Raw genomic sequence first — 56,652 nt, 5'->3', positions numbered from 1 at the left:
ACCTCGAGCGCGAAGCGAAGCGTCGCACGCAGTCGATCGTCAAGAACCAGGTGATGGACGCGCTGCTGAAGATCTCCGAACTCGACGTGCCGAAGGCGCTGATCGAGCAGGACCAGCAACGCCTCGTCGAAATGGCTCGCCAGGACCTGGCGCAGCGCGGCGTGCCGAACGCGAAGGACGCACCGATCCCGGCCGAGATGTTCACCGAGCAGGCAGAACGCCGCGTGAAGCTGGGCCTCGTGCTGGCCGAGCTCGTGAAGTCGAACGGCCTCGAGGCGAAGCCGGAACAGATCCGCGCGGAAGTCGACGAGTTCGCGAAGAGCTACGAAGACCCGAAGGAAGTGGTCCGCTGGTATTATTCCAACCAGCAGCGCCTCGCCGAGATGGAAGCGTTCGTCGTTGAAAGCAACGTCGTCGATTTCGTGCTGGGCAAGGCAAAGGTGACGGACAAGGAAGTGAGCTTCGAGGCACTCGCGAGCGCATCGGCGCAAGCGTAAGTGTTGCTCTAGCGGCGTGCCGGCTGTCGGAGCGACGGCCCGCACGCCGTTTTTACGTCAAGCGCACGGTTGCCATTAATATGGCGATTGAGCGGGCGGCTTCCTTCCGTTCAATTTTCCATTCGAACAAGGTTCATTGAATGATCACTCGCGCTGAATTGCTGGACATGCTTGCTTCGAACGCGCCGCAGGGTTTCGAGGCGCAAGCGCTGGGGCTGGTGCCGATCGTCGTCGAAACGAGCGGCCGCGGCGAGCGTTCGTACGATATCTACTCGCGTCTCCTGAAGGAGCGCCTGGTGTTCATGGTCGGCGAAGTGAACGACCAGACCGCCAACCTCGTGGTCGCGCAGCTGCTGTTCCTCGAGAGCGAGAATCCCGACAAGGACATCAGCCTGTACATCAACAGCCCGGGCGGGTCGGTGTCGGCCGGCATGGCGATCTACGACACGATGCAGTTCATCAAGCCGGACGTGTCGACGCTGTGCATGGGTCTCGCGGCCAGCATGGGTGCGTTCCTGCTCGCGTCGGGTGCGAAGGGCAAGCGTTTCGCGCTGCCGAACTCGCGCGTGATGATTCACCAGCCGCTCGGCGGCGCACGCGGCCAGGCATCCGACATCGAGATCCAGGCACGCGAAATCCTCTACCTGAAGGAGCGGCTGAACCAGTTGCTCGCGCAGCACACGGGCCAGGACGTCGAGCGCATCGCGCGCGACACCGACCGTGATAACTTCATGTCGAGCGAGGACGCGAAGGCGTACGGGCTGATCGATCAGGTGCTGTTGAAGCGCCCGTGAGCTTAAACGGGGTGCCGCCCCGATTCGGGCGGCGCCCTCAAACGTCCCGAGTGCCCTGAGCATCTGCGGCAAGCGCATCCAGCCGGCTCCGGTCGCGCCCTAGGCGCGGCGTCCGGAGCAATCGGCGTATCATGTCATTTACCTGTCCGGAGGCTCTACATTCATGGCGGACAAAAAAGGTTCGAACAGCGAGAAGCTGTTGTATTGCTCGTTTTGCGGGAAAAGCCAGCATGAGGTGAAAAAACTCATCGCGGGCCCGTCGGTGTTCATTTGCGATGAATGTATCGACCTCTGCAACGAAATCATTCGCGACGAGGCGGCTGCCGCCGGCGTCGAGGCCAGCCTGTCCCGGTCGGATCTCCCGAGCCCGCAGGAAATTCGCGACATCCTCGATCAGTACGTGATCGGCCAGGAGCGCGCGAAGAAAATCCTCGCGGTGGCCGTGTACAACCACTACAAGCGCCTGAAGCATCTCGACAAGAAGGACGACGTCGAGCTGTCGAAGAGCAACATCCTGCTGATCGGCCCGACGGGCTCCGGCAAGACGCTGCTCGCGCAGACGCTCGCGCGGTTGCTCAACGTGCCGTTCGTGATCGCCGATGCGACGACGCTGACCGAAGCCGGCTACGTCGGCGAGGACGTCGAGAACATCATCCAGAAGCTGTTGCAGAACTGCAACTACGAGGTCGACAAGGCTCAGCGCGGGATCGTCTACATCGACGAAATCGACAAGATCAGCCGCAAGTCGGACAACCCGTCGATCACGCGCGACGTGTCGGGCGAGGGCGTCCAGCAGGCGCTGCTGAAGCTCGTCGAGGGCACGATGGCGTCGGTGCCGCCGCAGGGCGGTCGCAAGCACCCGAACCAGGATTTCATCCAGGTCGACACGACCAACATCCTGTTCATTTGCGGCGGTGCATTCGACGGCCTCGAAAAGGTGATCACCGACCGTACCGAGAAAACCGGTATCGGCTTCGGCGCGACGGTCAAGAGCAAGCAGGAACGCGACGCGGGCGAAGTGCTGCGCGAGACGGAGCCGGAAGACCTGATCAAATTCGGTCTGATCCCCGAATTGATCGGCCGCCTGCCGGTGGTCGCGACGCTCGGCAAGCTCGATGAAGCCGCGCTGATGAAGATCCTGGTCGAGCCGAAGAACGCGCTCGTCAAGCAGTATCACAAGCTGTTCGCGATGGAACGCGTCGAGCTGGAGATCCGGCCGGGCGCACTGCAGGCAGTCGCCCGCAAGGCGATCCGCCGCAAGACCGGCGCGCGCGGTTTGCGTTCGATCATCGAACAAGCGTTGCTCGACGTGATGTACGAGCTGCCGACGATGAAAGGGGTCAGCAAGGTCATCATCGACGAGAACGTCATCGATGGCGACGGCAAGCCCTTGCTGATCTACGAGGACACGCCGAAGGTGGCGGGTTCGAACTGACCGGCTTGCCGACGATGTTCTGCGAAAAAGGCCGTTCATGAGACCGTGGGCGGCTTTTTTTCGTTTATCTTGTGGGTAACTCTGACTCGACACGCGGTGGTTACTTTCTTACCGAATATTTCCCGCACTTGAAGGCTTGCAATTCGTTGTGGCGGCCTCAATTACCGAACAATTGATTCCACTCATGGGGAAATGAAATGTCAGGCACCCAACTTCTCCCGCCGGAACGCATCACGCTCCCGCTGCTGCCGCTGCGGGATGTCGTCGTTTTCCCGCACATGGTGATTCCGCTCTTCGTGGGCCGGCCGAAATCGATCAAGGCCCTCGAAGCAGCGATGGAAGGCGGCAAGCACATCATGCTCGTCGCCCAGAAAACCGCGGCCAAGGACGAACCGACCGAAAAGGACATGTACGAGGTCGGTTGTATCGCCAACATCCTGCAGATGCTGAAGCTGCCGGACGGCACCGTGAAGGTGCTCGTCGAAGGCCTGCAGCGCGCGAAGGCGTTGTCGATCGAAGAGCAGGAAACGCAATTCTCCTGCGAAGTGATGCCGCTCGAGCCCGATCATGCCGACAGCGCTGAAACGGAAGCGCTGCGCCGCGCGATCGTGTCGCAGTTCGACCAGTACGTGAAGCTGAACAAGAAGATCCCGCCGGAGATCCTCACGTCGCTGTCGGGTATCGACGAAGCAGGCCGCCTCGCCGACATGATCGCCGAGCGCCTGCCGCTTAAGCTCGACCAGAAGCAGCACATCCTCGAAATGTTCCCGGTCATCGAGCGCCTCGAGCACCTGCTCGCGCAGCTCGAAGCCGAGATCGACATCCTGCAGGTCGAAAAGCGCATCCGTGGGCGCGTGAAGCGCCAGATGGAAAAGAGCCAGCGCGAGTACTACCTGAACGAACAGGTCAAGGCGATCCAGAAGGAACTGGGCGAAGGCGAAGAGGGTGCGGATCTCGAGGAACTCGAGAAGCGCATCAACGCCGCGCGCATGCCGAAGGAAGCGAAGAAGAAGGCCGACGCCGAGCTGAAGAAGCTGAAGCTGATGTCGCCGATGTCGGCGGAAGCCACTGTCGTGCGCAACTACATCGACACGCTGATCGGCCTGCCGTGGCGCAAGAAGAGCAAGGTCAACAACGACCTGTCGAACGCCGAGCAGGTGCTCGACGAGGATCACTTCGGCCTCGAGAAGGTGAAGGAACGCATCCTCGAGTATCTCGCGGTCCAACAGCGCGTCGACAAGGTGAAAGCGCCGATCCTGTGCCTCGTCGGGCCCCCGGGCGTCGGCAAGACCTCGCTCGGCCAGTCGATCGCCCGCGCGACGAACCGCAAGTTCGTCCGGATGGCGCTCGGCGGCGTGCGTGACGAGGCCGAGATCCGTGGCCATCGCCGTACGTACATCGGTTCGATGCCGGGCAAGATCCTGCAGAGCCTCACGAAGGTCGGCGTGCGCAATCCGCTCTTCCTGCTCGACGAAGTCGACAAGATGGGCATGGATTTCCGCGGCGATCCGTCGTCGGCGCTGCTCGAAGTGCTCGATCCGGAACAGAACCACACGTTCGCCGACCACTACATCGAAGTCGACTTCGACCTGTCGGACGTGATGTTCGTCGCGACGTCGAACTCGCTGAACATCCCGCCGCCGCTGCTCGACCGGATGGAAGTGATCCGTCTGTCGGGTTACACGGAAGACGAGAAGGTCAGCATCGCCCAGCGTTACCTGCTGCCGAAGCAGAAGAAGAACAATGGGCTGAAGGAAGGCGAAATCGAGGTCACCGAGCAGGCGATCCGCGACATCATCCGCTACTACACGCGTGAAGCCGGTGTGCGTTCGCTCGAGCGGGAAGTGTCGAAGATCTGCCGCAAGGTCGTGAAGATGCTGCTGCTGAAGAAGGCATCGGGCGCGATCAAGGTCGACGGCGAAAACCTCGATACGTTCCTCGGCGTGCGCAAGTACGACTTCGGCCTCGCGGCGAAGGAGAACCAGGTCGGTCAGGTGACGGGCCTCGCGTGGACGGAAGTCGGCGGCGATCTGCTGACGATCGAAGCCGCGGTGATGCCGGGCAAGGGCAACGTGATCCGTACGGGTTCGCTCGGCGACGTGATGAAGGAGTCGGTCGAGGCGGCACGTTCGGTCGTGCGCTCGCGCTCGCGTCGTCTCGGCATCAAGGACGAAGCGTTCGAGAAGCAGGACATCCACATCCACGTGCCGGAAGGCGCGACGCCGAAGGACGGTCCGTCCGCAGGCGGTGCGATGACGACCGCGCTGGTGTCGGTGCTGACGGGTATCCCGGTGCGTGCCGATGTCGCGATGACGGGCGAAATCACGCTGCGTGGTGAAGTCCTGCCGATCGGTGGCCTGAAGGAGAAACTGCTCGCGGCGCATCGCGGTGGCATCAAGCTCGTGCTGATCCCGGAAGAGAACGTGAAGGATCTCGCCGAGATTCCGGACAACGTGAAGAACGCGATCGAGATCGTGCCGGTCCGCTGGATCGACAAGGTGCTGGAACTCGCGCTCGAGCGTTCGCCGACCCCGCTGCCGCCGGAAGAAGAGGCGAAGGCGGCGGCACCGGTCGCCGATGCAGCGAAGGATGCCGGCTCGACGGAATTCGTCAAGCACTAAGCATTTGAGCACCGTCGTTCCTGACGGTTGTTCACGAAACCCGCGGCATGGCCGCGGGTTTTTTTATGCATAGCCGAATCGTGTGCGCGAACGTTTAAAAAATTCGCGTCAGGGCTTTGCAAAATGATCGGGGATGAATTAAACTTGCGGGCTCGCTGGTTGTTGATGCCGAAACGCAGATCGCAGCCAGAACGAATCGGAAACGGGTGCTTAGCTCAGCTGGTAGAGCGGCGCCCTTACAAGGCGTAGGTCGGGGGTTCGAACCCCTCAGCACCCACCAGTTTCCTGATTCAGCCAGACCAAGGAGCGGTAGTTCAGTCGGTTAGAATACCGGCCTGTCACGCCGGGGGTCGCGGGTTCGAGTCCCGTCCGCTCCGCCAGAAAATGAAGAAGCCCGCCTTGTGCGGGCTTTTTCATTTGCGTTTCCGGTTGCGCCCGCTTGCGGGCGCGTGACTGCGGAGTGGAGGAAGCTGCCTGCGCAGCTTCCGGCGGGACTCGAAGGGCTGCGCTTGCAAGCGCAGCCGCGGCCTGCACGATGTAGTCGAGTCTCGTCCGCTCCGCCAAACAAACGAAAGTGCCCGCCTTGTGCGGGCATTTTTGTTTTGTGCGCCTGTTTGCCGCGCCGTACTCGGCCGCAGGACGTCTGCTTTTCTCCCGTCCCACCCCGTATGTTGTAATATCGGTCGTTTTGTCCAATTTTCCCGTCACGCATGCTCGATTTCTTCCGTAATCACCAGCGCCTGATGATGGCGCTCCTGCTCCTGATCGTGTTGCCGGGGCTGGGTTTCGTCGGGATCCAAGGCTTCCGCGGCTTCTTCGACGACAGCGCGAACGTCGCGGCAGTCAACGGGCACAAGATCACGCGGGTCGAATTCGACGGCGCGTTCCGCCAGCAGATCGACCAGGCGCGTCAGGCGCTCGGCGGGCAGTTCGACATCAAGATGTTCGATACGCCCGAGCACCGCAAGCAGGTGCTCGACGGCCTGATCCAGCAACGCGTGCTGGCCGACGAGACCCAACGTCTGCACCTGACCGCATCCGACAACGCCGTGCGCGACGCGCTGATGAGCGACCCGATGATCGCGTCGCTGAAGAAGCCCGACGGTTCGATCGACGTCGAGCGCTATGCGCAACTGCTGTCGTTCCAGGGGATGACGCCCGAGCAGTATCAGGAGCGCGTGCGCTACAGCCTCTCGCTGCAACAGATTCCGGCCAGCATCGTGTCGAGCGCATTCACGCCGAAGAGCCTCGCGCAACGCCTGTCCGAACTCGCCGCGCAGCAGCGCGAAGTGCAGGCGCTCGTGCTGAAGACGAGCGACTTCGCCGCGAAGGTCCAGCCGACCGATGCGCAGCTCGCCGCATACTACGACGCGCACAAGCAGAGCTTCGCGACGCCGGAGACCGCGACGATCCAGTACCTGGTCTATTCGCCCGCCGCAGCAGCCGCGAGCACGCAGCCGACCGATGCGGACATCAAGAAGTTCTACGACGACAACCCGACGCACTTCCGCACCGAAGCGCAGGTTCGCGTGAGCCACATCTTCATCGCCGCGCCGGGCAGCGCAAGCGCGGCCGACAAGGCAGCGGCGAAGGCGAAGGCCGAGCAGCTGCTGGCCGACGTGAAGGCGCATCCGGACCAGTTCGCGCAGATCGCGCAGAAGAGCTCGCAGGACGCACCGTCGGCCGCGAAGGGCGGCGACCTCGGCTTCATCACGCGCGGCTCGACGGCGGGCGGCAAGGCGTTCGACGATGCCGCGTTCGCGCTCAAGCAGGGCGACGTGAGCGGTGTCGTGCAGTCGGATCTCGGCTTCCACATCCTGAAGGCAACGGAAGTGAAGCCGGCCGCCATCAAGCCGTTCGCCGACGTGAAGGACCAGATCGCAGTCGCTCTGAAGCAGCAGTACGCATCGAAGGCGTTCACGGACAACGCGGAAGGCTTCACGTCCACCGTCTACGAAAAGGCGAAGACGCTGCAGCCGGCCGCGGACAAGTACAAGCTGACGATCCAGACGGCCACCGTCACGCCGACGCCGAATCCGCAGCTGCCGGCGACGAGCCCGTTGAACAATCCGAAGTTCCTGGCCGCCGTATTCGCGAACGACGCGGTGAAGAACCAGAACAACACGCAGGCGATCGACGTCGGCAACAACACGCTGATCTCGGCGCGCGTGACCGACTACAAGCCGGCCGCCGTGCCCGCGCTCGACGCGATCAAGGACGTCGTGCGCCAGAAGGTCGTTGCCGAACAGGCTGCGGCACTCGCGAAGAAGGACGGCGCGACGAAGCTTGCCGAACTGCAGAAGTCGAAGTCGGCCGACGGGTTCGCGGCCGCGCAGAAGGTGTCGCGCACGCAGTCGCAGGGCCTGACGCCGGCTGCACTGAGCGCCGTGTACAAGGTCGATGCGAAGACGCTGCCGGCGTATGTCGGTGTCGATCTCGGCGCGGACGGCTACGCGATCTACCGCGTGAACGCGGTGATCCCGGGTTCGGCGGTCGATCCGCAGCAACTGGCCGCCGCGCAGCAGCAGATGGCGCAGGTCGACGCGCAGAGCGAAGGCGAAGCGTATCTCGCCGCACTGCGTGACCGCTCGAAGGTGAAGTTGTACGGCTCGACGGCCAGCCAGTCGCAGGACGGCGACAACTGAGCGTCGTTTCGCCCGCAACAAAAAGCCCCGCGTCACGCGGGGCTTTTTGTTTTCCGGCGGGGCGGTGACGTCAGCCGCGCGGCTTGCCGAGCAGCGGCTTCAGCGCAGGCCAGACGTTGTCGAGCAGAATGCCCTGCGCCTGCTGCGCGGGATGCATCTGGTCTGCCTGGAACATCTCGGGCTTGTTCTCGATGCCGGCCAGCAGGAACGGCACGAGCGGCACGCCGAGATCCTTCGACAGCCGTGTATAGACGGCGTGAAACTTCTGCGTGTAGTCGGGGCCGTAATTGGGTGGCACATACATGCCGACCAGCACGACCTTTGCCCGGGCCTGTCGTGCGCCGGCGATGATGTCGCGCAGGTTTTGCTCGGTCGTTGCGAGCGGCACGCCGCGCAGCGCATCGTTCGAACCGAGCTCGACGACGACGATCGATGGCTTGAGCCGCTGCAGCACCGCAGGTAGCCGCGCGCGGCCGCCGCTCGTGGTGTCGCCGCTGACGCTGGCGTTCGCGACGCTATAATCGATTCGCTCGGTCGTGAGTCGTTGCCGCAGCAACGCCACCCAGCCGGAGTCGCGCGGCAGTCCGTATTCGGCCGACAGGCTGTCGCCGAGCACGACGATCACGGGCTGGCCCGATGTCGCGGCCGGCGTCGTTGCGGCGCGTGCCGGCACGGTGGCAGCGAGCAGGGTGCCCAGCAGCGCGGCGACCGCCGCGCGTCTTTTCCAGCGAAATGTCGTGTCCATGTTCAAGATTACCGATCCGATCATCGAAGTCCATGACGTATGCAAGCGGGTCGCCGATGCAACGGGCGAGCTGACGATCCTCGACGGCATCACGCTCGCCGTGCAGCCGGGCAGCAGCCTCGCGATCGTCGGCGCGTCGGGGTCGGGTAAATCGACGCTGCTCGGCCTGCTTGCCGGGTTGGACAGCGCGACGAGCGGCACGGTTCGCCTGCTCGGTCGCGCGCTCGACCAGCTCGACGAGGATGCGCGTGCGGCGCTGCGCAACGGAGCAGTCGGCTTCGTGTTCCAGTCGTTCCAGTTGATGCCGCACCTGACGGCGCTCGAGAACGTGATGCTGCCGCTCGAGCTGCAGGGGGGCATCAGCGCGCGTGAAGCAGCCGATCGTGCCCGGGCGCTGCTCGTGCAGGTCGGTCTCGGCGAGCGCACCGCGCATTATCCGAAGCTGTTGTCCGGGGGCGAGCAGCAGCGCGTCGCGCTTGCGCGCGCATTCGTCACGCACCCGGCGATCCTGTTCGCCGACGAGCCGACCGGCAGCCTCGATGCGGCTACGGGCCATGCGGTCATCGACCTGATGTTCGAACTGAACCGCACGCATGGCGCCACGCTCGTGCTCGTCACGCACGATGTCGAACTCGCACGCCGCTGCGCGACGACCGTGACGATCGACGCCGGACGCATCGTCGAGCCGCACGCGGAGCAGCGCGGCACCTGAATTGAGCGGCCGGCCGCGCGGGCAGGGCTGCGCGGCCGGCATCTGCATGACGCCGATGCCTCAGCCCATCAGCGCTTCAGCGCCGCGCGGGCGCGCTCGATCAGCGCGGTGGTCGACGAGTCGTGCTTGTCCGGATCGACCGACTCGGCCGTCAGGTCGGCTTCCACCACCTTGCCGAGAATCTTGCCGAGCTCGACGCCCCACTGGTCGAACGGATTGATGTCCCACACCGTTGCCTGCACGAGCACCTTGTGTTCGTACAGCGCGATCAGCGCGCCAAGCGTGCGCGGCGTCAGCGCGTCGACGAGCAGCGTCGTCGTCGGGCGGTTGCCGGGGAACGTCAGATGCGGCGCGAGCGCCTCCTTGCCCGGCCCCGCGACCTTGCGCGCTTCGTCGAGCGTGCGGCCGAGCATCAGCGCCTCGCTCTGCGCAAAGCAGTTCGCCAGCAGCTTCGGATGATGGCTCGCGAGCGGATGCTCGGGCGTCAGCACCGCGATGAAGTCGATCGGCACGATCGTCGGCCCCTGGTGCAGCATCTGGAAGAACGCATGCTGGCCGTTGGTGCCCGGCTCGCCCCACGTGACGGCGGAGGTCGGGTAGTCGACGAAGGTTCCGTCCAGGCGCGCGGATTTGCCGTTGCTCTCCATTTCGAGCTGCTGCAGGTACGACGGCAGGTAGTGCAGCGCTTCCGAATACGGTGCGACGAGATAGCTCTGCGAACCGAAGAAATTCCGGTACCAGATGCCGATCAGGCCGAGCAGCACGGGCAGGTTGCGCTCGAGCGGCGCTTCGCGGAAATGACGGTCCATGTCGTTCGCGCCGGCCAGCAGCTCGTCGAACTGCTCGGGGCCGATCGCGATCATGATCGACAGGCCGACTGCCGACCACAGCGAGTAACGGCCGCCGACCCAGTCCCACATTTCGAACACGTTGTCCGCGGCGATGCCGAACTTCACGACTTCGGCCGGGTTCGCCGACACGCCGACGAAGTGCTTCGCGAGCGCGTCCTCGGGGCAGCCGCGCGCGACGAACCAGTCGCGCAGCGAGCGTGCGTTCGTCATCGTCTCGAGCGTCGTGAAGGTTTTCGACACGATGATCGCGAGCGTTTCCTCCGGATCGACCTGTTCGAGCACGCGTGCGAGATCGGCGCCGTCGACGTTCGACACGAAGTGCGTGGAGATTTCAGGCGTTGCGACGTGGTGCAGCGCATGCACGACCATCTTCGGCCCGAGGTCGGAGCCGCCGATGCCGATGTTGATCACGTGGCGGATGCGCTTGCCGGTGTAGCCCGTCCACGAGCCGCTGCGCACGGCGCGCGCGAAGGTCGCCATCTTCGCGCGCTCGGCGCTGATCTGTGCGTGGAACGGCGCTTGCGGATCGGTCGCGCGCAGCGCGGTGTGCAGCGCGGCACGGCCTTCGGTCGGGTTGACGATCTCGCCCGCGAACATCGCGTCGCGGCGTGCTTCGACGCCCGCGTCGCGCGCGAGTTGCACGAGCAGGCGCAGCGTCTCGTCGTTGATGCGGTTCTTCGAGAAATCGGCCGCGAGGCCGCCGCCCGCGAGCGTGAAGCGTTCGGCACGCGTCGGCGCGTGGTCGTTTTCCGGCGCGAACCAGTCGCGCAGGCGAGCATGGCGGATTTGCTCGAAGTGGGATTGAAGGGCAGTCCAGGCGGGGAGCGAATTCAGCGTCATGGCGGTTCGAGTGAAGCGTGAATCGGGAGGAATGCCGCGCCGGCTCATCGGGATCGGAAGGCCGGCGGACGAGAGGGCCCGCCGTGCGGCGGGGCAGTCAGTATAGCGGCCTTATGTGTCGGCGCGCGGCGACGCGTAAAAAAGGCGATTGATCAGCGTGCGCACCATCGGCGCGAGTTCGCCGGCCGTGAGTCCGACCGGGCCGGTGCCGTGTGCGGTCAGTGTGTCGGCCGCGAGGCCGTGCAGGTAGACGCCCGCCAGCGCCGCCTCGTACGGTGCGACGCGCTGCGCAAGCAACGCACCGATCAGGCCGCCGAGCACGTCGCCGGTGCCGCCCGTGGCAAGCGCCGCGTTGCCGGTCGGATTGATCGTCACACGGCCGTCGGGCGCCGCAATCACCGTGCCCGAGCCTTTCAGCACGACGTTCGCCACATAACACGCCGCGAGCGCTTGCGCGGCTGCGACGCGGTCGCGCTGGACCGTCGCCGTGTCGCTGCCGAGCAGCCGCGCGGCTTCGAGCGGATGCGGCGTCAGCACGCACGGATTGCCGCGCGTACCGCGCGTGGCGACGGCGGTCGCGAGATCTGCATGTGTCGCGACGAGGTTCAGTGCATCGGCATCGAGCAGCGTCACGGCGTCGTGTGCGAGCACGTCGCGCACGAGCGTCGCCGCGGCCTCGCGCGTGCCCAGCCCGCAGCCGGCCGCGACGGCGGTCATCGTGCCGAGATCGAGGCCGTCGGCCGGATGCAGCATCAGTTCGGGGAACGGCGGGTCGTACGGCGGTGCGCCGGCGCCGAGGAAGCCGACGTGCACCTTGCCGGCACCGGCGAACAGCGCGGCGCGGGCGGCCAGGATCGGCGCGCCGCACATGCCCGTGTCGCCGCCGAGCACCGCGAGACTGCCGAACGTGCCCTTGTGGGACGCGAATGCGCGCGCGGGCAGGGCAGCGGCGAAGCGCGCAGGCGCGTTCAGCACGATGGCCGGCGTAGTGGGTGGTGCGACGTCGAGCGATGCGACGTCGATTTCGCCGGCGAGATCGCGGCCTTCACCCGTGTAGAGGCCCGGCTTCGCGGCGATGAACGTGAGCGTATGGGTGGCGGCGACGGCGACACCTGCGCCGACGATCTGGCCCGTATCGCTGTCGAGCCCGCTCGGTACATCGAGTGCGAGCACGTGGCCGCCGCTGCGCGCATGCGCGGCGATGCGCTGGGCCTGCTCGGCGAATGCGCCGTCGAGCGCGCGGCCGAGACCGATGCCGAACAGCCCGTCGACGACCCATGCATAGCCGTCCAGCGAAGCAGGCGGCGTGGCGGACAGCGGTACGCCGGCTGCGCGCGCGAGGCCGAGCGCCCATTGCGCGTCGTCCGGTTTTACCGGCACCGGCATCCACGCTTGCGTGGCGACGCCAAGCTGCTGGAGGTGAGCGGCGGCAACCAGCGCGTCACCGCCGTTGTTGCCCGGGCCGACCGCGAACCACACGGGGCGGTCGTCGCCGGCCATGCGCTCGGACAACCAGTGCGCGGCGGCGGTGCCGGCGCGACCCATCAACGCATGCGGCGGCAGCGCCGCCGCGGCGTCGGTTTCGGCCGTGCGCAGGTCGGCGACGCGCAGCAGCGTGATCGGATCGGAGTCGGGGAGCGGATGGGTAACGGTCATCGCGGGGTCGTGGCGGCTGGCTAGGAGGCCGCCGGGAACGGGCCCGTGGCGGTCAGGTCGTGAAGCGCCCGGCGCGCAGTGCGGCGAGCGTGTCGGCGGGCCAGTGCTGCACGTCGCCGCCCAGATAGTCGGTCACCACTTTAGCAGACCCGCATGCGAGCCCCCAGCCGGCCGGACCGTGCCCGAAATTGACGAACACGCGCGGATGCGGGGTCGGACCGACGACCGGCAGGCCGTCCGGTGACAGCAGCTGCGTGCCTTGCCACGACAACGCGGCCGAGATCCGCGCGGCGCCGGGCACCCAGTCGTGGACGGCCTGGCCGAGCAGTGCGAGCGCGGCCTCGGACAGCGGCTCGGCGAGCGGCTTCGCGGTGTCGGGCAGGCTCTGCAGCACGGCGCCGCCGCCGACGCGCAGCCGCTGGTGGGTGCGCGTGATCGAGATCCGCTTGATCGAATCGATGACGTTCAGGTGCGGTGCGTGTTCTTCGTAGGCGACCGGTGCGGTGAGCGTATGGACGCGCACCGGGTGCAGCGGCAGGCGCCAGCCGAGCCGGTCGAGCAGCGGCAGGCTGCCGGCGCCGGCGGCGACCACGATCGCATCGGCGGAAATCACGTCGACCTCGCGTGCGTTCGACGCGCGCCGGTCGCCGGGCGGGACGAGCTCGACCGCGGCACGGCCGGTATCGACGCGGATCGCGGCGACTTCCGCGCCGAAGCGGAACTGCACGCCATGCTCGTCGAGCGTCTGCTTGACCAGTTTCGCGAACAGCGGGCAATTGCCGGTACGTTCGGATTCGAGCAGCACGCCGCCGGCGAAGCCGGGCTCGGCCGGCACCGACGGCTCGACCGCCGCACATTCGTCGGCGGAGAGCAGGCGGTACGGCTGGTCGAGCGTGCGCAGCAGGTCGAGCGCGGGCTGCATCGCCTCCCAGTCGCGCGGATCGCGCACCACGTGCAGGATGCCGGGCTTCTGTTCGAATTCGAGTTCGAGGCGCGTCTCGATGTCGGCGAGCGTGTCGCGCGACGCATCGATCAGCGGGCGCAGCCGCGCATACTGGGCGGCGAACGCGTCGGGTTCGCGCAACGTGCCGAGCTGCTTGACGAAGCGGCGCACGCCGCCGTTGAAGCCCGGCTTGTAGACGATGCCGCTGTCGCGCGGCTGGCGCTGGCGCATGAAGGTCGGGCCGAACCAGACGTCGAGCGGGCTCGGCAGCAGCGCGCCGCCGTCGCCGTAGGTCGCACCCTGCGCGACGGTCGCGTGACGTTCGACCACGCACACGCGATGGCCGGCCGCGCGCAACTGGTAGGCGGTGGCGACGCCGCTGATTCCGCCGCCGATGACGATGACATCCATGGATTGCTTCGATGACGGGCGGCGCGCGTGCGCCGCCCGGTGAGAATTCGCTGAGGGCCCCCGGCCCGGTGAACCCGGAATGATAGCGCCAAAATCGCGGGAACCGGCGCCGGGCGAGCACGGACCGTGCAGCCGCGCCACGGTCGCCGGCTGCCGCTCCCGCGCGGGCGTGTCGTGCGCTGCGCACGCCGCGGCACCGTTGCGGTGCATGCAGGCTACCGATTGGCCGGTCTGGGGCGACCGACTTCCGGGTATAATTGCGGCCTTCCTTTCGCCCCACGTCGCCACCTCGCGCGACTCATCGACGTCAGTCCAGCCCATGGCTCACTTCTCGTGTTTTCCCGGCGCTTCGGCCCTCTCCGATTTCCGTCAAACCCGTCTGCTCGACACGCTCAAGCAAATCGACGCCAACATCGTCGCGGTGCGCGGGCAGTTCCTGCACTTCGTCAATGCGGCCGAGCCGCTGTCGGCCGACGACAGCGCGCGCATCGACGCGCTGATGCACTACGGCGCGCCGTTCGAGCCGGCGGCCGAGAAGGGCACGGCCGAGACCTTCGTCGTGCTGCCGCGCTTCGGCACGGTCTCGCCGTGGGCGAGCAAGGCGACCGACATCGCGCAGCACTGCGGCCTCACGCAGGTGCGCCGCATCGAGCGCGGCGTCGAATTCACGGTCACGCTGAAGTCGGGCCTGCTCGGCGGCAAGAAGGCGCTGTCGGACGATGCGCGCGCAGCCGTCGCGGCCGCACTGCATGACCGGATGACCGAAAGCGTGGTCGCGGCACGCGACGACGCGAAGCACCTGTTCGACGAACTGCCGGCCAAGCCGCTCGCGAGCGTCGACGTGCTGGGCGCCGGCCGCGGCGCGCTCGAGCGCGCGAACGTCGAGTTGGGCCTCGCGCTTGCCGACGACGAGATCGACTACCTGGTCGACGCGTTCCGCAAGCTCGAACGCAACCCGACCGACGTGGAACTGATGATGTTCGCGCAGGCGAACAGCGAGCACTGCCGTCACAAGATCTTCAACGCGCAGTGGACGATCGACGGCGAGGCGCAGGACATGTCGCTGTTCGCGATGATCCGCAACACCGAGAAGCTGAACCCGCAGGGCACGATCGTCGCGTATTCGGACAACTCCTCGATCATGGTCGGCGCCGAAGCCGAGCGCTGGTTCCCGCGCAATACCGGCGGGGCCGGCGAGCCGGGTGAACGTTATGGCCGCCACACCGAGCTCACGCACACGCTGATGAAGGTCGAGACGCACAACCACCCGACGGCGATCTCGCCGTTCCCGGGGGCGGCGACCGGCGCGGGCGGCGAGATCCGCGACGAAGGCGCGACGGGTCGCGGTGCGCGCCCGAAGGCCGGCCTCACCGGTTTCACCGTGTCGAACCTCGACCTGCCCGATGCCCGCCAGCCGTGGGAAAACGACCGTGACGCCGCGCAGCCGGTGGCCGAGCGCAACCCGAACGATGTGCACGGCCCGTACGGCCGCCCCGACCGCATCGCGTCGCCGCTGCAGATCATGATCGACGGCCCGCTCGGCGGCGCCGCGTTCAACAACGAATTCGGCCGTCCGAACCTCGGCGGCTATTTCCGCGTGTACGAGCAGAACGTCGGCGGGAAGGTGCACGGCTATCACAAGCCGATCATGATCGCGGGTGGTCTCGGCAACATCGCCGACCAACATACGCACAAGCACGACGTGCCGGCCGGCTCGCTGCTGATCCAGATTGGCGGCCCCGGCATGCGGATCGGGATGGGCGGCGGCGCCGCGAGCTCGATGGCGACCGGCGCGAACACGGCCGAACTCGACTTCGACTCGGTGCAGCGCGGCAACCCGGAAATCGAGCGTCGCGCACAGGAAGTGATCAACGGCTGCTGGCAGCTCGGCGCGGAAAACCCGATCCTGAGCATCCACGACGTCGGCGCGGGCGGCCTGTCGAACGCGTTCCCCGAGATCGTCGACGGTGCGGGCAAGGGCGCGCGCTTCGAGCTGCGCAAGGTCGCGCTCGAGGAATCGGGCCTGTCGCCGCGCGAAATCTGGTCGAACGAAGCGCAGGAGCGCTACGTGCTGGCGATCGCGCCGGCCGATCTGCCGCGCTTCGAGGCGATCTGCGCCCGTGAGCGTTGCCCGTTCGCGGTGGTCGGTGTCGCGACCGACGAACGCCAGCTGAAGCTCGTCGACGACGAAGCGACGGGCGCTGACGAATACCCGGTCGACATGCCGATGGAAGTGCTGCTCGGCAAGCCGCCGCGCATGCATCGCGACGTCACGCGCGTGACGACGGAGCGTGCACCGGTCGACGTGACGGGCATCGCATTGTCGGCGGTCGCGATCGACGTGCTGAAGCACCCGACGGTCGGCAGCAAGTCGTTCCTGATCACGATCGGCGACCGCTCGGTCGGCGGCACGTCGGTGCGCGACCAGATGGTCGGTCCGTGGCAGGTGCCGGTGGCCGACTGCGCGGTCACCGCGCTCGACTACGCGGGCTTCAAGGGCGAGGCGATGACGATGGCCGAGCGCACGCCGCTCGCGGTGATCGACGCGCCGGCATCGGGCCGCATGGCGGTCGGCGAGGCGATCACGAACATCGCGAGCGCGCCGATCGCGTCGCTCGACAAGCTGAAGCTGTCGGCGAACTGGATGGCGGCATGCGGCACGGCCGGCGAGGACGCCGCGCTGTTCGACACGGTCAAGGCGATCGGCATGGAGCTGTGCCCGGCGCTCGGGATCGGCATCCCGGTCGGCAAGGATTCGCTGTCGATGAAGACGAAGTGGGACGAGCAGGGCGTCGCGAAGGAAGTGGTGTCGCCGGTGTCGCTGATCATCTCCGCATTCGCGCCGGTCGAGGACGTGCGCCGTCACCTGACGCCGCAACTGCGTCGCATCGCCGACGCGGGCGACAGCGTGCTGATCGCGATCGATCTCGGCCGCGGCAAGAACCGGATGGGCGGCAGCATCTTCGCCCAGGTCACGCAGCAGGTCGGCGACACGACGCCGGACGTCGACGATGCGGAAGACCTGAAGCGCTTCTTCAACGCGATCCAGTCGCTCAATGCGCAAGACAAGCTGCTGGCATACCACGACCGCTCGGACGGCGGCCTGTGGGCGACGGTGTGCGAAATGGCGTTCGCGGGCCACGCGGGCGTGTCGCTGAACGTCGACATGCTGACGCTCGACCCGAATCACGAATCCGACTACGGCGATGCAAAGGACTGGGCGAAGCAGACGAGCGGCCGCCGCGAGGATCGCACGCTGCGCGCGCTGTTCTCCGAGGAACTCGGCGCCGTCGTGCAGGTGCGTGCGACCGATCGCGACGCGGTGCTCGGCGCGCTGCGCGAGTTCGGCCTGTCGGCGTGCTCGCACGTAATCGGCTCGGTCAACGATCGCGACGTGATCGAGGTGTACCGCGACGCGAAGAAGATCTTCGACGCACCGCGCATCGAACTCCATCGCGCATGGAGCGAAGTGAGCTGGCGCATTGCACGCCTGCGCGACAACCCCGCCTGCGCGGATGCCGAATACGACGCGCTGCTCGACGCGGCCGATCCGGGCATCTCGCCGGTGCTGAGCTTCGATCCGGCCGACGATATCGCCGCGCCGTTCATCGCGACGGGTGCACGGCCGCGCGTCGCGATCCTGCGCGAGCAGGGCGTGAACTCGCATCTGGAAACGGCCTACGCGTTCGACCGCGCGGGCTTCGATGCACACGACGTGCACATGAGCGATCTGCTCGCCGGCCGTGCCACGCTCGCCGATTTCGCGGGTGCGGTCGCATGCGGCGGCTTCTCGTACGGCGACGTGCTGGGCGCGGGCGAAGGCTGGGCGAAGACGATCCGCTTCAACGCGAACCTCGCCGACATGTTCTCGGCCTTCTTCGCGCGTCCCGACACGTTCGCGCTCGGCATCTGCAACGGCTGCCAGATGCTGTCGAGCCTCGCGTCGATGATCCCGGGCGCGGATGCGTGGCCGAAGTTCACACGCAACAAGTCCGAGCAGTTCGAGGCGCGCTTCTCGTTCGTCGAAGTGGAGAAGTCGCCGTCGATCTTCTTCGCGGGGATGGAAGGTTCGCGGATTCCGGTGGCGGTCGCGCACGGCGAAGGCTACGCGGACTTCTCGCAGCAGGGTGACATCGATCGCGTTGCGGTCGCGATGCGTTACGTCGACCACCGCGGCGAAGCGACCGAGCGCTATCCGTTCAACCCGAACGGCTCGCCGGCCGGCATCACGTCGGTCACGACGGCGGACGGCCGCTTCTCGGTGCTGATGCCGCACATGGAGCGCGTGCATCGCACGGTCGCAATGAGCTGGCACCCGGAAAGCTGGGGTGAAGCGAGCCCGTGGATGCGCGTGTTCCGCAACGCGCGCCGCTGGATCGGCTGATCGGGATGATGTTCGACCCGAACGCGCCGGTCGAGGTCGTCACGCTGCGCGATGAGCGTGCAAGCGAGGCCGACGCGATCGGCCGCGTGATCGTCGCCGCGTTCGCGGGCGAGCCGGAAGGCGGCCAGTTCGAACGGCGGATCGTCGATACGCTGCGTTCCGACGGTGCGTTGAGCGTCTCGCTCGTCGCGGAGCGCGACGGCCGCCTGATCGGGCACGTTGCGTTCTCGCCGGTGTCGATCGGCGGCGAGCCGTCCGGCAACCAGGGCTGGTACGGGCTGGCGCTGCTCGCGGTGCTGCCCGGTTGCCAGCGGCAGAGCATCGGTGCGGGGCTGGTGCGCACGGGGCTCGACGCGTTGCGCCGGCTTGGCGCGCGCGGCTGCGTGCTGCTCGGCGAACCCGCGTACTACACGCGGTTCGGCTTTGCGCCATCCGGCGACATGGTGTTCCCGGGCGTGCCGCCCGAGTATTTCCTCGCGCTGTCGCTCGACGATTCGGCGCCGCGGCCGTCGGGTGACGTTCGCTATCACGACGTGTTCCATCCTGCGTAGCCTGCTGCGCTTGCGATGCGCGTGAATCCGGCACGGGAAAGGCCGCTCTTCGGAGTGGCCTTTTTCTTTTGCCGGGCTGCAAGCGCATCGTGACGCGTCCGCAGGCAGTGCGCGCGGGCAATAAAAAAGCCGCTCCGAAGAGCGGCTTTTCGATGCGCGTGCGGCGCGTGCCGGCGTTACTTGACAGTTGCCTGCTGGCGCAGACCTTCCTCGAACGCCTGCAGCTTCTGCTGCACGAGCTGTTGCGCGATCTGCGCCTTCACCTGCTCGAGCGGCGGCGGGGCGATGTCGCGGATGTCGTCGACACGGATGATGTGCCAGCCGAACTGGGTCTTCACCGGCGTGTCGGTCATCTGGCCTTTCTGCAGCTTCTGCGCCGCCGCCGCGAATTCCGGTACGTACGCCTTCGGGTCGGACCAGTCGAGATCGCCGCCGTTCTTGCCCGAACCCGGATCCTTCGAGTATTGCTTCGCGAGATCCTCGAACTTCGCGCCGGCCTTGATCTTCGCGATCAGGTCCTTCGCCTGCTGCTCGTCGCTGACGAGGATGTGGTGCAGGTGGTATTCGCGATTGCCGCCGGCGCCCTTGACGAGGTCGTCGTAGCGCGCCTTCACTTCGGCGTCGGTCGGCTGGTTCTTCTTCAGGAAGCTCTCGATCATCGAGCGCAGCACGACGGTCTGCTGCGCGACGGCGACCTGCGCCTTCACGTCCGGACGGTTCGGGATGCCTTCACGGATCGCTTCCTGCATCAGGATTTCGCGGTTCACGAGTTCCTGGCGCACGGCCTGCTGCAGTTGCGGGCTGTCGGTCTGGCCTTGCTGGACGAGCTGAGCAACCATCGCGTCGGCGCGCGACTTCGGAATCGGCGTGCCGTTGACGACGGCGATGTTCTGGGCAAATGCCGGTGCCGCTGCAAAAGCAGCCGCCGCGACCCACAGGCGGGGGGATTTCAGGATCATCGGGAATTCCTAATGAGACTAGATTGAAGATTCGTTGAATTCTTCGGGCGTGTAAGCCACGATCGCGAGCGCGTGAATGCCGCGCTGCATCGCATCAGCGAGCGCATCATACACCAGCCGGTGCCGCGCGACGCGCGGCTTGCCGGCGAAGGCGGCCGACACGATCGTGACCGTGAAGTGGCCGCCGGCGGACGCGCCGGCGTGGCCCGCGTGCTGCGCGCTGTCGTCGCGCACGGTGAGCGACAGCGGGGCGAGCGCCGCGGTGAGGCGCGCTTCGATCAGCGCGATGCGTTCGTCGGGCGATGCGTGGAGAAAGGCGTCCGTCATGTCACTCGTCCTTCAGGTATTTCGTGAGCCACAGGCTCTGCAGGATGATGAATACGACCATCGCGCCCGTCGTGCCGAACAGCTTGAAGTTCACCCATTGCGATTCGGTGAAGTTGTGCACCACGTACAGGTTCGCGACACCGAGCACCGCGAAGAACATCGCCCAGGCGACGTTCAGCTTGTCCCACACGGGGTGCGGCAGCGTGAGCTGCTTGCCCATCATCTTCTCGATCAGGTTGTTGCCGAACGCATAGCGCGCGGCGAGCAGCCCGATCGCAAACAGCCAGTACAGCACAGTCGGTTTCCATTGAATGAATTTCTCGTCATGCAGGACGAGGGTGGCGCCACCGAAAACGACGATCACGCCGAGGCTGACCCACAGCATCGTGTCGACCTTCCGGTGCCGGAAGGCAACCCAGGCGACCTGGGCCAGCGTCGCGACGATCGCGACGGCGGTGGCGGTAAAGATGCCCCAGACCTTGAAGGCGGCAAAAAACAGGATGATCGGAAACAGATCGAACAGGAATTTCATGGCGCTCGCAGCTGCGTGAAAGGCCGCTTGCGCGGCCTTTCACCGTTGTAGGGACCCGCCAGGCACCGCCGGAGCGGATCGGGGCGGTGGCGCGAGGGGCGCCCCGCGGATCCGCCCGGCGCCGCTCATTCGTTTTCGGGTCGGGACTCGAAGTTTAACGCAGCCGAATTGATGCAGTACCGCAAACCGGTCTTGTCGCGCGGGCCGTCCTCGAAGACGTGGCCGAGGTGCGCGCCGCAGTGGTTGCAGCGCACCTCGACGCGGACCATCCCGTGCGAGTAGTCGACCTTTTCGTCGATCACCTCGCCGTTGAGCGGCTTGAAGTAGCTGGGCCAGCCGCAGCCCGAGTGGAACTTGGCGCCGGACTCGAACAGCGGCGTGCTGCAGACGACGCATTTGTAGATGCCGTCGTCTTCGGTGTCGGTGTATTCGCCGGTGAACGCACGCTCGGTTGCCGCATGCTGCGTGACTTCGTACTGCATCGGCGTGAGCCGGCGGCGCAGCTCGGCGTCGTCCTTCTCGTACGGGAAGGTCTTGTCGTCTGAATCGTGGGACATGTGGGGTTCTCCTGATCGGTCGGTCGATACGCGCGGGTCGGGGCTCAGGACGAGCAGCTCACTTCGAGCGACCCGGCCCAGTCGGGCGGCAACGCCGCGTACGCTTCATGCTCCGGTTGTTCGTCGAACGGGCGGCGCAGGATCTGTGCGAGCCGCTCGACTTCCGAAAAATCCTTTTCCTTCGCGCGCCGGATCGCGACTTCGGCCAGATGGTTGCGCAACACGTATTTCGGGTTCACGCGGTTCATCGCGGCAGCACGTGCCGCGTCGTCGCGTGTTTCCTCGGACAGCCGCGCGCGGTAGAGGTTCGCCCACGCATCGAACGCGTCGCGGTCGATGAACAGGTCGCGCACGGGCGCGTCGCGGCTCGCGTCGTGCTTCGAGATCTGCGCGAGCCGGCGGAACGTCAGCGTGAAATCCGCGTGGCTCGCATGCATCGTCTCGAGCAGCTTGTTGGCGAGCTCGGCGTCGTTTTCGCGTTCGAGCTCGAGGCCGAGCTTCGCGCGCATCGCACGTTCGAGCGCGGGGCCGAAGCGTTCCGGGAACTTCGCGAGCACGGCCTGCGCGTCCTCCACCGCACGCTCGGCGCGCGCATCGTCGTCGGCGATGCCGTGCTGCAGCCCGATCAGCGGCAGCAGCGCCTGCGCGAGGCAATAGCAGTTCCAGTGCGCGATGCGCGGCTGCATCCGGTATGCGTAGCGGCCGCTCGTATCCGAGTGGTTGCAGATGTGGTTCGCGTCGAACGCGTCGACGAAGCCGAACGGGCCGTAGTCGATCGTCACGCCGAGGATCGACATGTTGTCGGTGTTCATCACGCCGTGGCAGAAGCCGACGGCCTGCCACTGCGCGACGAGGTCGGCCGTGCGCAGCGTCGCGGCTTCGAGGAGCGCGAGGTACGGATCGTCGGCGCGGCGGCAATCCGGATAGAAGCGGTCGATCACGTGATCGGCGAGCTGGCGCAACAGGTCGGGGCGATCGTTCGAGAAGAAGTGCTCGAAGTGGCCGAAGCGCACGAAGCTCTCCGACACGCGCGTGACGACGGCCGACGTCTCGATCTCCTCGCGCACCACCGGCTGGTCGGAACCGATCACCGTCAGTGCGCGCGTAGTCGGGATGCCGAGGTGATGCATCGCTTCCGAGCACAGGAATTCGCGGATCGACGAGCGCAGCACCGCGCGGCCGTCACCCATCCGCGAGTAAGGCGTGCGACCGCTGCCTTTCAGTTGCAGCTCGTAGCGGCGGCCGTCCGTGCCGGTGCACTCGCCGATCGTCAGCGCGCGGCCGTCGCCGAGCTGGCCGGCCCACACACCGAACTGGTGGCCGGAATACACCGATGCATACGGCATCGCGTGCGCGGGCCAATCGCGCGTCGGGTTGCCGGCGAACAGCTCGGCGAAGCCGGGCTGCGCGGCGATCGACGGCGGCAGGTCGAGCAGTTGCGCGACTTCGTCGGAAAAGCCGACGACGTACGGCGTGGCAAGCGGCGCGGCCGGCAGCCGCGTATGAAACGCGTCGCCGAGCGAGACGAACGCGCCAGTGGCGGGCTCGCCGAGCGTGGCGGCGAGGTCGGGGAGGGTGTCAGCCGGATCGGCTGCGCTTCGGGAAAACGACATGTTGAGCGCCTCTGGGTAAGCCGATATTGTAAGACGGCGCCGCGCCGCCCGCATGGTGGCCCGCGCACCGTGCGCCAAGCCCGTCCGGGGCCGCTGACGGGCGCGCCGCAGAGGCACCGATTCGCATCCTCACGGAGAACAAGACGATGGGTAAGCCGTTGCTGGGCCAGATGATGGACATGCCGTTGCTGGTGTCCTCGCTGATTTCTCACGCCGCGCGGCACGCCGGCGATACGGAGATCGTGTCGAAGCGCGTGGAAGGCGATCTGCATCGCTACACGTACCGCGATTGCGAGCGCCGCGCGAAGCAGCTGGCGCAGGCGCTCGCGCGGCTCGGCGTCGAAACCGGCGATCGCGTCGGTACGCTGGCGTGGAACGGCTACCGGCATCTGGAAGCCTATTACGGGATCGGCGGCATGGGTGCCGTGTGCCATACGATCAATCCGCGCCTCTTTCCCGAGCAGATCGCGTACATCGTCAATCACGCGGAAGACCGCTACGTCTTCTTCGACATCAATTTCGCGCCGCTCGTCGAGGCCATCGCGCCGCAATGCCCGCACGTGAAGGGCTGGGTCGCGATGACGGACGCCGCGCACCTCCCGTCCGGCACGACGCCGTTCCTCTGCTACGAAACGCTCGTCGAAGCGGAGGACGGCCGCTACGACTGGCCACGCCTCGACGAGCAGCAGGCGTCGGGGCTGTGCTACACGTCCGGCACGACCGGCAACCCGAAGGGCGTGCTGTATTCGCACCGCTCGACCGTGCTGCACGCATACGGCGCCGCGCTGCCCGACGCGATGAACCTGTCCGCGATGGACGCCGTGCTGCCCGTCGTGCCGATGTTCCACGTCAACGCATGGGGGCTGCCGTACGCGGTGCCGCTCACGGGCGGCAAGCTCGTGCTGCCCGGCAAGGATCTCGACGGGAAATCGCTGTACCAGCTGATGGAGGCCGAGCGCGTGACGTTTTCCGCGGGCGTGCCGACCGTGTGGCTCGGCCTGCTCAACTACATGCGCGAGGCCGGCGTGCGCTTCTCGACGCTGAACCGCACGGTGATCGGCGGCTCCGCGTGCCCGCCCGCGATGCTGCGCACCTTCGAGGACGAATACGGCGTGCGCGTGATTCACGCATGGGGGATGACCGAACTGTCGCCGCTCGGCACGCTCGCGAAGCTCAACTGGGCGCAGTCGCAGCGGCCGCTCGATGCGCAGCGCAAGCTGCTCGAGAAGCAGGGGCGCGTGATCTGCGGCGTCGACATGCGCATCGTCGGCGAGGACGGCCACGAGCTGCCGTGGGACGGCGTCGCATTCGGCGAACTGCAGGTGCGCGGCCCGTGGGTGATCGATCACTACTTTCGCGGCGAGTCATCGCCGCTGTCGGACGGCTGGTTCCCGACCGGCGACGTCGCGACGATCGACCCCGACGGCTTCCTGCAGATCACCGACCGCAGCAAGGACGTGATCAAGTCGGGCGGCGAGTGGATCAGCTCGATCGATATCGAAAACGTCGCGATTGCGCACCCGGGCGTGGCCGAGGCCGCCTGCATCGCCTGTGCGCACCCGAAATGGACCGAGCGCCCGCTGCTCGTCGTGGTGCCGCGCGAAGGGGCGAACCTGAGCCGCGACGCGCTGCTCGCGTTCTACGAAGGCAAGGTCGCGAAGTGGTGGATTCCCGACGACGTCGTGTTCGTCGAATCGCTGCCGCACACCGCGACCGGCAAGCTGCAGAAGCTGAAGCTGCGCGAGACGTTCCGCGACTACGTGTTGCCGACGGCGGTCTGCGAGCCGTAACCCGGGTCCGGGCCGGAAGCGGCTCGTGAGGCGGTCGCCCGATCCGTCCCTGGATCGGGCGACCGGCATCGGGAACAAAATTCAAATTGAACGACCGTGCTTTTTCGTTGTATGCTGACTCCGTTCATCAGGACATGCGGCTGTTCGACCGCGCACAATGAAGCGCAGCCACCCCGGCGCGCGATGCATGGAGGCAGGCAGATGGCAGTGGATTACTCGACTCGCGACGGCGTGGCCGTCCTTACGCTCAACAATCCGCCCGTCAACGGGCTCGGCCTGTCGACCCGTCAGGGCGTCATGGACGCGCTCGATCGCGCCGCGCAGGACCCGTCGGTCACGGCCATCGTGCTGACCGGCGCGGGACGCGCATTCTCGGGCGGCGCCGACATCACCGAATTCAATACGCCGAAGGCGTTGCAGGAGCCGACGCTGCACACCGTGATCCGCGCGGTGGAGGCGAGCGCGAAGCCCGTCGTTGCGGCGCTGCACAGCGTCGTGATGGGCGGCGGCCTCGAGCTCGCGCTCGGCGCGCACTACCGCGTCGCGTCGCCGGGCGCGCAGGTCGCGCTGCCCGAAGTGAAGCTCGGCCTGCTGCCGGGCGCGGGCGGCACGCAGCGCCTGCCGCGTGCGGTGGGGCTCGAAACCGCGCTGAACATGATCGTGTCGGGCGCGCCCGTGCCGTCGGAGCAGCTCGCGAAGAGCGGGCTGTTCGACGAAATGGCCGACGGCGACCTGCTCGACGCGGCCGTCGCGTTCGCCCGCAAGGTCAGTGCGCAGAAGGGGCCGCATCCGCGCGTGCGCGATCGCAAGATCGTCCATGAGAATGCCGCGGGCTTCATCCAGTTCGCGCGCAATTCCGCGAAGGCCGCCGCACCGAATTTCCCCGCACCGCACAAGTGCATCGACGCGATCGAGGCCGGTGTGCTGCACGGCTTCGACAAGGGCAGCGTTGCCGAGCGCGAGGGTTTCGTCGCGCTGATGATGACGCCGGAAAGCCGCGCGCTGCGGCATGCGTTCTTCGGCGAGCGCGCGGCGAGCAAGATTCCCGACGTGCCGGCCGATACGCCGCTGCGCGAGATCCGACGCGTCGGCGTGATCGGCGCGGGCACGATGGGCGGCGGGATCGCGATGAACTTCGTCAACGCAGGGCTGCCCGTCACGCTGCTCGAGACGAAGCAGGACGCGCTCGAGCGCGGCGTCGCGACGATCCGCAAGAACTACGACGCGCAGGTGAAGAAGGGCAAGCTCTCGCAGGAGAAGCTCGACGCGCGCATGGCGCTGATCACGCCCACGCTGTCCTATGACGACCTGAAGGACGCCGACCTGATCGTCGAGGCCGTGTTCGAGGAACTCGGCGTGAAGGAGCAGGTGTTCAAGAAGCTCGACGAAGTCGCGAAGGCGGGCGCGATCCTCGCGTCGAACACGTCGACGCTCGACGTCGACAAGATCGCGGCGTTCACGAAGCGTCCGCAGGACGTCGTCGGCATGCACTTCTTCAGCCCGGCGAACGTGATGAAGCTGCTCGAGGTCGTGCGCGGCGCGCAGACCGCGAAGGACGTGCTCGCCACCGTGATGGCCGTCGCGAAGAAGATCCGCAAGACGGCGGTCGTGTCCGGCGTGTGCGACGGCTTCATCGGCAACCGGATGATCGAGCAGTACATCCGCCAGGCGCTCTTCATGCTCGAGGAAGGCGCGCTGCCCGCGCAGGTCGACCGTGCGATCGAGAAATTCGGTTTCGCGATGGGACCGTTCCGGATGAGCGACCTCGCCGGCAACGACATCGGCTGGGCAATCCGCAAGCGCCGCTACGTCGAGCAGCCCGAGCTCCACTACTCGAAGATCGCCGACCGCCTGTGCGAACAGGGCCGCTTCGGCCAGAAGACGGGCGCCGGCTGGTACGACTATGTGCCGGGCGATCGCAAGGCAAAGCCGTCGTCGCTCGTCGACGAGATGGTCGTCGCGTATTCGAAGGAGCGCGGTGTCGAGCGTCGGAAGATCGGCGACGACGAGATCGTCGAACGGCTCGTGTTCGCGCTCGTCAACGAAGGCGCGAAGATCCTCGAGGAGAAGATCGCATCGAAGGCGTCCGACATCGACATGGTCTACCTGACCGGCTATGGCTTCCCGCTGTGGCGCGGTGGCCCGATGCTGTACGCGGACGTGGTCGGCCTCTACAACGTCGAGCGCGCGATTCGCCGCTACGCGGCTGCACCGAACGGCGACGCATGGCAGCTCGCGCCGTCGATCGCGGAGCTCGCGAAGGCTGGCCGCGGGTTCAACGGCTGACGCGCCGGATCGCGGCGCCACGCACACCCGGAGAAACGCAATGAAACGCACCGACGACGTCCTGCTCGTGATCGACGTGCAATACGACTTCATGCCGGGCGGCGCGCTCGCGGTGCCCGACGGCGACGCGGTCGTGCCGGTGATCAACGCGCTCGCGCAACGCTTCGACCAGGTCGTGCTGACGCAGGACTGGCACCCGCGCGAGCACGTGTCGTTCGCGGCGAATCACCCGGGCCGCGAACCGTTCTCCACGCTCGCGCTGCCGTACGGCGAGCAGGTGCTGTGGCCCGTGCACTGCGTGCAGGACACCGAAGGCGCGGCGTTGCATCGCGATCTCGACATCCCGCATGCGCGGCTCGTGATCCGCAAGGGCGGCGACGCGCAGGTCGACAGCTATTCCGCGTTCGTCGAAGCCGACCGCACGACGCGCACCGGGCTCGCGGGTTATCTGCGCGAGCTCGGCGCGAAGCGCGTGTGGTGCTGCGGGCTCGCGACAGACTACTGCGTCGCGTGGTCCGCGCTCGATGCGCGCGCGGCCGGTTTCGAAGCCGCGGTGATCAACGATGCGTGTCGCGCGATCGACCTGAACGGGTCGCTCGCCCACGCATGGCAGCAGATGCAGGCAGCGGGCGTCGCGCATGTGACGTCCGCGGGCGCGCGCCCGGCGGCGTAGCGCATTCCCAATTCGATTCAGGACATGAAGCAGGACCGAAGGAGACTCGCATGACCGAAGCCGTAATCGTATCGACCGCCCGCACGCCGCTGGCGAAATCCTGGCGCGGTGCGTTCAACATGACGCACGGCGCGACGCTCGGCGGCCACGCGGTCGCGGCCGCTGTTGAACGCGCGAAGCTCGACCCCGCACGCGTCGAGGACGTGATCATGGGGTGCGCGAACCCCGAAGGCGCAACCGGCGCGAACATCGCGCGTCAGATCGCACTGCGCGCGGGGCTGCCCGTGACGGTGCCGGGGATGACGGTGAACCGTTTCTGCTCGTCCGGGCTGCAGACCATCGCGCTTGCCGCGCAGCGGATCATCGCGGGCGAAGGCGAAGTGTATGTCGCGGGCGGCGTCGAATCGATCTCGTGCGTGCAGAACGAGATGAATCACCACATGATCCAGGAAGGCTGGCTCGTCCAGCACAAGCCCGAGATCTACTGGAACATGCTGCAGACGGCCGAGAACGTCGCGAAGCGCTACGGCATCTCGAAGGAGCGGCAGGACGAGTACGGCGTGCAGTCGCAGCTGCGCGCCGCGGCTGCGCAGGAAGCCGGGCGTTTCCGCGACGAGATCGTGCCGATCACGGTGCTCGCGGGCGTTGCCGACAAGGCGACGGGCCGCCTGTTCACGAAGGAAGTGACGGTCTCGGCCGACGAAGGGATTCGCCCCGACACGACGCTCGAAGGCGTGTCGAAGATCCGCTCGGCCGTGCCGGGTGGCGTGATCACCGCGGGCAACGCGAGCCAGTTCTCGGACGGTGCGTCGGCCTGCGTCGTGATGAGCGCCGACGCCGCGCGGCGCGAAGGGCTGCAGCCGCTCGGCGTGTTCCGCGGGTTCGCGGTGGCCGGTTGCGAGCCGGACGAGATGGGCATCGGCCCCGTGTTCGCCGTGCCCAAGCTGCTGAAGCAGGCAGGGCTGAAGGTCGACGATATCGGCCTGTGGGAGCTGAACGAAGCGTTCGCGGTGCAGGTGCTGTACTGCCGCGACACGCTCGGGATTCCTGAGGATCGTCTGAACGTGAACGGCGGCGCGATCGCGGTCGGCCATCCGTACGGTGTGTCGGGCGCTCGCCTGACGGGCCATGCGCTGATCGAAGGCAAGCGGCGCGGCGTGAAGTACGTGGTCGTCACGATGTGCATCGGCGGCGGGCAGGGCGCGGCCGGCCTGTTCGAAATCCTCTGATCTTTGGCACGGAGCGGCCGCGGTTTCGCTTCAGCGAGACAGGCGGCCGCGTCGCGAATCGGCGCGACTGATCCGCCATTCGAAACAATCGGGAAGCAAAAGGCATGCGCCCGGCAATGCCGTTTCCCCTTACTTGTCAAACGAATTGCCCCACCTATACTTGCTCTGACATTTGCCTTTCGGCACGATGGGCCGGATCGTGCGTCGTGCGATCCGTGCCGCGAAGGTTCGAACCAACGCAGCAGACCGACCGGGGACCGAATGAGTACGACCTATGCAGCCGGGGAACCGCCGCGCGTCGTCAGCGCGGCCGCAAGGCTCTACGCGAAATGCCTGCTGGTCGGATTCGCGTTGCTGCCTGCCTATCTGATCGCCTATCTGTGGTTCTTCAGCGATCCGCACGTCGTGTTCGAGAACCACGCGTTCCATGAAATCGCGATCGCGGCCGCGACCCTCGAAGGCGCGTTCGTCACCTACGTGACGTGGGTCTGCTACCGCTCGTCCGGCGAGCCGCTGCTGCGCTGGCTGACACTCGGCTTTCTCGGCTTCGCGATGATCTATGCGCTGCACGGTGCATTCACCGGGATGGCGCATCACAACATCTGGCTGTTCCTGCTGTACGGGCCCGCATCGCGGCTCGTGATGTCGATCCTGCTGCTCACGGGCCTGCTGTCGTATTCGCGTCCGCCCGATCGCCTCGAGAAGCGCACGAGCGTGCGCACGTGGCTGCCGTGGATCGTGTTCTTCGTGATCGTCAACGTGGCCGTGGCGTACATCGCGTATTCGCCGGTCGCGGGCGCGCCGGGCACGCGGCTGTCGATGGAAGGCGGCGCGCTCCTGTTCTCGCTGCTGAACGTCGCCGTGCTGCTCGCGCGGCGGATCCGCTCGCCGCTGATGGTGATCTACGGCGTGTCGATCATGGCGTTTGCGCTGTCGTCGCTCGCATTCATTCTCGGCAAGCCGTGGAATCACATGTGGTGGCTCGCGCATGCGATTTTCGCCGGCGGCTTCTTCCTGCTCAGCTACGGCGTCGTGCAGGCACTGCAGACGACGCGCTCGTTCTCGGCGATCTACAGCCAGGAAGACCTGATGAGCCGGCTGTCGGAATCGATGGCGCGTACCGAGAGTGCGCTGCAGGAGCTGCGGCGCACGAACCAGAAGCTCGAATACATGGCCGCGACCGATCCGATGACGGGGGCGTCGAACCGCCGGCAGTTCATCGCGCAGGTCGAGCGCGAGATGGTGCGGGCCGAACGCGACGGCACGCCGTTCTGCCTGCTCGCGCTCGATCTCGACAATTTCAAGAACATCAACGACGCGTACGGGCACCAGATCGGCGACGAGGTGCTGCGCGGCGTCGTGCGCCAGTGCCTCGACGCGATCCGGCCGGCCGGCGGGCTCGCGCGGGTCGGCGGCGAGGAATTCATGGCGCTGCTGCCGGACATGCCGCTCGAAGGCGCACGGATGACCGCCGAGCGCGTGCGCTCGTCGATCGCGAGTTCGCCGTTCGGGCTCGATTTCAAGCGCGTGCAGGTGACGGTCAGCGTCGGCGTTGCACAATACGGGCCCGACGGCAGCACGGTCGATGCATTGCTGCGTGTGGTCGACGAACGGTTGTACCAGGCGAAGCGGGAAGGGCGGAACCGGGTCGTGGCGCGGTGACGCGGGTTTGCGCGGCACGCGGACATCGGTGAGCGGACGCGGAACATTCGGCAACCCGGGCGTACGGAGGCTGTGTCCGGCGCCGCGATCCCCCACGAAGCCCCGGAGGCGGTAACGCCTCCGGGGCTTTTGCATGCCCGGTCGGCACGCGGCTGGCGATGCGCTACCGCGACGCCAGGGCCGCCGCGCTCTGCTTCGGCTGAGCATCCTGCATCCGCTGCGACGCCTGCCACCAGTACTTGCCCGCGCGCTGCTGCGGGTCGCGGATCGCGAGATACGTCGTACTCCAGAGCTGTGCCGCGTTCGCTTCGGTGGCGTCCGCGCTGCGCGTGCCGAATGCATCGGTCTGGTACTTGCCGTTCACGTACGACCACGTCCACATCTCCGACGTGCGCATGTCGCGTCCGTTCGAGATCACCTGCCAGATCGTCTGCCGTGCCTGTGTGAGCAGCATGCGTGTCGCGGCCGACAGGTCCTGGCGCGCGAGCTGGCGATCGAGCCCGGCCACCCACATCGCCTGCTGCCACGACCAGATCACCGTGCCGTGATACGCGGAACTGGTGAACTTCGGCCACAGGGCCTGGCTTGCATACGCCGGATTCGCGATCAGCATCCCGGCATCGGTCACGAGCCCGGTCGGGAACGGCCGCGTGACGTCGGTGACGATCCGTTGCAGCTCGTCGTCCGGCGGCGTGCCGAACAGCAGCGCGAAGCCGCCGTCCGAATTCATCACCGGAACCGGATTGCCCTGCTGATCGAGCGACAGCGCGTAGAACGCCAGCGGCGTGCCCGGCGCGGTGCCGGCCGGCACGCCTGCGGACGGCGCATAGGCCGACACGTCGGTGGCTGCCTGCGCGGCCGGCACGCTGACCTGGAACAGCGGCGGTGCCTGGGTTTCCCACGTGGCCGCCTGGTTGGCCGCGTTGGCGAGCGTCGCGCGCTGTCCGGCATCCAGATACGGATCGAGCAGGCCGCGCGCGAGGAATGCGTTCGCCGCGCGCAACGCGGCCGGCACGAGCACCGCGTTGACGTCGTACGGATAGACGCCGCCGCCGAGCCCGTCGGTGCTGTCGCGCCAGTTGCCGACGATTTCGCCGGGTCGCAGGTGGATCAGGTTCGCGACCGACGGCTGCTGCGCGAACGGCTGCGCGGTCGTCGCGACGTGCAGCAGGTTGACGACCAGGCGGCTGCCATTGGTCTGCCCGTCGCTGCCGCGCTGCGCGAGATAGGCGGCCGCGCGGGCCTGGCCGCGTGTATCGTCGATCAGCCACGCGGCCGCGATCGGCGCGAGCAGGTAGTCGCTGTCGATCATCTTGTAGTCGTAGGTCGGCGTCGGATCGTTCGGCCGCCCGTTCTTCTGGTTGTCGACGAGGGCGAATTCGCCGATCCCTTCCTCGTGCGCGACCTTGCCGTCGGTCGACAGCCGGCTCAGCACCGACGACAGGCCGGCCTCGATCGCCGCGGGTTCGAGCACGGGCATCAGCATGCGCACCGAGATCAGCGTGTCGCGGCCGAAGTAGGTGTCGTATTGCCACGAGCCGGCCAGCAGCTTGTCGTGGAAGCTCAGGAACTCGAGCACGTTCTGGCTCACCGGGTCGGGGTTCACCGATGGCGCGAGCAGGTCGGCGCGCGTGATGGGCGACAACGGCGTCTCGCCCGACAGCGCATCGACATGCAGCCGCAGCGTGTGCGAGCCCGCCGGTGCGCTCAGGACGAGCTTGCCGCCCGCTGCCGGCGCGATGCTGCCGCCGTCGCGCAGCGTGATGCGCAGTGAATAGCCGGGCGCGCCGTCGATCCGGTCGCGTTGCCATTGCGCGGCGCTGCCCTGGACCGTCGGCGCGGTGAGGATCTGCTGCGGAATCGTGGCACCGCCGTTGAAGTCGCGCAGGAAGCGCACGTTGCTGAGCACGCCCTGTCGGATCGTCAGCGTGTTGGTGTCCACCGACACGTCGGCGCCGATGCCGTAAAGCGGGCGGCCGTGCGTGTCGGGTGCCGATAGCGCGGACGGCGGCGTGTCGAGGCTCCAGTTCACCGGTTGCGCGGTATCGTCGAACCACAGCCCCGTGCCGCTGTTGCCGGCGGGGAAGACCACGAGCAGACGCGGCTTCGTCGACGAGCGCACCAGCAGATGTGCGGCGACGTTGTCCTGCCGGTAGAACGCGTTGATCTGGCCGCCGGTGTCCATGCGGAACGACAGTGCGGCGTTGTTCGACGGCGGGTTGCCCGATTTGACGTCGTCGTCATTGCAGGCCGCGAGCAGCCCGGCGCAAATGAATCCGAGACACAGCGACTTCGCAAGGCGATGCATGTTGATGTCCCTCCTGATGACTGGCGATTTTTATGAGAATTATCGAATGAGCGGGTGCTCGGTTTGCTGCGTCCTGTATTGAATAATTCCCGGAAACTATGGGATTAATCAGGATGTGATTTTGAGGCGAATTGAATGCGAGATAACCGGTTGGCGGCTAATGCCGGAATTGAAAACAAAAGGAGGCGCTGCCCCGGCAAGGCATGAAAGACTTCTCTGCTGACGTTCCGGCGCCGTGCCGACACGGGGGTGCGCGGAGTGAGAAACGAAACGTAAGCTATCGTAGGGGATTCTAAAGTTCGGATAAAGTCGAAGTCAATAATGATTTTATGGCTTTCGAATAATGTTCTGGAACGAGGTCGCAATTATTGCTTGTCGGGTCGGTAAATTGTGCGAATTCGCGGGGAAATGGAGATGCATTGATCGTCGAGTTTGGTGAAAATCGATTGGCAATCGATATCGGTATTGGTGATTGATTCCGAACCGGGATTGAATCGTGGCGGTTTGCCTGTCGCCGTGTCTCGGGCGGTGCAAACGACGCAGCAGAGTGCGGTGGATTCTGCAATACGGAGCGGTGAGCAACCGGCGTTCCTGCGACCGGGCTGGCGTGTGAATCCGTGAACCGGGCTCCATGCGATCACGCCAGCGGCGTCGGCAAGTTTGGTAGGCTTGGGAACTGCTTCCGTTTATCGAATTGGCGCAGTCGGTCATTGATGCGATTCGATATCCGTCTTTTGCGGGACTGACGATCTTGCGACAGAGCGACTCTCCATCGATGGCCGATGGGGGTTGACGTCGCCTTCACTCCGGAGAATGCGCCGTGCTGCACGTGTCCGACGATTCAGTGGTCGTATTGGTTGATTTTCAGACGCGGCTGATGCCGGTGATCCACGACGGGGTGTCGGTCGTCACGCAGGCTGTCCGACTTGCCCGTATTGCGCAGATACTCGGGGTGCCGGTGATGGGTACCGAGCAGAGCCCCGTCCAGTTGGGCCGGAACGTACCGGACATCAAGGATCTTTGCTCGAACACCGTCGTCAAGGACCATTTCGACGCATGCGCGGAGGGCTTGGTCGATGCATTGCCGGCCGGGCGCAACAGCGTCATCGTCGCCGGTTGCGAGGCGCACGTGTGCGTGTTGCAAACAGCGTTCGGGCTGTTGCGCAGCGGCCGCAAAGTCACGGTGGTCAGCGACGCCGTTGGGTCACGCAGGACGATCGACCGGGACGCGGGGATCGCCCGGCTCGCGGCGGCGGGGGTGCAAATCGCGACGGTCGAGATGATCGGGTTCGAATGGCTGGGCTCCAGCCGGCATCCGCGTTTTCGCGATGTGCTGCGCCTGATCAAGTGAGTCGCGGTGCCCGTGCGCTGACGGAAACAGCGTTCCGGGAGCCGGATGCGTGAATCCCGGGATGTCGGCCGATGGAGCCGGCGGGTTTGGTGGGCTGGCCGCCGGCGGTCGTGGGCGGGATCGTCGCGCCGGCGGGCGACACGGAGAAGAGTCGGGCATCGTGCGCGAGCGCCCGGTCGTGACCCTCCGATAGCGCGCCGAAAGTCCTCGTTGAACTGTCGCGCCGGCTCGAAACCTCGCCGTCGCGGCGGCGAGGTTTCTCGGCTTCCGACGGCGTTCAGGCTGCTGCCGCCTGATGAACCGAGTCGCGCTGCTCGCCACCCAGGATATCGATGAGGCTGGTCAACATCCGCTCCAATTCACCGGTCATCAGCGTGACATCCGAGTCGAAGCGTTCATCGTCGTTCTGCGCGGTCGGATCTGCCGCTTCCTTGATCACGTCGAGCGGCGTCACGCGCTTGATCGTCAGCGACGGCGTCAGCACGAAGGAGATCCGGTTGTCCCACGTCATCGCAAGGCGCATGCATTGCTTGCCGGCCTCGATGTGCCGGCGCATGTCGTTCGCTTCCAGTGCGTGGCCGACATATCGCACCGTGGCGCCGCCTTCGCCGCTCGAGCGCAACTCGGCGTCCTGGTCCACGGTGAATCCGCCCGGCGCCTCGCCGGACAACAGCCAATCCGTCATCGCGGCGACCGGTGAACGCACCACCTGAACACCGGCGAGCGGCAACTGATCGATCGATTTGACGAGCAGGCCGCGAACGTCGTCGGCAAGCGCCTGTGAAGCCGCATCGATGACGAGCCAGCCGTTCGCCGTATCGATCCACACGCGGGTATCGCGCTGAATGGTGAACGCGCGCGGGAGCAGTTCGTCGGTCACCTGCTCCTTGAGTTCGCGCATCTGTTTCCGCCCGACCTTGAAGCCCTGCTGCTCCTCGATTTCAAGCGCGCGGGCCTTGGTCACCTGAGTGACGACCGACGCCGGAAGCAGCTTCTTTTCGGCACGAAACGTCAGCAACATCTGCCGGTTGATCGAATAGACAAGTGCGCCGTCGTCACGCGGCGACGCCCATCCATGGCTCTGCATCTCGACGCTGGTGCCTGGCTGGAACGCGTGGGGCGCCAGCCATTTTTCCATCTGATCGGGGGTAACGGCCCAAGGTGCCGGAAGACGATGAAGCTGAAGGTTCTTGAACCACATAGGAGTACGGGCAAAGCGCACCATTCTATATGACGGTGATGCTTCGGGTGCGGATTCGGTCGCGCGATGTGACGGGCCAATTGTTGACGGATGTCGTGTCGAGTAGGTGGGCATCGCTCACCCAATTCGCCACGGAACGGAGCCACGCTCTGCTCGAAAAGGTGCTTTGAGCGGTGAGAGTGCCGTATGGACGGCTCGAATCGTTCCGGGCGAAAGCTTGCCGAAAACGGGATCATGCCGGACGGCCTGCAACGCCTGCAAAAGTTGCTTTGCACACGCATCGTTGATCTTCGGCGCTGTGGGCGCGGCCGGCTTAGAGGTCGAAGTGCTACCGGTCAGGTGTTTCTTCGTGACCTTGCTGTTGCCGGCTTCCTTTGCTTTCGCGAGGTCCGACACGATCCGCTCAAGTGCCTTGTCGCCGCCGTGCGCGCGAACTTCGTCGATCGCGAGGGTGCCGGCGATCGCCCCGGCGCGTACGAGCGCATGGGTGAACGACCCGTGTGTCGAGTGCGAGGGGCGGGGCGTCGTGCGCCGTGTGCGTCCCGTCACGACGTCAACGCATGCGTGTGATGTATGCGGCGGCAGCGGGAAGGTGTGTGTATCGGAGGAGCGCATCCCGTTCGTCGAAGGGCGCAACGGGCCGCTGGTCTTTCGGGAATACGAACCATGCGGCGACTGCGGCGGGATGGGGCGGATCACCGCGTCGCCGGTTTCGGATGCGAAGGGCCGGCACATCTGCCCCGACTGCTCCGGTTCGGGTAAGCGTCAGGTCGACGACGCTAGCCGGGCGCACGCGCTCGCCGTATCGCTCGATGAGTATCGGCGGAACTGGTCGTGGCGCTTTCACGACAAGCTCGCGCTGTTGGATACGGTAGACGGATCGGTGTACGACACATTGCGTCGTCAATTGCGAGGATGAAACGTATTCCATTTCAAGAGCGGATCGCGAAAACTTCGCACACCCTTTACCGCGTCACTGGATACGTGAGCGACCGCACACTCGTGTCGCATCAATTGCCCGACAGGCGTACTGAATCGCGGGAGCGCCGCGACCAACAACGATAACTGTCTGTCGGGTCCGTTGGGAGGGCGTTCGCCCTTACGAAATGAATATCGAAGCCCTGAGTGCGAAAGCTCCCAGGGCTTTTTTGTGTGCAGCTCAACCAGCGCCCCGCGCCGATTCTTCGGCAGCGGGGCGCTTTCGTTTCAAGTCCTGACACTGACACGTGAGGTGGGTTCGGGAATATGGAGTGCGGCCTCCTTACTGTGAGCCGATCGGTGTGAAAACATCTTGGCCCACATTGGTGTGCTTCCACGAAAACTGGGCGAAAGCGTTTGCGTAGTAGTAGAGCGCGGTGATAGTCGGCGTGCCGTTCGTCACTCGGCAAAGTCCCGACCACGTTGTAATGCTGTTGTAGCTGGCCGAGCTATTGTTCCAGTTTACGGAAAAAGTAAGCAGCGTAACTTGATCAAGCCCGTTATTTGAAGGCGGTGCGGCATAGTACCAACCAGAAAGCGAAAAGGTTTGTCCTGTTGTTCCGGAGGGAGAAATATAAGTGCCTTGAATGGCGCCCGCTCCGGAAACGGAGCCGATTTTCATCGTTGAACCCAGCTCATTACGCCATGAGCCGATTGGGCTCTGGCAAGTTGGGGTGGTGGGAGCTGTTTCGGCCCATGAGGGTGATGTGAGCGTCGCCAAGATAGCGAGAGATGCGAGAGTCTTCTTCATTTTGGCTTCCTTTCGTGTGATTGTGCGGATCCCGCATATGGGCCCAACCACGCTGTGGTGAACCTTACCCCCAATCCGACACGCAATTGCGCGAGCTCGACTGATGATTCCTGGTGGCAGCAATCATCCTTTTAAGAGATTTGGTCGAGTGGGTGATTTATTCGCGCGATCGTTTCCATTAACAATGGCGGGAAAAGTTGACCGGGCGAGAATGGTCTTGGTTGCTTTATTATTCAATAGGCGGTTTTCTCTGGGTGCTTATTGAAAATTCAGAATAGGTTGATCGGGGGTGATTTGCAAGAATGCGAATTGGATTTTGGTGAATTTGCGGGGTCAATAAATGCTGACTTTGTGGTGATGTGGGGCTGAATTTTGTGGGCGTCATGGGATCGGTGAATTAAATGAAATTGTTGTCGATTATTTTCAATTATGTGCATCATGATTGATGTCACGTAGATGCGGTGCACCTCCCCATATTGGAGATGTGCCAATAGAAGGTGAAACCCGTTAGGCGAAGGCCTTACGGGTTTTTTGCTTTGGAGATGTAGAAATGCGAGTCGAGTCGACGAGCCTCGAACCGCGTGACGTTTGGTCGGCGCGGGATGAAGATCGAAGCATGGGGTGCGTTACAGCGCGGTGCTTCGTGTTTGACGACGCGATGGACCGTGTCGTGTGGGCGATGGACCGCGCGGGTGACGATGCGAGCGCCGATGTCGCGACCGAGGCAGGTCTGCCCACTTTTTGAGCAGGCGGGGACCCTACGAGCATCGCCATACGCGGGGGCTCGCACCCGCGTTTTTTCTCTACTGGCGAGTTTCCATAGGGGGTCATATTCATGCCGACTCAGCAGCAGATCTCCGACCATCTCGACCTTGATCAGTCGGCCGTTTCGAGGTTCGTCGACAAGGTCCAGCTCGACTATCGCGTTGCGTCGATCGACGAGATCCGCATCGCGTACATCCGGCACTTGCGTGAGGTCGCGGCCGGCCGTTCCAGCGGTACCGGCATTGATCTCGTCGCCGAACGGGCGAAGACCGAGATCGTCGATCGCGAGATCAAGCTGCTGTCGCTATCCGACAAGCTGGTGCAGGAGCTGCACACGCTATACGGCGTCGGGGTGGACGTCGAATGGTTGAACGAGCGTATATATGGATGCCTTGAGCAGCTTTCTGAATACGACCCAGACAGTCCACGCAGTGATTCGCCGGATCGCGAAGATGCTGCGTCCGCCGGAGCGGATTGGGACGACGGATTAGGCGCGCAAACATCGAAGGTTGAGCGCAAAGGGATCGGCCAGCCCCGGCCGGTATAACCCGAACATCACGCCGTGGGTGTTCGGCATACACGAAGCGCTGGACGATCCGACTGTGCAGAAGGTCGTGTGCATGAAGTCAGCGCAGGTCGCGTGGACGGATGGCGTGCTGCTGAACTACATCGGCAAGCGGATCGACGTCGACCCGTGCCCGATAATCGTTACGTTCCCTAAAGAGAAGACGGCGAAGAAGTTCAACCTGGAGAAGTTCGAGCCGATGGTCGAGGTGACGCCTCGCCTGATCACCGCATACTGGAACACGTTGGACACGTACTGGCGCAGTTTGATCGCTACGGAAGGGGAGCCACGCTCTTCGACCCGACGCCCATCAATGCAAGCACGTCGTGAGCGGTAACAGAGCGTGGGACGGTTCCCGATGTACGGGTACGCGTCGGCTTCGAGCATGCGCGGAATCTCGCCAAAGTGCCGCTCGGTCCACGTCTTCCGCTTCTACTTCAGCCACTCGTCGCTGACTGCTCGAAAAGTTGCTTTGCCTTCGTTGTTACGCGCCGACAGGACTTCCTGTCGCGCATGGGAAGGGTGCAGTCCCTTCTTGACGAGTTCACGGGCATCGTCGCGTGCCGCGCGCGCGTCCTGAAGGCTGATGTTGGGGTATTCGCCGATCGCGAAGAGATTCTCCTTCCCGGCAATTCTGTACTTGTATCGCCAGAGCTTGGAGCCGGACGGCTTCACCAACAGATACAGTCCCTTGCCATCGGTAAGTTTGGTAGGCTTGTTGCCTGCCTTCTCTTGTCGGATCCTGATGTCGGTACGCGGCGCGGTGAAGAAGGGGGTATCGTCTCCGGATGGTCGAAATGATATCCCCTTTTATACCCCCTTTTTTCTCGGCTGGACACGATTTCCGGCGAACATAAGCGAACGGTGGAGGGGCGTGAAACGCCCGGCTGGTATGGGGTTACGGCAAGTTGCCGAACCATCACGAACAGGAGCAAACGAAGTGATCCGACATATCGTCATGTGGAAGTTGAAAGAATCGGCCGAAGGCGCGACGCGCGCACAGAACGCGTTGAAGCTGAAGGAAAAGCTCGAAGGCTGCCGCGACCTCGTGCCCGGCACGCTGCAGATCGACGTCGGCGTGGCGACGCCGGGCCTCGACGCGACCGCCGACATCGTGCTCGTGTCCGATTTCGCGGACAAGGCCGCACTCGATGCATACCAGGTGCACCCGGTTCACCAGGAAGTGAAGAAATTCGTCGTCGCGGTGGCCGAATCGCGCGAGTGCGTCGATTACATCGTCGACAGCGCACGATGAGCGACGCGGCAACCCCGACGGACGGCCCGTCGATCGAAAGCCCGTTCGTCGACATGCTCGGCGTGCAGCTCGTGTCCGCGAAGGACGGCGCAAGCGAGATCGTGCTGCCACTCGAAGAGCGGCACATGAACACGTGGAGCATCGCGCACGGCGGCGTGACGATGACGCTCGCGGACATCGCGCTCGCGATGGCGGCGCGCAGCCTGACCGACGACGGTATCGGCGTCGTCACCGTCGAGATGAAGGTGAACTTCATGCAGCCGGGGCGCGGTGAACTGCGCGCTTACGGACGCGTGATGCATCGCTCGACGACGATGGCCTACTGCGAAGGCGAAGTGCGCGACAGCGACGGCAATTTCGTCGCGAAGGCGCTCGGCACGTTCAAGTACATGCGGCGGCTCGCGGTGGGCCGCGACATCAAGCGGCAACGCTCGCGCACCGCGCCGGACGCCCAGCCCGGCCCGAGCGACGCGTAAGCGCCCGGACGCACGGCGGCCCTGCCTCTTCACCGGCAGGGCCGTTTTGTTTTGTGGCGTGCATCGGTTCTCCGCGGAATGTTGCAACACACGGCGCATCACGCTCGCCTGACGCGCGCATGGCATCATGCACGCTTGTCCGTTCACGGTGCCCCGCTGGCGCCGTCCTCACCGATGCCGCTGAATCCGAAGATCGCCCAGGTGCTCGACATGATCGAGCGTGCGAAACGTCCGTCCTATCACCACCAGACGCCGCAGCAGGCGCGCGCCGCGTATGAGAAGAGCGCGCCGATCCTCGACGTCGCACCGGCGCCGATGCATTCGGTCGAGGAATGTGTCGTGCCGACGCGCGACGGACGCACGATCGGTGCGAGGTTGTACCTGCCGGTCGCGCCGAGCCTCGCGGAGCCGCTGCCCGCGCTCGTCTACTACCACGGTGGCGGGTTCACGGTCGGCAGCGTCGATACGCACGACGCGCTGTGCCGGATGTTCGCGCACGATGCGCAATGTGCGGTGCTGTCGGTCGGCTACCGGCTCGCGCCCGAACACCGGTTTCCGACCGCGGTGAACGACGCCGACGATGCGTTGCAATGGCTGCATCGCGAAGCGGCCACGTTCGGCATCGATGCCGAGCGATTGGCCGTCGGCGGCGACAGCGCGGGCGGCACGCTCGCGACCGTCTGCGCGGTGCTTGCACGCGACGCAGGCATTCGTCTTGCGCTGCAGATGCTGATCTACCCGGGCGTGACGGGCTTCCAGGACACCGAATCGCACGCACGGCTCGCGAACGGCTACCTGTTGACGCAGGACACGATCCAGTGGTTCTTCACGCAATACGTGCGCGATCGGGCGGACCGCGACGACTGGCGTTTCGCACCGCTCGACGGCACGCGCGATGCGCCGTCGTTCGCGGGCGTCGCGCCGGCGTGGATCGCGACGGCCGAATACGATCCGCTGAGCGACGAAGGGGCCGCGTATGCGGAGAAGTTGCGCGCGGCGGGCAATGCGGTCACGCTGGTCTGCTATCCGGGGATGATCCACGAATTCTTCAAGATGGGCGGCTACGTGCCCGAGGTGCGGGCTGCGCATGCCGACGCGGTCGCGGCGTTGAAGGGCGCATTCGACGACGTTTGACAACGTTTGACGGCGGTTGTTGAGCGGCGTATGCGCCGCATGGAGGGGGCTGCGATGACGAACGGCGTGGTGGAAACGGGCGACTGGACGGTCCTGGGCGGCGACGCCGCGCGGATCCGCGACGCGGTGTTCGTGCGCGAGCAGCAGATTCCGCCGGAATGGGAGCTCGATGACGACGATCCGCTGTCGCTCCATGCGGTGGCGTACCGGGTCGATGCGGCGACCGGCGCACGCCGCGCGGTCGCGACGGGGCGGCTGCTGCCGTCCGGCACGATCGGCCGCGTCGCGGTGCTGGCCGACGCGCGCGGGCAGGGCGTCGGGTCAGCCGTGCTGAATGCGCTGCTGGAGGCCGCGCGGCGTCGCGGCGAAATCGTCGTACGGCTCTACGCGCAGGATTCGGCCGTGTCGTTCTACCTGCGGCACGGCTTCGCGGCGGTCGGTGAACCGTTCGTCGAAGCCGGCGTGCCGCACGTCGAGATGGCGCGCGCGCCGTAGCGCGGCGCCTGCTCGCGTGCTCAGCGCGGCGGCGTCGCGTCGAGGTCGAACATGAACGCGCGCTCGAACATGCCCGGGCGAACGGTGCGGTGCGAGCCGTCGTCGTCGCAGCGTTCCTTGATCTCGACCGTCAGCCGCACGCCTTCCTTCATCGTGACGCGCAGCGCGGTCGTGCCGCGCGTACCGTATTCGGGTGTCTCGATGAACGCCGCCGACAGCGCACGCTCGCGCTCGATCGGAATGCCGGTGTGCGGCAGTGCGTCGTCGTCCGCGACATGCGGGTCGCGCATCAACTCGATCAGTTCGTCGAGCGACGGGGTCGGATTGTCGGTGAGCAGCGTGCCGAGCTCCGCGCGCTTGCGCACCACTTTCGGCCAGGGCGTATCGAGCCGCGCATTCGACAGCGCATGGACGCCGGGCGCGATCGCGACGGGCGCGGCGACAGCGCTTTCGCCTTCGGGCGCGCGATTGCAGAACCACGCAAGCTCACGCCGTCGCCAGTCGCCGACGAGCAGGTTGAAGCCGTTGTAGACGGCCGCATGCTCCGCGAGCTGCCCGAGGTAGTCGAGCGGCGCGATGGACGGGCCGCCGAGGAAGTCGGACACGAGCTTGCCGCGGCTCGGTGCACCCGCGCGGATGTCGAACGGGGCGCGGTAGTTCGTCAGCGCGGCGAAACGGCCGTCGCGCGATACGCCGAGCCACGTGCCGCCCGCTTCGAGATCGCGGCCGGCCAGCACGCCCGGTACATCTTCCCACCACGAGAGCGGCGCGCTCGTCCGACGAAAGAACTCGTCGCGGTTGGCGGTGAGGGTAAAGACGGGACCGGCGGCGACATCAGGCTGCCAGTCGAAGGCAATCAGACACATCGGGCGAATCTCTCGCAGGAAACATCGGGCGCCGGCTGCGACTCGCGAGCCGGCGCGCGAACGGGTTGTCAGTGCATCACGCTTCCGTCGGCCACGCGTACGGCAGCGTATCGAACGCGAGCACCGGGCCGTCGGCTGCACCGAGGTGCACCGTGCCGTTGTCGAGCGCGGCGAGCTTGATCTCGACGAGCGCGTCGACACCGCCCGCGGGCGCGGCCGCCGCGTTGACGATCATCCCGCAGGGCTGGCCGGGATCGTCGCTGTGGAACAGCTCGACGCCGGCACGCACGGTATCGGTCTCGCCGGCGACGTGCGCGAGCGCCGTGCGGCGCTTGATCGTGCCGCGGTACTGGCTGCGCGCGACGATTTCCTGGCCCGGGTAGCACCCCTTGCGAAAGTTAACGGCGCCGATCACGTCGAAGTTGACCATCTGCGGCACGAACTGTTCGACGGCAGGCTGCGTGATGCGCGGTTCGCCCGCGCGGATGTCGAGCCAGTCCCAGACGGCCGGCGACACGACCGGCAGCGACCCGCCGAGCGCGGCGATGCGCGCGTCGACTTCGGCGCGCGGGCCGATCCACAGATAACGCTTGCGGCCGGCTGCATCGGGCACGCGGATCAGCGTGCCGGCGGGGCCGTCGACCTTCACGTGCACGCCGTCCGGCAGCGCATCGAAGATGCCCGACAGCGCATCGCGCACGTCGCCCGCGAAACCGACCACCGCGAGCGTGTCGCTCGCATCCGTCAGCTTCGCTTTGGCACGCAGCACGAACATCGACAGCCGCTTCTGCACGGCCGCCTGCACGTCCTTCGATACCAGCAGGCGCACGCCGTGGCCGGCGCGCCACGTGAGGAACGAGCCGAGGAGGCGCCCCTTCGGCGAGCAATAGCCGGACAGCCGCGCGCTCGCGGCGTCGAGATGTTCGATGTCGTTGGTGAGCTGGCTGTGCAGGAACGTCGCGGCATCGTCGCCGGCCACGTCGATCACGCCGAACTGCGGCAACGGCATGCAGGCGCCCGGCGCATCGAAATCGGCGGCGGACGGGCGGGGGAAAACGGGGAGCGAGGCGGGTGCGGCCTGGACTGCCGGTGAAGCGAACGGTGTGCTCATGGAATGAGGGAACAGTCAACCCTGACTTTGACGGAGGCGAGCAAGTATTATATGGGTCTTACCTGAGTCACGTTTCCATGTCCCTACTGAAGAAATGCGCCGCGACGATCGTGGCGCTGGCCGTCGTTGTGGCCGCTGCCGGCGCGGGCGGCGGGTATTACTGGGCAACCCGGCCACTGCTGCTGGGTTCGCCATCGCTCGACGTCACGATCAAGCCGCGCAGCAGCGTGAAGAGCGTCGCGCTGCAGTTGAAGCGCGGCGGCGTGCCGGTCGCGCCGCTCGGCTTCGTCGCGATGACGCGCGTGCTCGGGCTGTCGAGCCGGCTCAAGTCCGGCAACTACGAATTCAAGACCGGCATCACGCCTTACGAGATACTGCAGAAGATCGCGCGCGGCGACGTGAACGAGTATGTCGCGACGGTCATCGAAGGCTGGACCTTCAAGCGGATGCGCGCGGAACTCGACTCGAACCCCGATCTGGCGCACTCGACGGCCAGCATGAGCGACGCCGAGCTGCTGCGCGCGATCGGCGCGTCGGACAGCGCGGTGCAGCGCGGCAGCGGCGAGGGGCTGTTCTTCCCGGACACCTATCTGTTCGACAAGGGCACGAGCGACCTGAACATCTACCGGCGCGCGTACCATCTGATGCAGACGCGTCTCGACGAGGCCTGGGCCGCGCGCGTGCCGGGCCTGCCGTACAAGACGCCTTACGAAGCGCTGACGATCGCGTCGATCGTCGAAAAGGAAACGGGCCATGCGGCCGACCGCGCGTTCGTCGCGGCCGTGTTCGCGAACCGGCTGCGCATCGGCATGCCGCTGCAGACCGATCCGTCGGTAATCTACGGGCTCGGCGACGCGTACGACGGCCGCCTGCGCAAGCGCGACCTGCAGGCCGACACTCCTTACAATACCTACACCCGACGCGGGCTGCCGCCCACGCCGATCGCGTTGCCGGGCGTGGCCGCGCTGCAGGCGGCGATCAACCCGGCACCGACGAGCGCGCTCTATTTCGTCGCGAAAGGCGATGGTACGAGCGTGTTCTCGGACACGCTCGGCGATCACAACAAGGCCGTGGACAAGTACATACGAGGTCAATAATGGCGAGCGGTAAATTCATCACGTTCGAAGGCATCGACGGGGCGGGGAAGACCACCCACCTGCAATGGTTCTGCGAACGCCTCCAGGGCAAGCTGGCCGCGGCCGGCCGGCAAGTCGTCGTCACCCGCGAGCCGGGCGGCACGCAGCTCGGCGAGAAACTGCGCGAGATCCTGCTGAACCAGCCGATGGATCTCGAGACGGAAGCGCTGCTGATGTTCGCCGCGCGCCGCGAGCATCTCGCGCTCGTGATCGAGCCGGCGCTCGCGCGCGGCGACTGGGTCGTGTCCGATCGCTTCACCGATGCGACGTTCGCGTACCAGGGCGGCGGCCGCGGGCTGCCGCGCGACAAGCTCGAGACGCTCGAGCGCTGGGTGCAGGGCGGTTTCCAGCCCGACCTGACGGTGCTGTTCGACGTCGCGCCGCAGGTGGCGAGCGAGCGCCGCGGCGCCGCACGCATGCCCGACAAGTTCGAAAGCGAGTCCGACGCGTTCTTCTCGCGCACGCGTGGCGAGTACCTGCGGCGCGCGGAAGAGGCGCCGCACCGCTTCGCGATCGTCGATGCGACGCAGACGATTCCCGAGATCCGCCAGCAGCTCGAACGCGTGCTCGCCGCGCTGTAATTCGCAAGGAACGCACCCCATGATCTATCCGTGGCAGACCGACGACTGGAACCGCCTGCAGCAACTGCGTGCGCAATGGCCGCACGCGCTGCTGCTGCATGGCCAGGCCGGGATCGGCAAGCTGCAGTTCGCGCAGCATCTCGCGCAGGGCTTCCTGTGCGAATCGCCACAGCCGGACGGCGAGCCGTGCGGCACCTGCGCGGCCTGCACCTGGTTTTCTCAGGGCAACCATCCGGATTACCGGATCGTGCTGCCCGAGGCGCTGGCGGGTGAGGCGCCGGGCGCCGCGGACGACGCGAAGGCGGCCGACGCGGACGAAGGCGGCAAGAAGACGCGGGCGCCGAGCAAGGAAATCAAGATCGAGCAGGTGCGCGCGCTGCTCGACTTCTGCGGGGTCGGTTCGCACCGCGGCGGCGCGCGCGTCGTCGTGCTGTATCCGGCCGAAGCGCTCAACGTTGCCGCGTCGAACGCGCTGCTGAAAACGCTGGAGGAACCGCCGTCCGGCGTCGTGTTCCTGCTCGTGTCGGCGCGCATCGACCGCCTGCTGCCGACCATCATCAGCCGCTGCCGGCAGTGGCCGATGGCGGTACCGGCGCCCGACTCGGCCGCGGCGTGGCTCGCCGCGCAGGGCGTCGATCATGCGCCGGCGCTGCTCGCCGAGGCCGGCGGTGCGCCGCTCGCCGCGCTGGCGCTCGCGAGCGACGAGAACCGCCCGCTGCGCGACTACACGCTCGGACAGCTCGCGGCCGGTGCGGCCTGCGACCCGTTCGCGTGCGGCGAGACGCTGCAGAAACTGCCGGTGCCGCTGGTGCTCGGCTGGCTGCAGCGCTGGCTGTACGACCTGCTCGCCCAGCGGATGGCGGGCGCACCGCGCTACTTCCCGATGCACGCGGCGGCGCTCGCGCGCTGCGCGGAAGCGGTCGATGCGAACGCGTTCGCCCGCTTCATGAAGGCCGTGACGCGGCAGCGGACGGTCGAGAACCATCCGCTCAACGCGCGGCTCGTATTCGAGGAATTGTTTCTCGGATATCGGGAAATGTTCGCATGATCTGGCATTGTTTCTCGCGGGTTGTGAAACGATGACGGGCCCACGCCGCGACGCGACCGTGGCCGTCCGGCCCGCGAACGCCGCCCGTTGCCGCATGCCGGCGAGCGCATGAGCGCCCGCCATACGTATTCAGGAAACACGATGTTCGTCGACTCTCACTGCCATATCAATTTCAAGGGCCTGGCCGACCGCCTGCCGGCCGTTCTCGAGAACATGCGCGAGCACGACGTCACGCACGCGCTGTGCGTGTCGGTCGATTTCGAGACGCTGCCGGAGGTCCTGGCGATCGCGGACGCGCACGACAACGTCTATGCGTCGGTCGGCGTGCATCCCGATCACGAGGACGTGCATGAGCCGACGCTCGCGGAGCTCGTCGAGCTGGCCGCGCACCCGAAGGTCGTCGCGATCGGCGAAACCGGCCTCGACTACTACCGTCTCGAAGGCCGCTCGATCGACGACATGGAATGGCAGCGCGAACGCTTTCGCACGCATATCCGCGCGGCGACTGCGACGATGAAGCCGCTGATCATCCACACGCGCTCGTCGTCGGAAGACACGCTGCGGATCATGGCCGAAGAGCGTGCGGACGTGCCGGGCGGCGTGATGCACTGCTTCACCGAGCCGTGGCCGGTGGCCGAGCAGGCGCTCGCGCAGAATTTCCATATCTCGCTGTCGGGCATCGTCACGTTCAAGAACGCGACCGACGTGCAGGACGTCGCGCGGCGCGTGCCGCTCGACCGGCTGCTGATCGAGACCGACTCGCCGTACCTCGCGCCGGTGCCGTATCGCGGCAAGCCGAATGAACCTGCGTACGTCAGCCATGTCGGACGCTTTATCGCATCCGAGCGCGGGATCGCCGTCGAGGCGCTCGCCGATGCGACGACACAGAACTTTTTCCGGCTGTTCAAGATCGCGCGCTAACGACGTGCGCGCAGCCGACAACCCAGGGAAGGAGCCCACAACAATGACGAAGCCGACCAACCATCTGCCGAAACGCGCACTCGTTGCCGCCGCACTCGTCGCGAGCGGCCTGTTCGCGGCAGCCGGCGCGCATGCCGAATCGCTCGACGCGATCGTAAAGGCCGTCAAGTTCGACGACATCGCCGACATCGGCAAGCAGCTCAAGAGCGGCAAGCTCGACCCGAACACGATCGCGCCGAACGGCGACCCGCTGATCGTGATCGCCGCGCGCGAGAAGTCCGACAAGGTCGCGGCGGCGCTCGCCACGACGCCGAACGTCGACCTCGAGAAGGAAGACAAGGCCGGCGAAACGGCGCTGATGCTCGCGTCGCTGAACGGCGATGTCGGCCTGGCCAAGCTGCTGATCGACAAGGGCGCGGAAGTCAGCAAGAAGGGCTGGGCGCCGCTGCACTACGCGGCCACCAACGGCCAGGACGCAGTGGTGAAGCTGCTGCTCGACCACGACGCGTACATCGATACCGCATCGCCGAACGGCACGACGCCGCTGATGATGGCCGCACGCGGCAACCATCCGTCGACGGTCACGCTGCTGCTCGACCAGGGCGCCGATCCGCAGGTGAAGAACCAGCTCGGCATCACCGCGCTCGAATTCGCGAAGCACTACAACGCACCGGACGCGATCGAGATCCTGAGCAAGCGGACGACCCGCATCGGGGCATCGACGCCGGCAGATGCGCAAAAGAGTGCAAAATGACGGTTTTCGGTGCGGCAGACGGTGCCCGCCCGGCCGGATTCCGGCCGGAGCAGGGCGTTCCGGCGCCGCGCCGGCCAAGGCAGCAGGCGGCCTCGGGCCGCATTGACATAAGGAACACCATGTTGCGCGCAATGTTTTGTGCCGCGGCGTTTGCCGTGCCGTTGTCGGCGGCGGCTTTCACGGGCGCTGATCTCGACCGGCTGTGCGCGAAGACGGACGTCAAGTCGCGGGCGTCGTGCGCGGCCTACATCGAAGGCGCCGCCGACGGCGTCTACAACACCATCGATGCGATCGGCGGCACGACGGGGCCGCGGGTCGGCCAGTATTTCTGCCTGCCGCCCGACATCCGGGCGCAGCAGATGACCGACGCGGTGCGCAAGTACATCGCGGAAAATCCGAAGCTGGCCGACTACAACGCAAGCACCGCGGTGTCGCTCGGTCTCGGCAAGGCGTTTCCCTGCAGGAGCGGCAGCTGACCTGACGCCGTGTCCGGGCCCGCGCGCGGCCCGGGCGTCGCCGACGCATCCAGGACGAGGCGTGCGCGCCTCATAACCCACGGGCGCCGATGATTTCAATCGAGGAACTTCAGCGCATCACCGATGCGCCGCTGCATTCATGGCTCGGCACGCTGGCCGTGTCCGTCATCGTCTTGCTGGTCGTCACGGTCGTGCACCGTCTCGGCGCACGCATCGTCAAGCGCATCGCGCAGCCGTATCCGTTGATGAGCGCGATCCTGCGCTACATCGACAGGCCTTCGCTCGTCGTGCTCGCGCTGCTGGCGCTCGAATTCCTGTGGGTCCAGGCGGACGACGGCATGGCGTTCGTGCGCGGCATGCGCACGGCGGCGGCGGTCGGCTCCATCATTTCGCTGACGTGGCTGCTGGTGCGGCTTGCGGCCGGCGTCGGCGACGCCATCATCCAGGCGCATCCGATCGATACGGCCGACAACCTCCAGGCCCGGCGCGTCCATACGCAGGCCAAGGTACTCGTGCGGACCGTGATGGTGCTGATCGTGATCATCGGCACCGGCGCCGCGCTGATGACGTTCCCGAACGTGCGCCAGGTCGGTGCGAGCCTGCTGGCGTCGGCCGGCGTCGCGGGCCTGGTCGCCGGTATTGCCGCACGGCCGGTGCTCGGCAACCTGATCGCCGGGCTGCAGATCGCACTCACGCAGCCGATCCGGCTCGACGACGTGGTCGTGATCCAGGGCGAGTGGGGGCGCATCGAGGAAATCACCGGTTCGTTCGTGTCGGTGCGGCTGTGGGACCAGCGGCGCCTCGTCGTGCCGCTGCAGTGGATCATCGAGAACCCGTTCACGAACTGGACGCGCAGCAGCTCGGAAATCATCGGCACGGTCTATCTGTCGGTCGATTACCGCACGCCGCTCGCGCCGCTGCGCGAGGAGCTCGCACGGCTCGTCCACGCGGCACCGGAGTGGGACGGCCGCGTGCAGGTGCTGCAGGTGACCGACGCGACGGAACGCACGATGCAGTTGCGTGCGCTCGTCAGTGCGGCCGATTCATCGTCGTGCTGGGACCTGCGCTGCCGCGTGCGCGAAGGGCTGATCGCCTATCTGCAGGACCGCTATCCGCAATGCCTGCCGCGCAGCCGGATGGAGCTGTATCCGCACAATGCCGCGCCGAACGCGCCGAATCCCGAACGGCCGCACGCGCGCTCGCCTGCCGCCAGCACGGCGGCCAATACCGCGGCCGACCCGCAGACCGCCGAAGGCCGCTGACAGCGGTCCGCATGCTCATCCTCCATCGTCATGACCGCGCTGAACACGCTCGCCATCGCCAATTACCGCTCGCTGCGCGAGCTGATCGTGCCGCTCGCGGCGCTCAACGTCGTCACGGGGCCGAACGGCAGCGGCAAGTCGAGCGTGTACCGCGCACTGCGGCTGCTCGCCGATACCGCGCAGGGGCGCGTGATCCCGTCGCTCGCCCGCGAAGGCGGGTTGCCGTCGACGCTGTGGGCCGGCCCCGAGCGTTTCTCGCGGGCGATGCTGGACGGCGATGCACCGGTCACCGGCACGGTGCGCAAGGGGCCGGTGAGCCTGAAGCTCGGCTTCGCCTGCGACGATTTCGGCTATGCGATCGATCTCGGCATGCCGATCCCGAGCCGCTCGCAGTTCTCGCTCGACCCGGTGGTGAAGCGCGAGTGCATCTGGGGCGGCGCGATGTTGCGCCCGTCGACGCTACTGGTCGACCGGCAGGGCGCGCAGATCCGCGCGCGCACCGCATCGGGCGACTGGCAGACGATTCCGCAGCCGGTGGCCAGCTTCGACAGCATGATGACCGAGTTCGCCGATCCGACCGGCGCCCCCGAGATGATCGCGGTGCGCGAACGGATCCGCTCGTGGCGCTTCTACGACCATTTCCGGACCGACGCGCAGGCGCCGGCGCGGCAGTCGCACATCGGCACCCACACGCCGGTGCTCGCGGACGACGGCGCCGACCTGGCCGCCGCGCTGCAGACGATCCGCGAGATCGGCGACGGCGCGGCACTGGATGCGGCGCTCGACGACGCGTTTCCCGGCGCGTCGGTCGAGATCGACAATCCGGGCGGCCGTGGCCGCTTCGACGTGCTGATGCGCCAGCCGGGGCTGCTGCGGCCGCTCGCGGCGGCCGAGCTGTCGGACGGCACGCTGCGCTACCTGCTGCTCGCGGCCGCGCTGCTGACACCGCGGCCGCCGGCGCTGATGGTGCTGAACGAACCGGAGACGAGCCTGCACCCCGATCTGCTACCGGCGCTCGGCCGCCTGATCGCGCAGGCGGCGCAGCGTTCGCAGGTGCTCGTCGTGTCGCACGCGGCACGGCTCATCGCGACGCTCGAGCGCGAGGCCGGCTGTGAATCGCTGGTGCTCGACAAGCAGCTCGGCGCGACGGGGCTCGTCGATGCCGACACGCGCGACCTGCCGGCATGGAAGTGGCCGTCGCGCTGACGGGCCGTGATCGTCGCGTAGGGGGCCGGATTGGCCCGGCAGGCGGAATGTATCCTGCCTGTAACAACACCCATAAAATGCAAGACGGGCGGTCCCGGGCAGCGGGATCGCGAATAATAATGAGATATCCGGCTGGCGCCGTGCCGGCCGGTGCCGTATGGGGGCGAGCGGGGCGCGCAAGCGCACACGTCCGCCGGCCGTGCCGCAACGGACAGGACACAGGAGACGTGGACCATGAGAATTGCCCAGATCGCGCCGCTGACCGAATCGGTACCGCCGAAGCTGTACGGCGGCACGGAGCGCGTCGTGTCCTACATCACCGAGGCGCTCGTCGAGCTCGGCCATGATGTGACGCTGTTCGCCAGTGGCGATTCGACGACGCGGGCGAAGCTCGAGGCGGTCTGGCCGCGCGCGCTGCGGCTCGATTCGTCGATCCGCGACCGGGTCGCGCCGCACATGCTGCTGATGGAGACGGTCGCGCGCCGAGCGAAGGATTTCGACGTGCTCCATTTCCACATGGACTACTACTCGTTCTCGGTCTTCAACCGGCAGGAAACGCCCTACGTGACGACGCTGCACGGCCGGCTCGACCTGCCCGAGCAGCAGCCGGTGTTCGACACGTTCAACACGGCGCCGGTGATCTCGATCTCGAACTCGCAGCGCCAGCCCTTGCCGCAGGCGAAATGGCTGACGACGGTCTACCACGGGCTGCCCGATACGCTGTACATGCCGCAGCCCGTCGAGCCGCGCTATCTGGCGTTCCTCGGCCGCATCTCGCCGGAGAAGCGCGTCGACACGGCGATCCGCATCGCCCGCCAGTGCGGGCTGCCGATCAAGATCGCCGCGAAGATCGACGCGGCCGACGAGGAATACTTCGAGCGCGAGATCAAGCCTCTCTTCGCGTTGCCGCACGTCGAATTCATCGGCGAGATCGCCGATCACCAGAAGGCCGAGTTCCTGTCGGGCGCGCATGCGCTGCTGTTTCCGATCGACTGGCCGGAGCCGTTCGGCCTGGTGATGATCGAGGCGATGTCGTGCGGCACGCCGGTGATCGCGTTCAATCGCGGCGCGGTGCCCGAAGTGCTGGACGAGGGCGTGTCGGGTTTCATCGTCGAGGATGAAATCAGCGCGGTGGCCGCCGTGAACCGGTTGCACCTGCTGCCGCGTGCGCGCGTGCGGCAGCGCTTCGAGGAACGCTTCACGTCGCGCCGCATGGCGCAGCAGTATGTCGACGTCTACCAGTCGGTGATCCGTGCGCAGAAGCGCTCGCGCTTCAAGGTGATCGACTCGACGACCTGACGCGCGAGGCGCACGCCGCGCGCGGATAAAAAAAACGGCGATGCCCGCCAGGACATCGCCGTGTGTGCATGGCCCGCGCGCGGTGCGCACGGGCGGTGCGCGAGCGTCAGATCTTCAGCTTCGTGACCTTCGTGCCGTTGATCGACACGTCGCCCATCAGGCCCGCGTTCGTCAGCACGACGACCTGGACCGGCGCGGTGGCCGTGTTGGAATCGACCGCGCCGTTCGCGCCCATCTTCACGAGCGCGACCGACGCGCCGGCGCCGGCGGCCCAGCCGTCCGAGCCGCGGAATTCGTCGAGCGCTTCCTGCGTCATGAACAGGAACACGATCGCCTTCGACTGCGCACCGGCCTGCAGGCCGACCGACAGCGACGACGTGTTGTAGTAGCCGACCGTGCTGCCGCCGACGCGCAGTGCGCCGTTGCCGGACTGGCCGCCGACGATGAAGCCGGCCTGGATGACGTCCGGGAAGACGAGCACGCCGCGCGACTTCGCGACGAGCTCGCGCGAGCCCTTGACCGTGGAGTACATGCGCGACAGCGTGGCGTCGACGCTCGAGTCGATTGCCTGGCGCTTCGACGCGTTCGTTGCGGCGTTGTCCGGCTTGTCCGGGGTGGTGGTGCAACCGGTGAGCGCGAGGCTACCGACGATGAGCGCAGCGGCGGCTTTGAGCACAAGATTCCGTTTTTGCATCGTTCTTCTCCATCGGATGATGTTCGGAGTGAGTCTCGCTCAGGGAGCGGATCACGTCGGCAGTTATATCACAGCGGATTACAGCCTCTTTTCGTTGCGGCGTGAAAAAGCGTCAAATCGGCTGGAGATGTCGCGGCGCGCCAACGGACGAACCGGCACCCGCGCGCCGACGTCGGGTCGGCATGCGGGAAATACGATGGTCGATCGGACGGCGGCGCGTGCCGCGCGCATCAGTGCGTGACGGGCGGAACAGGCGGCTTGATCGGGGGGCGGCGCAGCGCGCGGCGGATCAGCGCGATCACGACGCCGCAGGCGAACAGGAACGCGGCCGGCACGACCCAGTAGCCGACGAACGCGTGCCACAGGTAGCCGGCGAGCGTGCTGCGTCGCACCACGTATTCGTCGCGGGCCGCCTGCTGGCGCGGCGCATTGGCGGCGAGCACGTCGGCCGGGCAGCCGGCCGCGCGCGCCTCGTCAGGATCCCCGTGGCACTTCGCGGCGGCGCCGGCGGCCTGCTGCGCATCGGTGAGCTGCCAGGTGGTCAGCGCGAGTTGCAGGTCCGCTTTGTTGTAGGCCATTTCCTCGCGGATCTCGCGCACGGCGACGATCGCGACGGGCACGGCCCAGAATACGATCACGATCAGCCAGCGGCGGAACCAGCGGTGTTGTCTCCATGCCATCCATGCCTCCGTTTGACGCGCGTGCGCGTCCGTCTCGAGGGCGGCCCGATGGCGCTTCTTGTACTTGGATGGGCCGCGTTGCAGCCATCATAGAAGAAAACGCGGCGAATTGCCGCACCATATGGCAGCGCCGGTCCGGCAGGCCGGAAAAGCGGGGCGGGAGGCGTTGCAACAGCGCGGCAGCGGCGCGGCAGCGGGGCGCGTCGATGCGCGTGCAACGAATACAAAAATGCCGCGCCCGCCGAAGCGGTGCGCGGCATTCGATACGGGAGCGCCGGAACTCAGGCGGCCGGCTGGCTGCTCAGGCAGCTCTTCATGAACGCCTTGCGGTCGTCGCCTTTCTTGCCGGTGGCCTGCGTGTTGCATGCCTTCATCTTTTCCTGCTGCGACATGGCCTTCGCGGGCTTCGCCGACAGGCAGTCCTTCATGAACGCCTTGCGTTCGTCGCCCGTCTTGCCGGCTGCCTGGGTGTTACAGGCCTTCATCTTGTCCTGCTGGCTGTTCGCCGCGAACGCGGGGGAAGCCAGCATGCCGCCGAGAAGCACTGCGGCTACGAGCGATTGGATTTTCATTTCGACACTCCCATGGGGTGAATTGCGTGTTATCGACGCCGTCACGAAGCACCGTGCAATGAGGATAGGGTCGCATCGCACAGCGCGCTCCGATTATGGCAAATCAATGTGAAAACACCAAAACGGCACTTTCTATAACGTTGCGGACACCGTGGCCGTTGACGGCACGTGTTGCCGGACGATCGGGACAAACCATGATGCGCGGCGGCCGCCCTCGGTCGCCGCGCCGGATCCCGGCCGCAAGCCTTTACAATCGCGGCCATGAATACTCCGAATTCCGCATCCCCTTCGTCCGCGGCGGCCTTGCCGCGCATCGCCGTGCTCGCCACCGGCGGCACGATCGCCGGCGCCGCGCCCGACGCGGCCAGCACGGCCGGCTACCAGGCCGGTGCGCTCGGCGTCAATTTCCTGGTCGACGCGGTGCCGGCGCTCGCGTCTGTCGCGCGCATCGACGCCGAGCAGATCGCCAGCATCGACAGCAAGGATCTCGCGCTGCCGCTGTGGAATACGCTCGCCGCGCGGATCGACGCGCTGGTGGCCGATCCGGCGGTCGACGGCATCGTGATCACCCACGGCACCGACACGCTCGAGGAAACCGCGTATGCGCTGCACCTGGTCGTCAACGGCGACAAGCCGGTCGTGCTGACGGCCGCGATGCGGCCGGCGACCGCGCTGTCGTCCGACGGCCCGCTGAACCTGCTGAACGCGGTGACGGTGGCCGCGCATCCGTCCGCGCGCGGGCAGGGCGTGCTGGTCGCATTCAACAACCGGATCCACGGCGCGCGCGACGTCGTGAAGACGAGCACCTATGCGGTCGATGCATTCCAGTCGCCGGAGCTCGGCGCGCTCGGCTGGGTGCAGGACGGCCGGGTCGAATTCGCCCGCCGCGTCACGCGTTCGCGCGACACGCAACTGGCGATCGCCGCCGCGTGGCCGCCCGTCGAAGTCGTTGCGAGCTACGCGGGCGTGACGCGCACGGCCGTCGATGCGCTCGTCGCGGCCGGCGTGCGCGGTCTCGTCGTCGCGGGCACGGGCAACGGCTCGATCCATGCGACGCTGCAGGCGGCGCTGGCCGATGCGGTGAACGCAGGCGTTGTGGTGGTTCGTGCGTCGCGCGTCGGGTCGGGGCACGTGATGCGCAACGGCGCCGCGAGCGACGATGCACTCGGCTTCGTGAGCGCAGGGTCGCTGAACCCGTTCAAGGCGCGCGTGCTGCTGATGCTCGCGCTCGCGAACGGTATTCACGGCCGCGACGCGCTGCAGCGCGTGTTCGATACGCTGTGACCGGCTGACCGATACGCGCGGCGCGGGCCGCGCGCGTCACCATGAAAAAAGGCAGGCCATCGGCCTGCCTTTTCAGCGTCCGTCAGTCCGGCAACGATGCTCAGGATTGCGGCGGAATCACGAGCTTCTGGCCCGGGTAGATCCGGTCCGGGCTCGACAGCATCGGCTTGTTCGCCTCGAAGATCACCGGGTACTTGTTCGCGTCGCCGTAGACTTCCTTGGCGATCGCCGACAGCGTGTCGCCCGGCTTCACGTCGTGGTACTGCACTTCCGGATCGTCCGGCTGCAGATCGTCGTCGTTGACACCCGCGACGCCTTGCACGTTACCGGCCGCGACCTTGACCTTGGCCTTCGTGTCGAGGTCGGCGACGCTGCCCGACAGCGTCACGGTGCGCGATGCGCCGTCGAACGCAACGGTCAGGTTCGACGTATCGAGACCTTGCGTGTTGATGTAGTTCTTGATGGCATCGGCCGCGGTCTGGTTTGCGGCATTCGGATCTTCCGCGGCTTGCGCATCGGCATGACCCAGCAGTTTTTCGCCCGCCTCTTTGATAAACGAAAGAAGACCCATCGTTGCACTCCTTAGGTGGTTGAAAAGAAAACGCGCCGTGAAGTGGCGAAAAAAACACCGCGCTGGGCGCGGTCACCGGAGGTGAACGCTAGCGCGGCGGTTTTCTCGAAAGGCGTGGCGAAAGTGTAGGCGTTCATGACGACGATTGCATGAAAAATCGCACGCTTGAACGTAAAGAAATGTAATACGCGAAATCCGA

Annotated in this window: 50 protein-coding genes, 2 tRNA genes and 2 pseudogenes (1 of these 54 running past the window's edge); 33 read left to right on the top strand and 21 right to left on the bottom strand. The window is 66.3% G+C overall.

The genetic code is table 11. From position 1 onward, the window contains the following. From tig to F3J15_RS05780, 7 genes are all read left to right on the top strand, one after another. On the top strand, positions 1-497 hold the 3' end of the coding sequence (tig, locus tag F3J15_RS05810) for a trigger factor (protein ID WP_089445816.1). It extends 850 nt beyond the left edge of the window; 497 of the gene's 1,347 nt are visible here — the last part of the coding sequence; its start codon lies beyond the left edge, outside the window; the stop codon is at positions 495-497. Between the two features lie 140 nt (positions 498-637). Next, positions 638-1,291 carry an ATP-dependent Clp endopeptidase proteolytic subunit ClpP gene (clpP, locus tag F3J15_RS05805; protein ID WP_010092137.1) on the top strand — a complete coding sequence of 218 codons (654 nt, stop codon included), beginning with the start codon at positions 638-640 and terminating at the stop codon, positions 1,289-1,291. Positions 1,292-1,454: 163 nt separating this feature from the next. After that, positions 1,455-2,726, top strand: coding sequence for an ATP-dependent Clp protease ATP-binding subunit ClpX (gene clpX, locus F3J15_RS05800; RefSeq protein ID WP_006489345.1), 1,272 nt, complete (start codon positions 1,455-1,457; stop codon positions 2,724-2,726). Positions 2,727-2,923: 197 nt separating this feature from the next. Continuing rightward, a complete protein-coding gene (lon, locus tag F3J15_RS05795) occupies positions 2,924-5,347 on the top strand; it encodes an endopeptidase La (protein ID WP_011352361.1) in 2,424 nt (807 codons plus the stop codon). Between the two features lie 204 nt (positions 5,348-5,551). Further along, positions 5,552-5,627 (top strand) — tRNA-Val (locus F3J15_RS05790). A gap of 23 nt (positions 5,628-5,650) precedes the next feature. Next, positions 5,651-5,727 (top strand) — tRNA-Asp (locus F3J15_RS05785). A 330-nt stretch (positions 5,728-6,057) separates the two neighbouring features. Then, entirely contained in the window at positions 6,058-7,992 is a 1,935-nt protein-coding gene (locus F3J15_RS05780; RefSeq protein ID WP_166888635.1) for a SurA N-terminal domain-containing protein, read from the top strand. Between the two features lie 70 nt (positions 7,993-8,062). On the opposite strand, the gene F3J15_RS05775 is transcribed toward F3J15_RS05780, so the two are convergent. Next, positions 8,063-8,737, bottom strand: a complete 675-nt coding sequence (locus F3J15_RS05775; protein WP_166888631.1) for an arylesterase — start codon at positions 8,735-8,737, stop codon at positions 8,063-8,065. Here F3J15_RS05775 and F3J15_RS05770 point away from each other — a divergent pair. Further along, positions 8,736-9,449, top strand: a complete 714-nt coding sequence (locus F3J15_RS05770; RefSeq protein ID WP_069248213.1) for an ABC transporter ATP-binding protein — start codon at positions 8,736-8,738, stop codon at positions 9,447-9,449. The two genes, F3J15_RS05775 and F3J15_RS05770, sit on opposite strands and share 2 nt — an antisense overlap. A gap of 68 nt (positions 9,450-9,517) precedes the next feature. Here F3J15_RS05770 and pgi read toward each other — a convergent pair whose 3' ends face one another. The 3 genes from pgi to F3J15_RS05755 form a co-directional block, all read right to left on the bottom strand. Further along, a complete protein-coding gene (pgi, locus tag F3J15_RS05765; RefSeq protein ID WP_089445814.1) occupies positions 9,518-11,140 on the bottom strand; it encodes a glucose-6-phosphate isomerase in 1,623 nt (540 codons plus the stop codon). Positions 11,141-11,251: 111 nt separating this feature from the next. Further along, entirely contained in the window at positions 11,252-12,796 is a 1,545-nt protein-coding gene (locus F3J15_RS05760) for an NAD(P)H-hydrate dehydratase (RefSeq protein WP_166888628.1), read from the bottom strand. A gap of 52 nt (positions 12,797-12,848) precedes the next feature. Next, entirely contained in the window at positions 12,849-14,150 is a 1,302-nt protein-coding gene (locus F3J15_RS05755; RefSeq protein WP_089445812.1) for an FAD-dependent oxidoreductase, read from the bottom strand. 319 nt (positions 14,151-14,469) lie between these two features. On the opposite strand from F3J15_RS05755, the gene purL reads away from it, so the two are divergent. Continuing rightward, a complete protein-coding gene (purL, locus tag F3J15_RS05750; protein ID WP_089445811.1) occupies positions 14,470-18,534 on the top strand; it encodes a phosphoribosylformylglycinamidine synthase in 4,065 nt (1,354 codons plus the stop codon). A 5-nt stretch (positions 18,535-18,539) separates the two neighbouring features. Beyond that, positions 18,540-19,085, top strand: coding sequence for an N-acetyltransferase (locus F3J15_RS05745; protein WP_166888767.1), 546 nt, complete (start codon positions 18,540-18,542; stop codon positions 19,083-19,085). Positions 19,086-19,261: 176 nt separating this feature from the next. Here F3J15_RS05745 and F3J15_RS05740 read toward each other — a convergent pair whose 3' ends face one another. The 5 genes from F3J15_RS05740 to F3J15_RS05720 form a co-directional block, all read right to left on the bottom strand. After that, positions 19,262-20,044, bottom strand: a complete 783-nt coding sequence (locus F3J15_RS05740; protein WP_069248208.1) for a peptidylprolyl isomerase — start codon at positions 20,042-20,044, stop codon at positions 19,262-19,264. Between the two features lie 18 nt (positions 20,045-20,062). Then, positions 20,063-20,371, bottom strand: a complete 309-nt coding sequence (locus F3J15_RS05735; protein WP_021163397.1) for a BolA family protein — start codon at positions 20,369-20,371, stop codon at positions 20,063-20,065. 1 nt (position 20,372) lies between these two features. Next, complete coding sequence (locus F3J15_RS05730; protein WP_069248207.1) at positions 20,373-20,903, bottom strand: septation protein A; 531 nt, start codon at positions 20,901-20,903, stop codon at positions 20,373-20,375. Between the two features lie 125 nt (positions 20,904-21,028). Next, the gene (msrB, locus tag F3J15_RS05725) at positions 21,029-21,460 is read right to left on the bottom strand and encodes a peptide-methionine (R)-S-oxide reductase MsrB (RefSeq protein ID WP_046545914.1); all 432 of its coding nucleotides are present in this window, start codon (positions 21,458-21,460) and stop codon (positions 21,029-21,031) included. 44 nt (positions 21,461-21,504) lie between these two features. Continuing rightward, entirely contained in the window at positions 21,505-23,073 is a 1,569-nt protein-coding gene (locus F3J15_RS05720) for a protein adenylyltransferase SelO (RefSeq protein ID WP_166888626.1), read from the bottom strand. Between the two features lie 146 nt (positions 23,074-23,219). Between F3J15_RS05720 and F3J15_RS05715 the strand changes: the two genes are divergently transcribed. The 5 genes from F3J15_RS05715 to F3J15_RS05695 all read left to right on the top strand — a co-directional run bounded on the left by F3J15_RS05715 (position 23,220) and on the right by F3J15_RS05695 (position 30,713). After that, on the top strand, positions 23,220-24,863 hold the full coding sequence (locus tag F3J15_RS05715) for a 3-(methylthio)propionyl-CoA ligase (protein ID WP_069248205.1): 1,644 nt from the start codon (positions 23,220-23,222) through the stop codon (positions 24,861-24,863). 201 nt (positions 24,864-25,064) lie between these two features. After that, positions 25,065-27,149 (top strand): 3-hydroxyacyl-CoA dehydrogenase NAD-binding domain-containing protein, encoded by a 2,085-nt coding sequence (locus F3J15_RS05710; protein WP_166888623.1) that lies wholly within the window; start codon positions 25,065-25,067, stop codon positions 27,147-27,149. A 40-nt stretch (positions 27,150-27,189) separates the two neighbouring features. Then, positions 27,190-27,822 carry a bifunctional nicotinamidase/pyrazinamidase gene (pncA, locus tag F3J15_RS05705; RefSeq protein WP_089445808.1) on the top strand — a complete coding sequence of 211 codons (633 nt, stop codon included), beginning with the start codon at positions 27,190-27,192 and terminating at the stop codon, positions 27,820-27,822. A 50-nt stretch (positions 27,823-27,872) separates the two neighbouring features. Beyond that, a complete protein-coding gene (locus tag F3J15_RS05700) occupies positions 27,873-29,051 on the top strand; it encodes an acetyl-CoA C-acyltransferase (protein WP_046545909.1) in 1,179 nt (392 codons plus the stop codon). 261 nt (positions 29,052-29,312) lie between these two features. Then, on the top strand, positions 29,313-30,713 hold the full coding sequence (locus tag F3J15_RS05695) for a sensor domain-containing diguanylate cyclase (RefSeq protein ID WP_166888620.1): 1,401 nt from the start codon (positions 29,313-29,315) through the stop codon (positions 30,711-30,713). A 163-nt stretch (positions 30,714-30,876) separates the two neighbouring features. Here the strand turns inward: F3J15_RS05695 and F3J15_RS05690 are convergent, their stop codons facing one another. Next, on the bottom strand, positions 30,877-33,021 hold the full coding sequence (locus tag F3J15_RS05690; protein WP_166888617.1) for a hypothetical protein: 2,145 nt from the start codon (positions 33,019-33,021) through the stop codon (positions 30,877-30,879). An 820-nt stretch (positions 33,022-33,841) separates the two neighbouring features. Here F3J15_RS05690 and F3J15_RS05685 point away from each other — a divergent pair. Continuing rightward, positions 33,842-34,372 (top strand): isochorismatase family protein, encoded by a 531-nt coding sequence (locus tag F3J15_RS05685; RefSeq protein WP_069248199.1) that lies wholly within the window; start codon positions 33,842-33,844, stop codon positions 34,370-34,372. 277 nt (positions 34,373-34,649) lie between these two features. Here F3J15_RS05685 and F3J15_RS05680 read toward each other — a convergent pair whose 3' ends face one another. Beyond that, positions 34,650-35,573 (bottom strand): recombination-associated protein RdgC, encoded by a 924-nt coding sequence (locus tag F3J15_RS05680; RefSeq protein ID WP_069248198.1) that lies wholly within the window; start codon positions 35,571-35,573, stop codon positions 34,650-34,652. A 174-nt stretch (positions 35,574-35,747) separates the two neighbouring features. Beyond that, positions 35,748-36,053: pseudogene (locus F3J15_RS05675) on the bottom strand (pyridoxal phosphate biosynthetic protein PdxJ); the annotation flags it as partial. Between the two features lie 4 nt (positions 36,054-36,057). On the opposite strand from F3J15_RS05675, the pseudogene F3J15_RS05670 reads away from it, so the two are divergent. Beyond that, a pseudogene (locus tag F3J15_RS05670) lies at positions 36,058-36,492 on the top strand (hypothetical protein); the annotation flags it as partial. A 342-nt stretch (positions 36,493-36,834) separates the two neighbouring features. Here F3J15_RS05670 and F3J15_RS05665 read toward each other — a convergent pair. Next, positions 36,835-37,302, bottom strand: a complete 468-nt coding sequence (locus F3J15_RS05665; RefSeq protein ID WP_083265891.1) for an avidin/streptavidin family protein — start codon at positions 37,300-37,302, stop codon at positions 36,835-36,837. A gap of 835 nt (positions 37,303-38,137) precedes the next feature. Here F3J15_RS05665 and F3J15_RS05660 point away from each other — a divergent pair. Both F3J15_RS05660 and F3J15_RS05655 read left to right on the top strand, forming a co-directional pair. Further along, on the top strand, positions 38,138-38,614 hold the full coding sequence (locus F3J15_RS05660; RefSeq protein WP_166888614.1) for a MarR family transcriptional regulator: 477 nt from the start codon (positions 38,138-38,140) through the stop codon (positions 38,612-38,614). Then, entirely contained in the window at positions 38,577-38,969 is a 393-nt protein-coding gene (locus F3J15_RS05655) for a phage terminase large subunit family protein (protein WP_240158849.1), read from the top strand. The genes F3J15_RS05660 and F3J15_RS05655 overlap by 38 nt, the downstream gene beginning before the upstream one ends. 95 nt (positions 38,970-39,064) lie before the next feature. Here the strand turns inward: F3J15_RS05655 and F3J15_RS05650 are convergent, their stop codons facing one another. Continuing rightward, entirely contained in the window at positions 39,065-39,373 is a 309-nt protein-coding gene (locus F3J15_RS05650; RefSeq protein WP_345891961.1) for an Arm DNA-binding domain-containing protein, read from the bottom strand. Positions 39,374-39,572: 199 nt separating this feature from the next. Here F3J15_RS05650 and F3J15_RS05645 point away from each other — a divergent pair, with 199 nt between their 5' ends. The 4 genes from F3J15_RS05645 to F3J15_RS05630 all read left to right on the top strand — a co-directional run bounded on the left by F3J15_RS05645 (position 39,573) and on the right by F3J15_RS05630 (position 41,992). Next, the gene (locus tag F3J15_RS05645) at positions 39,573-39,887 is read left to right on the top strand and encodes a Dabb family protein (protein ID WP_027787175.1); all 315 of its coding nucleotides are present in this window, start codon (positions 39,573-39,575) and stop codon (positions 39,885-39,887) included. After that, positions 39,884-40,363: a PaaI family thioesterase gene (locus F3J15_RS05640; RefSeq protein WP_046545900.1), complete on the top strand. Its 480-nt coding sequence runs from the start codon at positions 39,884-39,886 to the stop codon at positions 40,361-40,363. Before F3J15_RS05645 ends, F3J15_RS05640 begins: the two co-directional genes overlap by 4 nt. 174 nt (positions 40,364-40,537) lie before the next feature. After that, positions 40,538-41,497 carry an alpha/beta hydrolase gene (locus F3J15_RS05635; RefSeq protein WP_089484105.1) on the top strand — a complete coding sequence of 320 codons (960 nt, stop codon included), beginning with the start codon at positions 40,538-40,540 and terminating at the stop codon, positions 41,495-41,497. Between the two features lie 54 nt (positions 41,498-41,551). After that, positions 41,552-41,992 (top strand): GNAT family N-acetyltransferase, encoded by a 441-nt coding sequence (locus F3J15_RS05630; protein WP_069248160.1) that lies wholly within the window; start codon positions 41,552-41,554, stop codon positions 41,990-41,992. A 20-nt stretch (positions 41,993-42,012) separates the two neighbouring features. Here F3J15_RS05630 and F3J15_RS05625 read toward each other — a convergent pair whose 3' ends face one another. Both F3J15_RS05625 and F3J15_RS05620 read right to left on the bottom strand, forming a co-directional pair. After that, a complete protein-coding gene (locus F3J15_RS05625; protein ID WP_166888611.1) occupies positions 42,013-42,858 on the bottom strand; it encodes an NRDE family protein in 846 nt (281 codons plus the stop codon). A 76-nt stretch (positions 42,859-42,934) separates the two neighbouring features. Further along, the gene (locus tag F3J15_RS05620) at positions 42,935-43,969 is read right to left on the bottom strand and encodes a folate-binding protein YgfZ (protein ID WP_166888609.1); all 1,035 of its coding nucleotides are present in this window, start codon (positions 43,967-43,969) and stop codon (positions 42,935-42,937) included. A gap of 77 nt (positions 43,970-44,046) precedes the next feature. Here F3J15_RS05620 and mltG point away from each other — a divergent pair, with 77 nt between their 5' ends. From mltG to F3J15_RS05575, 9 genes are all read left to right on the top strand, one after another. Then, a complete protein-coding gene (mltG, locus tag F3J15_RS05615) occupies positions 44,047-45,066 on the top strand; it encodes an endolytic transglycosylase MltG (protein ID WP_166888606.1) in 1,020 nt (339 codons plus the stop codon). Further along, a complete protein-coding gene (gene tmk / locus F3J15_RS05610) occupies positions 45,066-45,686 on the top strand; it encodes a dTMP kinase (RefSeq protein ID WP_069248156.1) in 621 nt (206 codons plus the stop codon). Before mltG ends, tmk begins: the two co-directional genes overlap by 1 nt. Positions 45,687-45,705: 19 nt before the next feature. Continuing rightward, on the top strand, positions 45,706-46,734 hold the full coding sequence (locus F3J15_RS05605; protein ID WP_166888603.1) for a DNA polymerase III subunit delta': 1,029 nt from the start codon (positions 45,706-45,708) through the stop codon (positions 46,732-46,734). Positions 46,735-46,875: 141 nt separating this feature from the next. Beyond that, the gene (locus F3J15_RS05600; RefSeq protein WP_089431182.1) at positions 46,876-47,655 is read left to right on the top strand and encodes a TatD family hydrolase; all 780 of its coding nucleotides are present in this window, start codon (positions 46,876-46,878) and stop codon (positions 47,653-47,655) included. 43 nt (positions 47,656-47,698) lie between these two features. After that, positions 47,699-48,409 (top strand): ankyrin repeat domain-containing protein, encoded by a 711-nt coding sequence (locus tag F3J15_RS05595; RefSeq protein ID WP_011352329.1) that lies wholly within the window; start codon positions 47,699-47,701, stop codon positions 48,407-48,409. Between the two features lie 119 nt (positions 48,410-48,528). Then, positions 48,529-48,885 (top strand): Rap1a/Tai family immunity protein, encoded by a 357-nt coding sequence (locus F3J15_RS05590; RefSeq protein ID WP_059506076.1) that lies wholly within the window; start codon positions 48,529-48,531, stop codon positions 48,883-48,885. An 89-nt stretch (positions 48,886-48,974) separates the two neighbouring features. Beyond that, complete coding sequence (locus tag F3J15_RS05585; RefSeq protein ID WP_089445799.1) at positions 48,975-50,147, top strand: mechanosensitive ion channel domain-containing protein; 1,173 nt, start codon at positions 48,975-48,977, stop codon at positions 50,145-50,147. Positions 50,148-50,177: 30 nt separating this feature from the next. Continuing rightward, on the top strand, positions 50,178-51,353 hold the full coding sequence (locus tag F3J15_RS05580; RefSeq protein ID WP_089445798.1) for an AAA family ATPase: 1,176 nt from the start codon (positions 50,178-50,180) through the stop codon (positions 51,351-51,353). Positions 51,354-51,587: 234 nt separating this feature from the next. Next, positions 51,588-52,652, top strand: coding sequence for a glycosyltransferase family 4 protein (locus F3J15_RS05575; RefSeq protein ID WP_089445797.1), 1,065 nt, complete (start codon positions 51,588-51,590; stop codon positions 52,650-52,652). Positions 52,653-52,758: 106 nt separating this feature from the next. Here F3J15_RS05575 and F3J15_RS05570 read toward each other — a convergent pair whose 3' ends face one another. The 3 genes from F3J15_RS05570 to F3J15_RS05560 form a co-directional block, all read right to left on the bottom strand. After that, positions 52,759-53,346, bottom strand: a complete 588-nt coding sequence (locus tag F3J15_RS05570) for a YSC84-related protein (protein WP_069248150.1) — start codon at positions 53,344-53,346, stop codon at positions 52,759-52,761. Between the two features lie 230 nt (positions 53,347-53,576). Then, positions 53,577-54,026 carry a hypothetical protein gene (locus tag F3J15_RS05565; RefSeq protein WP_069248149.1) on the bottom strand — a complete coding sequence of 150 codons (450 nt, stop codon included), beginning with the start codon at positions 54,024-54,026 and terminating at the stop codon, positions 53,577-53,579. A 281-nt stretch (positions 54,027-54,307) separates the two neighbouring features. Next, a complete protein-coding gene (locus F3J15_RS05560; protein ID WP_043188161.1) occupies positions 54,308-54,598 on the bottom strand; it encodes a PsiF family protein in 291 nt (96 codons plus the stop codon). 261 nt (positions 54,599-54,859) lie between these two features. Between F3J15_RS05560 and F3J15_RS05555 the strand changes: the two genes are divergently transcribed. Then, positions 54,860-55,882 carry an asparaginase gene (locus F3J15_RS05555; RefSeq protein ID WP_089484099.1) on the top strand — a complete coding sequence of 341 codons (1,023 nt, stop codon included), beginning with the start codon at positions 54,860-54,862 and terminating at the stop codon, positions 55,880-55,882. 100 nt (positions 55,883-55,982) lie between these two features. Here the strand turns inward: F3J15_RS05555 and lysM are convergent, their stop codons facing one another. Together lysM and F3J15_RS38080 are read right to left on the bottom strand one after the other, a co-directional pair. After that, positions 55,983-56,453, bottom strand: a complete 471-nt coding sequence (gene lysM / locus F3J15_RS05550) for a peptidoglycan-binding protein LysM (protein ID WP_039367010.1) — start codon at positions 56,451-56,453, stop codon at positions 55,983-55,985. A gap of 11 nt (positions 56,454-56,464) precedes the next feature. After that, the gene (locus F3J15_RS38080; protein WP_256093589.1) at positions 56,465-56,590 is read right to left on the bottom strand and encodes a hypothetical protein; all 126 of its coding nucleotides are present in this window, start codon (positions 56,588-56,590) and stop codon (positions 56,465-56,467) included. Positions 56,591-56,652: the final 62 nt, after the last annotated feature.

Source organism: Burkholderia sp. Ap-955, assembly GCF_011753045.1.
GTDB lineage: Bacteria > Pseudomonadota > Gammaproteobacteria > Burkholderiales > Burkholderiaceae > Burkholderia > Burkholderia lata_D.
Note: the sequence above shows the minus strand (reverse complement) of the source record. Positions and strands in the feature narration are given on the sequence as shown.

What these genes read in the sequence shown, in the direction of transcription:
- clpP (WP_010092137.1), top strand. Translation starts at nt 638, where the DNA reads ATGATCACTCGCGCTGAATTGCTGGACATGCTTGCTTCGAACGCGCCG.
- clpX (WP_006489345.1), top strand. Translation starts at nt 1,455, where the DNA reads ATGGCGGACAAAAAAGGTTCGAACAGCGAGAAGCTGTTGTATTGCTCG.
- lon (WP_011352361.1), top strand. Translation starts at nt 2,924, where the DNA reads ATGTCAGGCACCCAACTTCTCCCGCCGGAACGCATCACGCTCCCGCTG.
- F3J15_RS05780 (WP_166888635.1), top strand. Translation starts at nt 6,058, where the DNA reads ATGCTCGATTTCTTCCGTAATCACCAGCGCCTGATGATGGCGCTCCTG.
- F3J15_RS05770 (WP_069248213.1), top strand. Translation starts at nt 8,736, where the DNA reads ATGTTCAAGATTACCGATCCGATCATCGAAGTCCATGACGTATGCAAG.
- F3J15_RS05775 (WP_166888631.1), bottom strand. Translation starts at nt 8,737, where the DNA reads ATGGACACGACATTTCGCTGGAAAAGACGCGCGGCGGTCGCCGCGCTG.
- pgi (WP_089445814.1), bottom strand. Translation starts at nt 11,140, where the DNA reads ATGACGCTGAATTCGCTCCCCGCCTGGACTGCCCTTCAATCCCACTTC.
- F3J15_RS05760 (WP_166888628.1), bottom strand. Translation starts at nt 12,796, where the DNA reads ATGACCGTTACCCATCCGCTCCCCGACTCCGATCCGATCACGCTGCTG.
- F3J15_RS05755 (WP_089445812.1), bottom strand. Translation starts at nt 14,150, where the DNA reads ATGGATGTCATCGTCATCGGCGGCGGAATCAGCGGCGTCGCCACCGCC.
- purL (WP_089445811.1), top strand. Translation starts at nt 14,470, where the DNA reads ATGGCTCACTTCTCGTGTTTTCCCGGCGCTTCGGCCCTCTCCGATTTC.
- F3J15_RS05745 (WP_166888767.1), top strand. Translation starts at nt 18,540, where the DNA reads ATGATGTTCGACCCGAACGCGCCGGTCGAGGTCGTCACGCTGCGCGAT.
- F3J15_RS05740 (WP_069248208.1), bottom strand. Translation starts at nt 20,044, where the DNA reads ATGATCCTGAAATCCCCCCGCCTGTGGGTCGCGGCGGCTGCTTTTGCA.
- F3J15_RS05735 (WP_021163397.1), bottom strand. Translation starts at nt 20,371, where the DNA reads ATGACGGACGCCTTTCTCCACGCATCGCCCGACGAACGCATCGCGCTG.
- F3J15_RS05730 (WP_069248207.1), bottom strand. Translation starts at nt 20,903, where the DNA reads ATGAAATTCCTGTTCGATCTGTTTCCGATCATCCTGTTTTTTGCCGCC.
- msrB (WP_046545914.1), bottom strand. Translation starts at nt 21,460, where the DNA reads ATGTCCCACGATTCAGACGACAAGACCTTCCCGTACGAGAAGGACGAC.
- F3J15_RS05720 (WP_166888626.1), bottom strand. Translation starts at nt 23,073, where the DNA reads ATGTCGTTTTCCCGAAGCGCAGCCGATCCGGCTGACACCCTCCCCGAC.
- F3J15_RS05715 (WP_069248205.1), top strand. Translation starts at nt 23,220, where the DNA reads ATGGGTAAGCCGTTGCTGGGCCAGATGATGGACATGCCGTTGCTGGTG.
- F3J15_RS05710 (WP_166888623.1), top strand. Translation starts at nt 25,065, where the DNA reads ATGGCAGTGGATTACTCGACTCGCGACGGCGTGGCCGTCCTTACGCTC.
- pncA (WP_089445808.1), top strand. Translation starts at nt 27,190, where the DNA reads ATGAAACGCACCGACGACGTCCTGCTCGTGATCGACGTGCAATACGAC.
- F3J15_RS05700 (WP_046545909.1), top strand. Translation starts at nt 27,873, where the DNA reads ATGACCGAAGCCGTAATCGTATCGACCGCCCGCACGCCGCTGGCGAAA.
- F3J15_RS05695 (WP_166888620.1), top strand. Translation starts at nt 29,313, where the DNA reads ATGAGTACGACCTATGCAGCCGGGGAACCGCCGCGCGTCGTCAGCGCG.
- F3J15_RS05690 (WP_166888617.1), bottom strand. Translation starts at nt 33,021, where the DNA reads ATGCATCGCCTTGCGAAGTCGCTGTGTCTCGGATTCATTTGCGCCGGG.
- F3J15_RS05680 (WP_069248198.1), bottom strand. Translation starts at nt 35,573, where the DNA reads ATGTGGTTCAAGAACCTTCAGCTTCATCGTCTTCCGGCACCTTGGGCC.
- F3J15_RS05665 (WP_083265891.1), bottom strand. Translation starts at nt 37,302, where the DNA reads ATGAAGAAGACTCTCGCATCTCTCGCTATCTTGGCGACGCTCACATCA.
- F3J15_RS05660 (WP_166888614.1), top strand. Translation starts at nt 38,138, where the DNA reads ATGCCGACTCAGCAGCAGATCTCCGACCATCTCGACCTTGATCAGTCG.
- F3J15_RS05640 (WP_046545900.1), top strand. Translation starts at nt 39,884, where the DNA reads ATGAGCGACGCGGCAACCCCGACGGACGGCCCGTCGATCGAAAGCCCG.
- F3J15_RS05635 (WP_089484105.1), top strand. Translation starts at nt 40,538, where the DNA reads ATGCCGCTGAATCCGAAGATCGCCCAGGTGCTCGACATGATCGAGCGT.
- F3J15_RS05630 (WP_069248160.1), top strand. Translation starts at nt 41,552, where the DNA reads ATGACGAACGGCGTGGTGGAAACGGGCGACTGGACGGTCCTGGGCGGC.
- F3J15_RS05625 (WP_166888611.1), bottom strand. Translation starts at nt 42,858, where the DNA reads ATGTGTCTGATTGCCTTCGACTGGCAGCCTGATGTCGCCGCCGGTCCC.
- F3J15_RS05620 (WP_166888609.1), bottom strand. Translation starts at nt 43,969, where the DNA reads ATGAGCACACCGTTCGCTTCACCGGCAGTCCAGGCCGCACCCGCCTCG.
- mltG (WP_166888606.1), top strand. Translation starts at nt 44,047, where the DNA reads ATGTCCCTACTGAAGAAATGCGCCGCGACGATCGTGGCGCTGGCCGTC.
- tmk (WP_069248156.1), top strand. Translation starts at nt 45,066, where the DNA reads ATGGCGAGCGGTAAATTCATCACGTTCGAAGGCATCGACGGGGCGGGG.
- F3J15_RS05605 (WP_166888603.1), top strand. Translation starts at nt 45,706, where the DNA reads ATGATCTATCCGTGGCAGACCGACGACTGGAACCGCCTGCAGCAACTG.
- F3J15_RS05600 (WP_089431182.1), top strand. Translation starts at nt 46,876, where the DNA reads ATGTTCGTCGACTCTCACTGCCATATCAATTTCAAGGGCCTGGCCGAC.
- F3J15_RS05595 (WP_011352329.1), top strand. Translation starts at nt 47,699, where the DNA reads ATGACGAAGCCGACCAACCATCTGCCGAAACGCGCACTCGTTGCCGCC.
- F3J15_RS05590 (WP_059506076.1), top strand. Translation starts at nt 48,529, where the DNA reads ATGTTGCGCGCAATGTTTTGTGCCGCGGCGTTTGCCGTGCCGTTGTCG.
- F3J15_RS05585 (WP_089445799.1), top strand. Translation starts at nt 48,975, where the DNA reads ATGATTTCAATCGAGGAACTTCAGCGCATCACCGATGCGCCGCTGCAT.
- F3J15_RS05580 (WP_089445798.1), top strand. Translation starts at nt 50,178, where the DNA reads ATGACCGCGCTGAACACGCTCGCCATCGCCAATTACCGCTCGCTGCGC.
- F3J15_RS05575 (WP_089445797.1), top strand. Translation starts at nt 51,588, where the DNA reads ATGAGAATTGCCCAGATCGCGCCGCTGACCGAATCGGTACCGCCGAAG.
- F3J15_RS05570 (WP_069248150.1), bottom strand. Translation starts at nt 53,346, where the DNA reads ATGCAAAAACGGAATCTTGTGCTCAAAGCCGCCGCTGCGCTCATCGTC.
- F3J15_RS05565 (WP_069248149.1), bottom strand. Translation starts at nt 54,026, where the DNA reads ATGGCATGGAGACAACACCGCTGGTTCCGCCGCTGGCTGATCGTGATC.
- F3J15_RS05560 (WP_043188161.1), bottom strand. Translation starts at nt 54,598, where the DNA reads ATGAAAATCCAATCGCTCGTAGCCGCAGTGCTTCTCGGCGGCATGCTG.
- F3J15_RS05555 (WP_089484099.1), top strand. Translation starts at nt 54,860, where the DNA reads ATGAATACTCCGAATTCCGCATCCCCTTCGTCCGCGGCGGCCTTGCCG.
- lysM (WP_039367010.1), bottom strand. Translation starts at nt 56,453, where the DNA reads ATGGGTCTTCTTTCGTTTATCAAAGAGGCGGGCGAAAAACTGCTGGGT.
- F3J15_RS38080 (WP_256093589.1), bottom strand. Translation starts at nt 56,590, where the DNA reads ATGAACGCCTACACTTTCGCCACGCCTTTCGAGAAAACCGCCGCGCTA.